General features: G+C 62.9%; 52 protein-coding genes and 1 tRNA gene (1 of these 53 running past the window's edge). 33 read left to right on the forward strand and 20 right to left on the reverse strand.

Annotated features, from left to right (window positions below; all coding sequences use genetic code 11):
• Positions 1-51: 51 nt before the first annotated feature.
• Entirely contained in the window at positions 52-519 is a 468-nt protein-coding gene (locus tag ACUJ47_RS04705) for an outer membrane protein (protein WP_445537281.1), read from the reverse strand.
• 192 nt (positions 520-711) lie between these two features.
• Between ACUJ47_RS04705 and trpB the strand changes: the two genes are divergently transcribed.
• The 5 genes from trpB to ACUJ47_RS04730 are packed head-to-tail and all read left to right on the forward strand — an operon-like array spanning position 712 to position 5,132.
• Complete coding sequence (gene trpB / locus ACUJ47_RS04710; RefSeq protein ID WP_445537282.1) at positions 712-1,923, forward strand: tryptophan synthase subunit beta; 1,212 nt, start codon at positions 712-714, stop codon at positions 1,921-1,923.
• Entirely contained in the window at positions 1,920-2,159 is a 240-nt protein-coding gene (locus ACUJ47_RS04715) for a hypothetical protein (protein ID WP_445537283.1), read from the forward strand. Before trpB ends, ACUJ47_RS04715 begins: the two co-directional genes overlap by 4 nt.
• Complete coding sequence (gene trpA / locus ACUJ47_RS04720) at positions 2,156-2,935, forward strand: tryptophan synthase subunit alpha (protein ID WP_445537284.1); 780 nt, start codon at positions 2,156-2,158, stop codon at positions 2,933-2,935. The genes ACUJ47_RS04715 and trpA overlap by 4 nt, the downstream gene beginning before the upstream one ends.
• A gap of 10 nt (positions 2,936-2,945) precedes the next feature.
• Entirely contained in the window at positions 2,946-3,794 is an 849-nt protein-coding gene (gene accD, locus ACUJ47_RS04725) for an acetyl-CoA carboxylase, carboxyltransferase subunit beta (protein ID WP_354143285.1), read from the forward strand.
• 9 nt (positions 3,795-3,803) lie between these two features.
• Positions 3,804-5,132, forward strand: a complete 1,329-nt coding sequence (locus tag ACUJ47_RS04730; protein WP_445537285.1) for a bifunctional folylpolyglutamate synthase/dihydrofolate synthase — start codon at positions 3,804-3,806, stop codon at positions 5,130-5,132.
• A gap of 3 nt (positions 5,133-5,135) precedes the next feature.
• Here the strand turns inward: ACUJ47_RS04730 and ACUJ47_RS04735 are convergent, their stop codons facing one another.
• Complete coding sequence (locus ACUJ47_RS04735) at positions 5,136-6,863, reverse strand: AmpG family muropeptide MFS transporter (protein WP_445537286.1); 1,728 nt, start codon at positions 6,861-6,863, stop codon at positions 5,136-5,138.
• Positions 6,864-6,935: 72 nt separating this feature from the next.
• Between ACUJ47_RS04735 and ACUJ47_RS04740 the strand changes: the two genes are divergently transcribed.
• The 4 genes from ACUJ47_RS04740 to ACUJ47_RS04755 are packed head-to-tail and all read left to right on the forward strand — an operon-like array spanning position 6,936 to position 11,778.
• Entirely contained in the window at positions 6,936-8,096 is a 1,161-nt protein-coding gene (locus ACUJ47_RS04740) for an aromatic ring-hydroxylating oxygenase subunit alpha (RefSeq protein WP_445537287.1), read from the forward strand.
• 18 nt (positions 8,097-8,114) lie between these two features.
• Positions 8,115-8,882 (forward strand): pseudouridine synthase, encoded by a 768-nt coding sequence (locus ACUJ47_RS04745; protein ID WP_445537288.1) that lies wholly within the window; start codon positions 8,115-8,117, stop codon positions 8,880-8,882.
• Entirely contained in the window at positions 8,879-9,424 is a 546-nt protein-coding gene (rsmD, locus tag ACUJ47_RS04750) for a 16S rRNA (guanine(966)-N(2))-methyltransferase RsmD (protein WP_445537289.1), read from the forward strand. Before ACUJ47_RS04745 ends, rsmD begins: the two co-directional genes overlap by 4 nt.
• A gap of 44 nt (positions 9,425-9,468) precedes the next feature.
• Positions 9,469-11,778: an ATP-dependent helicase gene (locus ACUJ47_RS04755; RefSeq protein ID WP_445537290.1), complete on the forward strand. Its 2,310-nt coding sequence runs from the start codon at positions 9,469-9,471 to the stop codon at positions 11,776-11,778.
• An 885-nt stretch (positions 11,779-12,663) separates the two neighbouring features.
• Here the strand turns inward: ACUJ47_RS04755 and ACUJ47_RS04760 are convergent.
• Positions 12,664-14,037 (reverse strand): DEAD/DEAH box helicase, encoded by a 1,374-nt coding sequence (locus ACUJ47_RS04760; RefSeq protein ID WP_445537291.1) that lies wholly within the window; start codon positions 14,035-14,037, stop codon positions 12,664-12,666.
• Positions 14,038-14,201: 164 nt separating this feature from the next.
• Positions 14,202-14,735 (reverse strand): hypothetical protein, encoded by a 534-nt coding sequence (locus tag ACUJ47_RS04765; RefSeq protein WP_445537292.1) that lies wholly within the window; start codon positions 14,733-14,735, stop codon positions 14,202-14,204.
• A 158-nt stretch (positions 14,736-14,893) separates the two neighbouring features.
• Here ACUJ47_RS04765 and ACUJ47_RS04770 point away from each other — a divergent pair, with 158 nt between their 5' ends.
• Positions 14,894-16,324 (forward strand): FAD-binding oxidoreductase, encoded by a 1,431-nt coding sequence (locus ACUJ47_RS04770; protein ID WP_445537293.1) that lies wholly within the window; start codon positions 14,894-14,896, stop codon positions 16,322-16,324.
• Positions 16,325-16,419: 95 nt separating this feature from the next.
• Positions 16,420-17,196: a SapC family protein gene (locus ACUJ47_RS04775; protein WP_445537294.1), complete on the forward strand. Its 777-nt coding sequence runs from the start codon at positions 16,420-16,422 to the stop codon at positions 17,194-17,196.
• A gap of 201 nt (positions 17,197-17,397) precedes the next feature.
• Here ACUJ47_RS04775 and ACUJ47_RS04780 read toward each other — a convergent pair whose 3' ends face one another.
• Positions 17,398-18,348: an N-formylglutamate amidohydrolase gene (locus tag ACUJ47_RS04780; protein WP_445537295.1), complete on the reverse strand. Its 951-nt coding sequence runs from the start codon at positions 18,346-18,348 to the stop codon at positions 17,398-17,400.
• Between the two features lie 136 nt (positions 18,349-18,484).
• Here ACUJ47_RS04780 and cpdR point away from each other — a divergent pair, with 136 nt between their 5' ends.
• The 5 genes from cpdR (at position 18,485) to ACUJ47_RS04805 (ending at position 24,110) form a co-directional block, all read left to right on the forward strand.
• Entirely contained in the window at positions 18,485-18,874 is a 390-nt protein-coding gene (cpdR, locus tag ACUJ47_RS04785) for a cell cycle two-component system response regulator CpdR (RefSeq protein WP_445537296.1), read from the forward strand.
• 84 nt (positions 18,875-18,958) lie between these two features.
• Positions 18,959-19,033: transfer RNA gene (locus tag ACUJ47_RS04790), tRNA-Val, on the forward strand.
• A 310-nt stretch (positions 19,034-19,343) separates the two neighbouring features.
• The gene (locus ACUJ47_RS04795) at positions 19,344-20,567 is read left to right on the forward strand and encodes an NADP-dependent isocitrate dehydrogenase (RefSeq protein ID WP_445537297.1); all 1,224 of its coding nucleotides are present in this window, start codon (positions 19,344-19,346) and stop codon (positions 20,565-20,567) included.
• Positions 20,568-20,658: 91 nt separating this feature from the next.
• Complete coding sequence (locus ACUJ47_RS04800; protein WP_445537298.1) at positions 20,659-22,299, forward strand: GNAT family N-acetyltransferase; 1,641 nt, start codon at positions 20,659-20,661, stop codon at positions 22,297-22,299.
• 47 nt (positions 22,300-22,346) lie between these two features.
• Positions 22,347-24,110: a cation:proton antiporter domain-containing protein gene (locus tag ACUJ47_RS04805; RefSeq protein ID WP_445537299.1), complete on the forward strand. Its 1,764-nt coding sequence runs from the start codon at positions 22,347-22,349 to the stop codon at positions 24,108-24,110.
• Between the two features lie 9 nt (positions 24,111-24,119).
• On the opposite strand, the gene alaS is transcribed toward ACUJ47_RS04805, so the two are convergent.
• The 9 genes from alaS to dapA form a co-directional block, all read right to left on the reverse strand.
• Positions 24,120-26,786 (reverse strand): alanine--tRNA ligase, encoded by a 2,667-nt coding sequence (alaS, locus tag ACUJ47_RS04810; RefSeq protein ID WP_445537300.1) that lies wholly within the window; start codon positions 26,784-26,786, stop codon positions 24,120-24,122.
• Positions 26,787-26,836: 50 nt separating this feature from the next.
• Positions 26,837-27,673, reverse strand: a complete 837-nt coding sequence (locus ACUJ47_RS04815; protein ID WP_445537301.1) for a class I SAM-dependent methyltransferase — start codon at positions 27,671-27,673, stop codon at positions 26,837-26,839.
• A 201-nt stretch (positions 27,674-27,874) separates the two neighbouring features.
• Positions 27,875-28,939 carry a recombinase RecA gene (gene recA, locus ACUJ47_RS04820; RefSeq protein WP_445537302.1) on the reverse strand — a complete coding sequence of 355 codons (1,065 nt, stop codon included), beginning with the start codon at positions 28,937-28,939 and terminating at the stop codon, positions 27,875-27,877.
• A 152-nt stretch (positions 28,940-29,091) separates the two neighbouring features.
• The gene (locus tag ACUJ47_RS04825; RefSeq protein ID WP_445537303.1) at positions 29,092-30,678 is read right to left on the reverse strand and encodes a DUF4139 domain-containing protein; all 1,587 of its coding nucleotides are present in this window, start codon (positions 30,676-30,678) and stop codon (positions 29,092-29,094) included.
• Between the two features lie 13 nt (positions 30,679-30,691).
• On the reverse strand, positions 30,692-32,200 hold the full coding sequence (locus ACUJ47_RS04830) for a DUF4139 domain-containing protein (RefSeq protein WP_445538861.1): 1,509 nt from the start codon (positions 32,198-32,200) through the stop codon (positions 30,692-30,694).
• A gap of 106 nt (positions 32,201-32,306) precedes the next feature.
• Positions 32,307-34,760: a response regulator gene (locus tag ACUJ47_RS04835; RefSeq protein WP_445537304.1), complete on the reverse strand. Its 2,454-nt coding sequence runs from the start codon at positions 34,758-34,760 to the stop codon at positions 32,307-32,309.
• Positions 34,757-35,344, reverse strand: coding sequence for a DUF2062 domain-containing protein (locus tag ACUJ47_RS04840; protein WP_445537305.1), 588 nt, complete (start codon positions 35,342-35,344; stop codon positions 34,757-34,759). The genes ACUJ47_RS04835 and ACUJ47_RS04840 overlap by 4 nt, the downstream gene beginning before the upstream one ends.
• Positions 35,345-35,488: 144 nt before the next feature.
• Complete coding sequence (smpB, locus tag ACUJ47_RS04845; RefSeq protein WP_445537306.1) at positions 35,489-35,971, reverse strand: SsrA-binding protein SmpB; 483 nt, start codon at positions 35,969-35,971, stop codon at positions 35,489-35,491.
• Positions 35,972-36,035: 64 nt separating this feature from the next.
• Entirely contained in the window at positions 36,036-36,917 is an 882-nt protein-coding gene (gene dapA, locus ACUJ47_RS04850; protein ID WP_445537307.1) for a 4-hydroxy-tetrahydrodipicolinate synthase, read from the reverse strand.
• A gap of 104 nt (positions 36,918-37,021) precedes the next feature.
• Here dapA and ACUJ47_RS04855 point away from each other — a divergent pair, with 104 nt between their 5' ends.
• The 6 genes from ACUJ47_RS04855 to ACUJ47_RS04880 all read left to right on the forward strand — a co-directional run bounded on the left by ACUJ47_RS04855 (position 37,022) and on the right by ACUJ47_RS04880 (position 42,509).
• A complete protein-coding gene (locus ACUJ47_RS04855; RefSeq protein WP_445537308.1) occupies positions 37,022-39,001 on the forward strand; it encodes a lytic transglycosylase domain-containing protein in 1,980 nt (659 codons plus the stop codon).
• 9 nt (positions 39,002-39,010) lie between these two features.
• Positions 39,011-39,490: a transcription elongation factor GreB gene (gene greB / locus ACUJ47_RS04860; protein WP_445537309.1), complete on the forward strand. Its 480-nt coding sequence runs from the start codon at positions 39,011-39,013 to the stop codon at positions 39,488-39,490.
• Between the two features lie 34 nt (positions 39,491-39,524).
• The gene (locus tag ACUJ47_RS04865) at positions 39,525-40,010 is read left to right on the forward strand and encodes an invasion associated locus B family protein (RefSeq protein WP_445537310.1); all 486 of its coding nucleotides are present in this window, start codon (positions 39,525-39,527) and stop codon (positions 40,008-40,010) included.
• Positions 40,011-40,046: 36 nt separating this feature from the next.
• Positions 40,047-41,288, forward strand: a complete 1,242-nt coding sequence (gene rlmN, locus ACUJ47_RS04870) for a 23S rRNA (adenine(2503)-C(2))-methyltransferase RlmN (RefSeq protein WP_445537311.1) — start codon at positions 40,047-40,049, stop codon at positions 41,286-41,288.
• Positions 41,289-41,342: 54 nt separating this feature from the next.
• A complete protein-coding gene (locus tag ACUJ47_RS04875; protein ID WP_445537312.1) occupies positions 41,343-41,996 on the forward strand; it encodes an MOSC domain-containing protein in 654 nt (217 codons plus the stop codon).
• 135 nt (positions 41,997-42,131) lie between these two features.
• Positions 42,132-42,509, forward strand: coding sequence for a glycine zipper 2TM domain-containing protein (locus ACUJ47_RS04880; RefSeq protein WP_445537313.1), 378 nt, complete (start codon positions 42,132-42,134; stop codon positions 42,507-42,509).
• Between the two features lie 66 nt (positions 42,510-42,575).
• On the opposite strand, the gene ACUJ47_RS04885 is transcribed toward ACUJ47_RS04880, so the two are convergent.
• Positions 42,576-43,421: a PhzF family phenazine biosynthesis protein gene (locus ACUJ47_RS04885; protein ID WP_445537314.1), complete on the reverse strand. Its 846-nt coding sequence runs from the start codon at positions 43,419-43,421 to the stop codon at positions 42,576-42,578.
• An 81-nt stretch (positions 43,422-43,502) separates the two neighbouring features.
• Here ACUJ47_RS04885 and ACUJ47_RS04890 point away from each other — a divergent pair, with 81 nt between their 5' ends.
• The 3 genes from ACUJ47_RS04890 to ACUJ47_RS04900 are packed head-to-tail and all read left to right on the forward strand — an operon-like array spanning position 43,503 to position 45,680.
• Entirely contained in the window at positions 43,503-44,285 is a 783-nt protein-coding gene (locus ACUJ47_RS04890) for an SDR family oxidoreductase (RefSeq protein WP_445537315.1), read from the forward strand.
• Entirely contained in the window at positions 44,282-44,950 is a 669-nt protein-coding gene (locus tag ACUJ47_RS04895; RefSeq protein WP_445537316.1) for a cytochrome b/b6 domain-containing protein, read from the forward strand. Before ACUJ47_RS04890 ends, ACUJ47_RS04895 begins: the two co-directional genes overlap by 4 nt.
• A 16-nt stretch (positions 44,951-44,966) precedes the next feature.
• Positions 44,967-45,680, forward strand: coding sequence for a molybdopterin-dependent oxidoreductase (locus ACUJ47_RS04900; protein WP_445538862.1), 714 nt, complete (start codon positions 44,967-44,969; stop codon positions 45,678-45,680).
• A 24-nt stretch (positions 45,681-45,704) separates the two neighbouring features.
• Here the strand turns inward: ACUJ47_RS04900 and lptB are convergent, their stop codons facing one another.
• Positions 45,705-46,412: an LPS export ABC transporter ATP-binding protein gene (lptB, locus tag ACUJ47_RS04905; protein WP_445537317.1), complete on the reverse strand. Its 708-nt coding sequence runs from the start codon at positions 46,410-46,412 to the stop codon at positions 45,705-45,707.
• 53 nt (positions 46,413-46,465) lie between these two features.
• Positions 46,466-46,903: a DUF1801 domain-containing protein gene (locus tag ACUJ47_RS04910; RefSeq protein ID WP_445537318.1), complete on the reverse strand. Its 438-nt coding sequence runs from the start codon at positions 46,901-46,903 to the stop codon at positions 46,466-46,468.
• Between the two features lie 117 nt (positions 46,904-47,020).
• Between ACUJ47_RS04910 and ACUJ47_RS04915 the strand changes: the two genes are divergently transcribed.
• From ACUJ47_RS04915 to ACUJ47_RS04935, 5 genes are all read left to right on the forward strand, one after another.
• Entirely contained in the window at positions 47,021-47,926 is a 906-nt protein-coding gene (locus ACUJ47_RS04915) for a haloalkane dehalogenase (RefSeq protein ID WP_445537319.1), read from the forward strand.
• 27 nt (positions 47,927-47,953) lie between these two features.
• Positions 47,954-49,201: a class I SAM-dependent methyltransferase gene (locus ACUJ47_RS04920; protein ID WP_445537320.1), complete on the forward strand. Its 1,248-nt coding sequence runs from the start codon at positions 47,954-47,956 to the stop codon at positions 49,199-49,201.
• A 66-nt stretch (positions 49,202-49,267) separates the two neighbouring features.
• A complete protein-coding gene (locus ACUJ47_RS04925; RefSeq protein ID WP_445537321.1) occupies positions 49,268-50,488 on the forward strand; it encodes an argininosuccinate synthase in 1,221 nt (406 codons plus the stop codon).
• An 849-nt stretch (positions 50,489-51,337) separates the two neighbouring features.
• Positions 51,338-51,793, forward strand: a complete 456-nt coding sequence (locus ACUJ47_RS04930) for a septal ring lytic transglycosylase RlpA family protein (RefSeq protein ID WP_445537322.1) — start codon at positions 51,338-51,340, stop codon at positions 51,791-51,793.
• Between the two features lie 80 nt (positions 51,794-51,873).
• The gene (locus ACUJ47_RS04935; RefSeq protein WP_445537323.1) at positions 51,874-52,470 is read left to right on the forward strand and encodes a hypothetical protein; all 597 of its coding nucleotides are present in this window, start codon (positions 51,874-51,876) and stop codon (positions 52,468-52,470) included.
• Between the two features lie 29 nt (positions 52,471-52,499).
• On the opposite strand, the gene ACUJ47_RS04940 is transcribed toward ACUJ47_RS04935, so the two are convergent.
• Complete coding sequence (locus ACUJ47_RS04940) at positions 52,500-53,045, reverse strand: hypothetical protein (RefSeq protein ID WP_445537324.1); 546 nt, start codon at positions 53,043-53,045, stop codon at positions 52,500-52,502.
• 227 nt (positions 53,046-53,272) lie between these two features.
• On the reverse strand, positions 53,273-53,704 hold the full coding sequence (locus ACUJ47_RS04945) for a hypothetical protein (RefSeq protein ID WP_445537325.1): 432 nt from the start codon (positions 53,702-53,704) through the stop codon (positions 53,273-53,275).
• A 161-nt stretch (positions 53,705-53,865) separates the two neighbouring features.
• Here ACUJ47_RS04945 and ACUJ47_RS04950 point away from each other — a divergent pair, with 161 nt between their 5' ends.
• From ACUJ47_RS04950 to ACUJ47_RS04960, 3 genes are read left to right on the forward strand one after another with little or no spacing between them, the layout of a single operon-like run.
• Positions 53,866-54,273 (forward strand): hypothetical protein, encoded by a 408-nt coding sequence (locus ACUJ47_RS04950; RefSeq protein ID WP_445537326.1) that lies wholly within the window; start codon positions 53,866-53,868, stop codon positions 54,271-54,273.
• Positions 54,266-54,763, forward strand: a complete 498-nt coding sequence (locus ACUJ47_RS04955; RefSeq protein WP_445537327.1) for an ImmA/IrrE family metallo-endopeptidase — start codon at positions 54,266-54,268, stop codon at positions 54,761-54,763. The genes ACUJ47_RS04950 and ACUJ47_RS04955 overlap by 8 nt, the downstream gene beginning before the upstream one ends.
• Positions 54,764-54,792: 29 nt before the next feature.
• Positions 54,793-55,809 carry a beta family protein gene (locus ACUJ47_RS04960; RefSeq protein ID WP_445537328.1) on the forward strand — a complete coding sequence of 339 codons (1,017 nt, stop codon included), beginning with the start codon at positions 54,793-54,795 and terminating at the stop codon, positions 55,807-55,809.
• 225 nt (positions 55,810-56,034) lie between these two features.
• Here ACUJ47_RS04960 and uvrA read toward each other — a convergent pair whose 3' ends face one another.
• Positions 56,035-56,631, reverse strand: partial view of an excinuclease ABC subunit UvrA gene (uvrA, locus tag ACUJ47_RS04965; RefSeq protein WP_445537329.1) — the end only. 2,319 nt of this gene lie beyond the right edge of the window; only the last 597 of its 2,916 coding nucleotides appear in the window; the start codon falls outside the window, past its right edge; the stop codon is at positions 56,035-56,037.

The raw sequence follows: 56,631 nt of genomic DNA on the forward strand, positions 1-56,631 counted from the left end.
AAAAGGGCGGCCCGACCGGACCGCCCTTCCCTTTTTTGTCTTACGAAGCGATCAGAAGGTCACGCCAAGGCCGACTGCGGCGGTGTTCAGGTCAACGAAGTCGCTGAAGAAGTGCCGGTATTCGGCCTTCAGGTAGACCTTGTCATTGATCTTGTGCTGGTAGCCGCCGCCAAGGTGAGGCACGTCTTCGCCTTCACCGAAGCTGTAGCCGGCGGTCGCGAAAAGCTTGCCGCTCTGGCCGATCTTCGCGCCCAGGCGTGCGGTGGTGCCGAAATAGACGTTCGCACCATCGGTCAGGATCTTGTCGGCCGAACCTTCGACGCCGAAGAAAACGCTGCCGGTTTCGCTGTCGCCAAGGTCGAAATCATAACCTGCCGCGATGCCGGCCACTGCTTCTTCATGGCCCTGCGCCCAGGCGATGCCGCCGCGAGCTTCGACGCGTGCTTCGTTGGCCGAGGCGGGAGCGGCAAAAGCGAGAGAGGTGGCGACCGCCGCAGCGGCGAAAATGGTCTTGTTCATTATTGTCATTCCTCAGTGGTCGCGGATGTCATTATCCGTCGATCCGAGGCCGCGTTTGGGCACGCCCGCCTGAACAGACAATTTGCCGTCGACTAATGATGTATTCATGTCGCGTAACATCGTTGCGCGTCGACCAACAGCATATGCAAGCCGCTAGACAACCAATCGCCCCTCTGCCAATCGCTTGCCGCGATGAACCAGCCCAATTCTTTCCGCACAATGCCTGACGAGCGCGGGCACTTTGGCCAATTCGGCGGGCGCTATGTCGCCGAAACGCTGATGCCGCTGATCCTCGACCTCGAGCGCGAGTACCGCAAGGCGCAGCAGGATCCGGCGTTCCAGGCCGAGTTCGACGATTTGCTCGAACATTATATCGGCCGCCCCAGCCCGCTCTATTTCGCCCCGCGGCTCACCGAAGAGCTTGGCGGAGCGCAGGTCTGGTTCAAGCGCGACGAGCTCAATCACACCGGCGCGCACAAGATCAACAATTGCGTGGGCCAGATCCTGCTCGCGATGCGCATGGGCAAGACGCGCATCATCGCCGAGACCGGCGCGGGCCAGCACGGGGTCGCCACCGCGACCGTCTGCGCGCGCTTCGGCCTGCCTTGCGTGATCTACATGGGCGCGACCGACGTGGCGCGGCAGGCGCCCAATGTGTTCCGCATGAAGCTGCTCGGCGCGGAGGTTGTGCCCGTCACCGCCGGTGCGGCAACGCTCAAGGACGCAATGAACGAGGCCCTGCGCGACTGGGTCGCGAATGTGCATGACACCTTCTACATCATCGGCACCGCTGCCGGGCCGCACCCCTATCCGGAGCTGGTCCGCAATTTCCAAAGCGTGATCGGCAAGGAAGCGCGCGCGCAAATGCTCAGCCGGACGGGGCGCCTGCCTGACCTGCTGGTGGCAGCAATCGGCGGCGGATCGAATGCGCTCGGCCTGTTCCACCCCTTCCTCGACGATCCCGATGTGAAGATGCTGGGCGTGGAGGCGGCGGGCTATGGCCTCGATGGCGACCAGCATGCGGCCAGCTTGCTCGGCGGCTCACCCGGCATTCTTCACGGCAACAAGACCTACCTGCTACAGGACGAGGACGGCCAGATCACCGAAGGCCATTCGATCAGCGCGGGGCTCGACTATCCCGGCATCGGGCCCGAACATGCCTGGCTGAAGGAAAGCGGCCGCGTCGAATATACCGCCGTGACCGACGACGAAGCGCTCGACGCCTTCCAGCTCCTGTGCCGCACCGAGGGCATCATCCCTGCGCTCGAACCGAGCCACGCCATCGCGGCGGTGGCGAAGCGCGCGACGGAAATGCCCAAGGATTCGATCATCCTCGCCAACCTCTGCGGGCGCGGCGACAAGGACATCTTCACCGTGGCGGAGAAGCTGGGAGTGGAGATGTGACGAAAGAGCGCGCCAGAAAACGAAAGCGCGAGCGGCTTTTGAGCGACCATAAAGGGGCAAGAACTCCGAGCTGGGGCCCGGCAGTGCTTACCTTCGGTTTTATGATTGTTTTCATGGGAATTTGGCGGCTCATCCAAAAGGGTGAGGATTTCGCCTGGACTGATGCACTGTTTGTTGCCTCGTTCGCTATAGTGATGGCGTTGCTTGTCTACTTTCGACCGCGGTTGTTTCAATGACCCGCCTCTCCTCCGCTTTCACTAAAGTCCACCCAGCTCTCGTCTGCTTCATCACCGCGGGCGATGGCGACACGGCGGCCAATCTCGATGCGCTGGTCGCGGGCGGCGCTGACGTGATCGAGCTGGGCATGCCCTTCACCGACCCAATGGCAGACGGCCCCGCGATCCAGGAGGCGAATCTGCGCTCTCTGGGAGCGGGCACAAAGACTGCCGACGTGCTCCTGATCGCCAGTGATTTCCGTGCACGGCATCCCGATGTTCCGCTGGTGCTGATGGGCTATGCCAACCCCATGGTGCGTCGCGGGCCGGAATGGTTCGCCAGCTCCGCCAGCAAGGCTGGCGTCGACGGCGTAATCTGTGTCGATATCCCGCCGGAGGAAGATGCCGAGCTGGGCCCCTACCTGCGCGGCGCAGGGATCGCGCCAATCCGCCTTGCCACTCCCACCACCGATGCCGCGCGGCTTCCCGCCGTGCTCGAAGGATCGGGCGGCTTTCTCTATTACGTCTCGGTCGCCGGGATCACCGGCAAGCAGCAGGCTGCGATCGAATCGATCGAAGCCAATGTCGCCCGCATCAAGCAATCGACCAACCTGCCCGTCGCAGTCGGCTTCGGCGTGCGCACGCCCGAACAGGCAGGTGCGATCGCCAGGGTAGCGGACGGCGTTGTGGTCGGCTCGGCCCTGGTCGAACTGGTCGGCGAATATGGCAATGCGGCCCCGGCCAAGCTAAGGGAGCTGACTTCGGCTCTCGCCCAGGCGGTTCGCTCCGCTCGCTAGGAAGACAGAAATGAACTGGTTCACACGCGTCCGCAAATCCTTCGGCTTCGGCGATAAGCGCACGACCGAGAAGGACCTCTGGGTCAAATGCCCATCGTGCTCCGAAATGCTGTTCCAGCAGGAATACCAGGAGAATTTGTCGGTCTGCCCGCGCTGCGACCACCACGGCCGCATTGGCGCCGACGAGCGGCTGGCGCTGCTGCTTGACGCAGGATTCGAGATGCTTGCCCAGCCACAGGTCGAGGAAGACCCGCTCAAGTTCAAGGATAGCAAGAAATATACCGACCGGCTAAAGCAGGCGCGCGCCAAGAGCCCGCATGCAGACGCTTTCAGCGTCGGCTCGGGCACGATTGACGGGCGTGCAGCCGTGGTCGGCGTGCAGGATTTCGGCTTCATGGGCGGTTCGATGGGCATGGCGGTCGGCGCTGCCTTCGTGGAAGGCGCGCAAAAGGCGCTCGAACGCAAGGCCGCTTACATCGTCGTGACCGCGGCTGGCGGCGCACGCATGCAGGAAGGCATCCTCAGTCTGATGCAGATGCCGAAGGCGACTGTGATGACGCGCCGCCTGAAGGAAGCGGGCCTGCCCTATATCGTGGTGCTGACCGACCCGACCACCGGCGGCGTCACTGCCAGCTATGCCATGCTGGGCGACGTCCACATCGCCGAACCGGGCGCACTGATCGGCTTTGCCGGCCAGCGCGTGATCCAGGACACGATCCGCGAAAAGCTGCCCGAAGGGTTCCAGCGCGCCGAATATCTGCACGAGCATGGCATGGTCGACATGGTGGTGCACCGCGCCAACCTGAAGGAAACGCTGGCGACGCTGCTCGGATACCTCCAGCCGCGCAAGGCGGCGTAAGCAGGCATCATGCGCGACTTCGGGCGCTCGGACGACCCGCGCGTCCAGGCGCAACTCGACCGGCTTGGCCAGCTCAGCGTGCCCCAAGGGCGGCTGGGACTGGACACGATCACAGCCTTGCTGGCTCGCCTCGGCGATCCGCATCTGCGCCTGCCGCCGGTGTTCCATGTGGCCGGGACCAACGGCAAAGGCTCGACCTGCGCCTTCCTGCGCGCGATGCTGGAGGCCGAGGGCTACAAAGTTCACGTCACCACCAGCCCGCATCTGGTGCGCTACAATGAGCGCATCCGGCTTGCAGGCGAGCTGATTTCGGACGAGGCGCTTGCGGATCTGCTGGCCGAAGTGCTGGACGCAGGCGACGGCCTCAAGCCCAGCTTTTTCGAAGTGACCATTGCCGCGGCATTTCTGGCCTTCAGCCGCACACCTGCTGACGCCTGCGTGGTTGAAGTTGGCATGGGCGGCAGGTTCGATGCGACCAATGTGCTGACGCCTGACGTGCTCGCCGCCTGCGGAATCGCGGCGCTTGGGCTCGACCACGAACGCTTCCTGCTCGCGCCTGAGGAAGGTGTGCCGACCAAGCCGATGGAGCGCATCGCGTTCGAGAAGGGGGGGATTGCGAAGCGGGGCGTGCCGCTGGTGTCGCAGTACTTCAACTATGACCAACCATGCATCACCGGAGCCATCGAAAATGTCGCCGAGAAAGTAGGTGCACCATTTTTCACATTGGGCGGCATACGTGGGTGGTTTTGCGGTCAGGCAAACGGCAAACTCGCATACTATGACTGGCAAAGCGAAGATGGCCGACGCGTGGATTTTGCGCTGCCGATGCCAAGCATGCCGGGCCGGCATCAGATCGAAAATGCGGGCCTTGCAATCGCCATGTTACGCCACCAGCGCAAGATCAAAGTATCGATGGATGCCGTCGCGCGAGGTCTCGAAGAAGCGAAATGGCCTGCACGCCTGCAACGCCTGTCCGATGGCCCGCTGACCGAAGGCCGCGAAGTGTGGCTCGACGGCGGGCACAATCCCAGCGCAGGTGAAGCCCTTGCCCGCCATTTTGCTGGCAAGAACGTCCATCTCGTCATCGGCATGATCGAAGGCAAGGACCCGGCTGGCTTTATGGCGGTGCTTGGCGAGATACCCTTGAGCATCATTGCCGTGCCCGTGCCAGCACATGAGTGGTGCCCTGCTGACGCGTTCGGACCGCGTGCAATCGCGGCGCCCGATGTCCCTGCTGCTCTCGCCGCTCTACCTGACGACGGTTTGCCGGTGCTGATCGCCGGTTCGCTCTATCTCGCAGGCGAAGTGCTGCGGCTCAACAACGAATTGCCCGACTAGGCGCTATTCCGCGGTCGCGATTGCAGGATCCGGCGTCACCACGCCCGACGACTTGCCAGCGCGCCGCTCGCGCCACCACTCGCACAACACCAGCACCACTGCGCCCAGCCCGATGACGGTCGTCAGCACGAAGACGTCGAAGAAGCCCTGCTTCTCGATCATTTCACCCAGCGCGCCGCGCCCCAGCGTGCCAACCAGCAAGGTAAGCGACGAGAGCAACGCATATTGCACCGCGCTGAATTGCTTCGACACGATCGAACTCATCCATGCGATATAGGCCGCACCGGCGATGCCGATGGCGAGATTCTCGAAGCCGATGGTGATAGTCAGCTTAGCCAGCTTGGCGCTGCCGATTGCGGGGATCTGCTCGATCAGCCAGGTGAACCCGACCGCATCACTAAAAGCCTGCATATTGTGACCGCCCACCGCCAGATCGGCATAAAGCAGGTTCGTGAGCGCAGCGAGCAAGCCGCCGATCACCAGCGTGAGCATCCGGCCCAGCGCCGTCAGCATCCATCCGCCCAGCGCCAACCCAAGAATGATCGCGCCGACGCCGAAGAATTTGGACGCAAAGGCGACTTCGTCATTCGTGTACTGCAATTCGCCAAGGTAGAATGGATAGGCGAACGTGCCCCAGATTGCGTCGCAGATCCGGTAAGTCAGCACCACCGCCAGGATCAGCACCAGCGACCAGCCCATACGCCCGACAAATTCGACCAGCGGCAGCACCAGCGCGCGATAGAGGTAGTCGAGCGCAAAGGCCCCACCCGCAGCGGGCGCGGCATCTTCCGCCAGCAAATTGCGCCCCTGCTTCTTCTGCGAAGCAAGCCAGCCCGCGATCAGCGCAGGCAGGATGATCGTGGCCACGATGATCCACGGGCCGAAATTGAGCGTGAACTCGGTTGGATTGGGCCGGTCCTCAGGCGCGTTGGCCAGCGACATGACCATGAAGGTCAGCACCACGCCGATCGCGCCGGCCCACAGCAGCCCCACGACCGCCAGCGCACGGTTGCGCACATGCGGAACCAGCTCGCCCGCCCGGCGCATCTCGCGTACCTGCGCATCGCTGGCCGCGCTGGTCTGCGTATGGTCGCCCTCCGCATTGGGAGCGAAAAGGCCGAAGGCGCCGGTGGCGAGCAGGATCGCCCCCATCATCATGTAGGTTTCGGGCCAGCCGATACGCGCGGCGATGACCAGGCCCAGCGCACCCCCGACCAGCGAGGAGAAGCGGTATCCCATCTGGTAAATGGTCGAGAGGATATCGAGTGTCGCTTCCTCGTCCGCCACGTCGATGCGCCAGGCGTTGATCGCGATGTCCTGCGTCGCGCTGGCGAAGGCGCCAATCCCCGCCAGCAGCGAGAACATGCCAAGTTCCGACTTGGGATCGAGCAGGCTCAGGGTCACGAGGATCGTACCGAGCAGCACCTGCATCGGCACGATCCATTGCTTGCGCTTGCCAAGCTTGCGCAGCAGCGGGAGGTCGACCTTGTCGATCAGCGGCGACCACAGGAACTGGAAAGCATAGGCGAGCCCGATGAGCGAGAAGATGCCCATCGTCTCCAGCTCGACTTCGGCCTCGGTCAGCCATGCGAACAGCGTGCCCAGGAACAATGCGAATGGCAGGCCGCTGGCGAATCCGAAGATCAGCATGAAGCCCGTCTTGCGGTTGGTCAGCGCCAATCCGAGCGTCCGCCACGACGATTTCTTCTTTGCCGCAGCAGTTTGAGCCATTCCGTAGCGTCCTTCCTAAGATCGCAAATTTCTGCGACACTAGCCGCCGGATGAGGAGATAGGAACGCCCCGATGACCGCGGTCGACACGAAATCACCACCTTTGCGCCCCACGGCAGGCCAACTGGCCCTGGCCCGCGCGATCGAGCGCGGCGAACAGCGCAGCGAAAGCGGGATCACTCGCATACCCGCCAGCCTCTACACCGATCCCGAACACTTCGCGCGCGAGAAGGCGGCGCTGTTCGACCGGATGCCGCAGGTGCTGTGCCCCTCGGCGGTATTGCCTGAGCCCGGCATGGCGCTGCCGCATGACGCCACCGGGCGCCCGCTGCTCATCACCCGCGATGCCGACGGCAAGGCACACGTCTTCCTCAACGTCTGCAAGCATCGCGGCACGCGACTGGTCGAAGGTCAGGACGTGCAATGCGCCAAACGGCTCGTCTGCCCCTATCATGCGTGGACCTACAAGCTCGACGGCAAGCTGCTCGCCCTGCCTCGCCCCGAGACCTTCCCCGGGATGGACAAGGCCGACTATGGTCTGGTTGAGCTGCCCAGTTGCGAAGCGGGCGGGCTGATCTGGTTCGCACCGGTGGAAGGCGCCGACTTCACTCACGCGCGCCAGCTGGGCGAGGATTTCGACGCCTTCGCGATGCGCGACCTGCACCTGTTCCGCCGCAAGACCCATTCGGTGAAGGGCAATTGGAAGCTGATCATGGACGCTTTCCTTGAAAGTTACCACGTCACCAGGCTCCACGCGAAGACGATCGGGCCATTCTTCAAGGACGGAGTGACCAGCGGCGACCAGATCGGCCCGCACCAGCGCGCGGCGGTGGGCAGGCTCGAGGAAATGGAGGGTGTCGACCTCAACGACATGGCCGCGCTCAGGCGCGTCGTGACTTTCGCCTACCAGTTGCTGCCCGCCACGATCATCATACCCAGCCCCGATTACGTCAATGTGATGGTGCTGATGCCGCAATCGGTCGACCATACGCTGGTCGAAGACTTCATGCTGATCCCCGAACCGCCAGCGACCGAGAAGGCTCGCGACCATTGGGAACGCAGCTGGGCGCTTCTCGACGGCGGGGTCTTCGCGAGCGAAGATTTCCGCGCCGCAGAATTGGGCCAGCAGGGCCTCTCGACCGGCGCTGTCGAGCATTTGACGCTCGGAACGCTGGAGGGCGGCATCCATCGCTTCGACCGGATCGTCGAAGAAGCGTTGCGCGGGGTCAATTGAACGCCTACTCGGCAGGGCATGAGGTCCGAACCGCGCCCTGAGGGCGAACGCATTGCCAAGCTGCTCGCACGCGCGGGGATTGCCAGCCGGCGCGAAGTTGAACGCATGATCGCTGATCGCCGCATCGCGATCGGCGGGCTGATTGTCGAGACTCCCGCCACGATCCTGAAGGATCTCACCGGCGTGACGGTCGACGGCAAGCCGGTCGCCAAGCCTGAACCCACGCGGCTTTACGCTTTCAACAAGCCGACCGGGCTGATCACCGCCGAAAGCGACCCCAAGGGTCGCCCCACGATTTACACGGCGCTGCGCAATGCGCTTCCCAAGAAGACGCCGCGGCTGATGCCAATCGGGCGGCTCGACCTCAATACCGAGGGCCTGTTGCTGCTGACCAATGACGGCGAGCTCAAGCGCCAGATGGAGCTACCTTCCAGCGGCATCCCGCGCACCTATCGCGCGCGGACCTTCGGCGACATCACGCAGGAGCAGCTCGAAGATTTGATCGACGGGATCACCATCGACGGAATCCATTACGGCAGTATCGACGCCAATCTGGAACGGCGAACGGGGCGCAACCAGTGGATCGAAGTGACCATTACCGAAGGCAAGAACCGCGAGGTTCGGCGCGTGCTCGAACATCTCGGCCTGCAAGTCAGCCGCCTGATCCGCACAGCCTATGGTCCGTTCGAGCTCGATGATTTGCCGCGCGGCATGGCGCGCGAGATCCGCACCGACGAGTTGGGCCGCTTCCGCAGCTGGCTCAAGCGCGCAGGTGGCAAGAATTGAGGATCATCGCGGGCGATTGGCGCGGGCGTAAGCTGGCCGCGCCCAAGGGCGATGCCACGCGCCCGACGGGTGACCGCACGCGCGAAACGCTGTTCAGCATGCTCACCAGCCGCCTTGGCACTTTCGAGGGGCTCAAGGTGGCGGACCTTTTCGCCGGCTCGGGCGCATTGGGGCTCGAAGCACTGTCGCGCGGCGCGGCGTATTGCCTCTTCGTCGAACAGGACAAGGCCGCAATCGATGCCATCCGCGCCAATATCCAGGCGCTCGGCGCGCGCGAACGCAGCGCAGTTCAGCACGGCTCGGTCCTGTCGCTCGGCCCTGCCAAGGAACCCTACGACCTGATCCTGCTCGACCCGCCCTATGACACGGGCGCCGGGGCCGTGGCGCTCGACCGGATGCTGCGGCTCGGCTGGATCGGCCCGGCAACTTGGATCGCGGTCGAGACCGGCGCGAAGGAATCGGTCGAAGTCAAAGGCATGTCGCTCGATGCCGAGCGCAAGGTCGGCAAGGCAAAGCTTTCCCTGTTGACCCTGCTCGCCTGAGGCTTGCGGCAGAGGGAATCGTTCCCTATCCGTTCACCAAGCCCATGTCCGATCAGAACCCCCTTCCCGCCTCCACTGGCGATGCTTCCGTCCCGCCCTATACCGCGCGGCTGAACCCGCCGCAGCGCGAAGCTGTGCTGACCACCGAAGGGCCGGTGCTGATGCTGGCGGGTGCAGGTACCGGCAAGACGGCGGCGCTTACCGCGCGGCTGGCGCATCTTGTGGCGACCGGGCGTGCATGGCCCAGCCAGATTCTCTGCGTGACCTTCACCAACCGCGCCGCGCGCGAAATGCGCGAGCGGGTCGCCGGGCATCTGGGCGATGTGGCCGAAGGCATGCAGTGGCTCGGCACTTTCCATTCGATCTGCGCCAAGATGCTGCGCCGCCATGCCGAGCTGGTGGGGCTGCAGCAGAATTACACGATCATCGACACTGACGACCAGTTGCGCCTGCTCAAGCAGCTGATCACGGAGAACGACCTCGACGAGAAGCGCTGTCCCGCACGCCAACTCGCCGGGCTGATCGATCGCTGGAAGAACCGCGGGCTCAACCCGGAAGATCTCGATGCGGCCGAGAACGAATCCTATGCCAATGGCCGCGGCCAGCAATTCTACCGGCTCTACCAGGAGCGGCTGAAGGCATTGAACGCCTGCGACTTCGGCGACCTGATGCTGCACATGCTCAACATCTTCCGGCGCCATCGCGAGGTGCTGGAGGATTACCAGCGCCGCTTCAAATACATCCTGGTCGACGAATATCAGGACACCAACGCCGTGCAGTACCTTTGGCTGAGGTTGCTGGCTCAGGCGCACAAGAACATCTGCGTGGTGGGCGATGACGACCAGTCGATCTATTCGTGGCGCGGGGCGGAAGTCGCCAACATCCTCAAGTTCGAGAAGGATTTCCCCGGCGCGAAAGTGGTGAAGCTGGAGCAGAACTATCGCTCCACCCCGCACATCCTTGGCGCAGCATCGGGGCTGATCCGCGCAAATAGCGAGCGGCACGAGAAAACGCTGTGGACCGAAGTGAACCACGGCGAGAAGCTCCGGGTGATCGGCGTGTGGGACGGGCCGGAGGAAGCGCGCCGGGTGGGCGAGGAGATCGAGCGGCTCGAACGCGAAGGCGCCCGGTTGGACCAGGTCGCCATACTGGTGCGCGCGCAATACCAGACGCGCGAGTTCGAAGACCGCTTCATCCAGATCGGTCTTGGCTACCGCATCGTCGGCGGCTTCCGTTTCTACGAACGCGCCGAAATCCGCGATGCGCTCGCCTATCTGCGGGTGATCGCCCAGCCGCAGGACGATCTGGCCTTCGAACGCATCTACAACCAGCCCAAGCGAGGGCTCGGCGCGAAGACGCTCGAAAAGATGCACCAGCACGCGCGGCGCACCGGCATGCCGCTGGCCGCTGCATCGCTGCAGCTGGCAGACAGCGACGAATTGCCCGCGCGCGCCGCTGCCACGATCGGCGCGCTGCTGCGCCAGTTCCTCCACTGGCGCGAGCAGGCCGAGCAGGTAACTCCGGCTGACCTGTTGCGCATGATGCTCGACGAAACCGGCTACAGCGAGATGCTCCAGAAAGAGCGCACCGCCGAGGCTGCCGGGCGGCTCGAAAACCTGTCCGAACTCGCGCGCGCGATGGAGGAATACGAAACGCTGGGCGATTTCCTCGAGCATGTTTCGCTGGTGATGGACAATGACGCGGCCGACGATGGCGAGAAGGTCACCATCATGACCATGCATGCCGCCAAGGGGCTCGAATTCGACCATGTCTTCCTGCCCGGCTGGGAAGAAGGCGTGTTCCCCTCTCAGCGCGCGCTCGACGAAGGCGGGCTCGCCAGCCTCGAGGAAGAGCGCCGCCTGGCCTATGTCGCGATCACGCGCGCGCGGCGGCGCTGCACGATCCTACACGCGGCCAATCGCCGCATCTACGGCCAATGGACCAGCAGCATTCCCAGCCGCTTCATCGAGGAACTGCCGGCCGAACATATCGACCAGCACACCACGCTGACCGGCGGCGCTTCGCTGTGGCGCGCCAACTGGACCGAGAGCGAGGACCCCTTCGCGCATGTCAGCCGCGACCGGCCCGAGCGATCCTCGCATCGCGGCCCGGGCTGGCAGCGCGCGCTTTCGACCGGATACGAGACCAAGCAAGTGCGGGTCCGCGAGAACACGAGGAGCGCGGCCAGCTTCGCCGCCAAGCCGCGCAGCGACATCGCCATCGGCGCGCGCGTGTTCCATGAGAAATTCGGCTATGGCACGGTGACGGACCAGGAAGGCAACAAGCTGGAGATCGAGTTCGAGCATTCGGGCACGAAGCGGGTGATCGACAGCTTCGTGAGCCTGGCGGACTGACTGGGGCAAGCTTCAGGTCGCGATTCAGGCCTCGTCATTACCGCGCGCCGGGTCCCCGGCCCATGCGACACATGCGACACTGTCTTAAAGAAGAAAACTCCCGGCTCGTCATTGCGAGCGTAGCCAATCAATCCATACAAACGCTAGCCAAGGTGGTTTGCCACGTCGGCTGCGCCTCCTCGTAATGACGATACGAACGATGGAGCGTTGGGGTGATGCGACGATGGCAAAGAGCTCCATGCCCTTGCCAGAACGCAGCCATGTAGGAAAATCGGAATGGCTAGAATGACCCCAGCGCTCGTCATTCCCGCGAACGCGGGAATCCACGAAGGGTAAGCGACGGTAGGCTTATGGATTCCCGCGTTCGCGGGAATGACGATGGGAGAGGTTTCTCACAGATGTCCGCTAACGACCCAATTGCGGACATTGTTCGACGACGGTTTTCCACCTAGATTGAAACCCATGTCGCAATCGACCGCTTCACTGAAAATGCTAGCCTTCGGCATCATTGCCATCTCAGCAGTGTTTTCCGGCGACGCTTCATTGCCCATTCGCCTTATTTGGTGGACCATTGCTGGTTACTGCGGGGTGCGATACATTTTGATTGCTGGGAAGCGCCGAACATGCGGACACGGTATGGTATCGCAGTCTGGACCATTCTGGTATCCATGGATCATCGATCCTTGTCCTAAATGTGGCGCGGCAAGTTTCGGCAAGTAACGCGAGGCTGCAAGGTTCGGCGTCCGCTTTCCACCCAAAAGTAGACAAATTGCCAGCCGCCACGCAGGCACCCTGGCACCCGCACGTTCGGCTCATCGGTAATCCTGGAGGCGCTTGGGATCGGCGCGCGCACCAGCCCCTAACCAGGCCGGCTGGCAGCGCGGCTCAGCCTACCCCGATTTCGAGGAAGCCCGGCTTCGGGCCGTTCCATTCGCCTGCGGGGATCGGCTCGTCGTCCTCGTCACGCTGGCGACGCGGGCGCTCCGCGCGTTCGGGTTTCGCTTCCCTTTCGCGGCGCGGCTTCCTGGGGCGCTCTTCGCGCGGTGCCTCGTCACGACGGCGCGACTGCCGTTCTGGCTTCTCTTCCGGTTGCGGTTCGGGCTTCGCTTCTTCGGCAGGCTTTTCGACCAGTTCGACCCGCACGTCCTTCTTCCCGAACACCGGAACCTCGGCCTTGGTCAGCTTCTCGATATTGGCGATCGCTTCGGCATCGTCCTCGCCCACCAGAGTGAAGGCGCGGCCCTTGGCCCCGGCGCGGCCGGTGCGGCCGATGCGGTGGACATAATCGTCCGGATGCCACGGCGTGTCGAAGTTGAAGACGTGGCTCACGCCCTTGATGTCGAGCCCGCGTGCGGCAACGTCGGATGCCACCAGGATGTTGATCTCGCCCTTCTTGAACCGGTCGAGTTCCTTGAGGCGCGAATTCTGGTCCATGTCGCCATGGATTTCGCCGCTGGCGAAGCCGTGCCGCCGCAAGCTCTGGTTGAGCTCGCGCACGGTCGTCTTGCGATTGGCGAAGATGATCGCGGTCTCGACCAGATCGTGCTGCAGCAGCCAGCGCAGCGTTTCGCGCTTCTGACGATTCCTGGTGGGGACCTTGAAAGCGGTGATATTCTCGTTGGTGCTCGCCGCGCGGGTCACCTCGATCCGTTTGGGATTGCTGAGGAACTTCTTTGCCAGCTTCTCGATCGGCGGCGGCATGGTGGCGCTGAACAGCAGCGTCTGGCGCGTTTCGGGCAGCTTCGAGCAGATGAATTCGATGTCGGGGATGAAGCCCATGTCGAGCATGCGGTCGGCTTCGTCGATCACCAGCAATTCGCAGCCGTTGAGCAGGATCTTGCCGCGTTCGAACAGGTCCATCAGCCGCCCGGGGGTAGCGATCAAAACGTCGACCCCTTCGTCGAGCGCCTTCACCTGGTCGCCCATCTGCACGCCGCCGATCAGCAGCGCCATCTTGAGGTCGTGGTTCTTGCCGTATTTCTCGAAATTCTCGGCCACCTGCGCCGCGAGTTCGCGCGTCGGCTCAAGGATGAGCGAGCGCGGCATCAGCGCGCGGCGGCGGCCGTTGGCCAGCACGTCGATCATCGGCAGCACAAAGCTTGCGGTTTTCCCCGTGCCGGTCTGCGCGATGCCGATGAGGTCTTTCATCATCAGCACGGCAGGAATCGCCTCCGCCTGGATCGGCGTAGGCTCGCTATAGCCCGCGGTTTCGACCGCTTTGAGCAATTCGGGGGACAGGCCGAGATCGGCGAAGGTCATGCGTGGTTCGGTTTCCGGGTAAGGGGCGCTTGGATGCGCCGAAAATTGTGCAACCGCGAAGAAACTCCACGGCCAACGCCGCGCCAATTGCCGAAAACCCTCTCAAAGTCAAGAAAACGCCGCCTGCGCGCACGCGTGGCGCGCCTGTGCGATCACTCTTGCGATCACTCGTAAACCGGCACCAGTTCGCGCAGCCGGTTGAGCTCGCAATTCGCCCCTGCCCGCGACTGCAGCTTGTCACGGTCGATGCAGAGCTTCCCGTCGCGGTTCCGCTCGAGGTAGAAGCCCGAGTAGAAGTCCTTCGACCGGCAGGATTTTTCAAGCCGCGCGCTCACCATCCGATGGTCTCGCATGAACAGCACCAGCCGGTCTCCGCTGCCCGTCTGCACACCGGCGATCTCGTCGATCGACACGCATTTGCCGATCTTGCGCTCTTCATAGCGTGTGGGGCGCTGCACCTGGGCGAATTCGGCCATCAAATTCTGCCGCTCGGCTGCGCTGCGTGGCGCGATCCTGACCGTGACCCGGCGCTCGATCCGGACCTGGTAGGAAATCTGCGGCGGAAGCGGCGCGGATGCATCGAGCAATTCGCGAAAGGTGCTGCCCGGCGCTTGCGGCGCGTCAGGCACGCCCGCTGGGAGCGCTCCAAGCGGCAGCAAAAGCGCAAAGGGCGCAAGATAGGCAAATATGCTGGGCATGTCGTTTCGAACGTGCCGACATTGCCGGCAAACTTCCCTGACCCCTTTTGTCACCTCGTCATGCCGCTCTAGCATGGCGGCTTGAACGGAGGCTTAATCCGTTTTGGCGGCAGCACAAGCGCTGGCCATGGCCCACGGCTCTGTGGCATAGGCGCGCCATGTCAACGCTTTCCGACTTTGCACACCGCGCTACAGAACTGCTTGGACCTCGCGGGTTTACCTGCGATCCCGACCTGCTCGAACCGTGGCTGACCGACTGGCGCGGGCGCTATCACGGGCAGGCGCTGGGCCTTGCATCGCCCGCGACGCGCGAGGAAGTGGCCGCTTTCGTGAAGCTTTGTTCCGAATTCGACGTGCCGATCGTCCCGCAAGGCGGGAACAGCGGCATGTCGGGCGGCGCCACGCCCGACGAGAGCGGGAAATCGGTGCTGCTGTCGCTGCGGCGCATGGACCATATCCGCAGCCTCAACCCCGCTTCGCGCCAAGCGGTGTGCGAAGCCGGAGTGATCCTGCAGACGCTGCACGAAGCGGCGGACAAGCACGGCCTGCGCTTTCCGCTGACGCTCGGCGGCAAGGGTTCCGCGACCATCGGCGGCCTCATTTCCACCAATGCCGGGGGCACGCAGGTGCTGCGCCACGGGACTATGCGCGCGCAGGTGCTGGGTATCGAGGCAGTGCTGGCCGACGGACAGATTTTCGACGGGCTGACCGCGCTGAAGAAGGACAATCGCGGATTCGACCTCAAGCAATTGCTGATCGGGTCCGAAGGCACGCTGGGGATCGTGACCGCGGCCAATTTGCGCCTGCTGCCCGCGATCGGCGATCGCATGGTCGCATGGTGCGGCGTTGCTTCGATCGGCGATGCGCGGAAGCTGCTGCTGCATTTCGAGCAGGCGCTGCCCGACGAGCTCGAAGGCTTCGAAGTGGTCCCTGCGCATTGCCTCGACGCGGTGCTGGCGCATCTGCCCGGCGCGCGCGCTCCGCTGGCCGAACGCTATCCCTGGCATGCGCTGGTCGAACTCGCGACAACGCCCGCCGAAGCCGCCGCGCTGCGAGACAAGGCCGAAGCAGCGCTGGCCGAAGCGATGGAAGCGGGCATATTGCTCGACGCGACTATCGCCACCAATGAGACGCAGGCCGACCAGTTCTGGCTGCTGCGCGATTCGATCGCTCCGGCCGAACGCGCGATCGGGCCCGCGATGCAGCACGATATCTCGGTGCCGGTCGAACGCATGCCCGATTTCATCGAAGCGGCGATCCCCGATGTCGAGGAACGCTTCCCCGGAGTTACCGGCGTCGCCTTCGGCCATCTGGGCGATGGCAATGTCCACTTCCACGTGCTCGCGCCAAGCGGCGCAACGCGCGGCGAATGGGAAGAAAGCCAGGGCAAGGCCGTCAGCCGCCATGTGCACGATCTCGTCGCGGAATGGGGCGGCTCGCTCAGCGCGGAGCACGGTATCGGCCAGATGAAGCGCGACGAATTGGGCCGACTGGGCGACCCGGTGGCGCTGTCGCTGATGCGCAGCGTGAAGCAGGCGCTCGACCCCAAAGGGCTGCTCAACCCGGGCAAACTCGTCCCGCTTGCCTAGCAAGCCGCTAGCGCCTAAAGCGCCTTCGTCCGGCCCGCTGGCTGTCCAGCGCGGCCGTTTTTTGAGTTTATAGCCACCTATTTCGGAGAGTTTCCATGGCAAGCGCGCCGCAGCCCCGTCTGCCCCTGTTTTTCAACGATTTGATGCCGCTCAACAGCCGCGATCACAAGAACTGGAAGAGCACCCAGTTCACCAATCTCGACTTCCTCGGCAAGACCCACGCCGTCCCGGTGACCGTGGACGAATTCGTCGACGCGCAGCGCCACTTCCCGATCGTGTTTAGCTCGGGCGACAACCCCGTCCCGCTGGCGCTGATGGGCCTCAACGAAGGCGTGAACAGCTTCGTCGATGACGCAGGCATGGTCACCGAAAACGTCTACATGCCGGCCTATGTCCGCCGCTATCCATTCATGCTTGCGCGGCTCAACCCCGACAGCGACGAACTGTCGCTCTGCTTCGATCCGAGCGCGGGCGTGATCGGCGATTTCCCAGAGGGCAACGCTCTCTTCGAAGGCGAAGGCGAACCCAGCGAGTTCACCAAGGGGGTGCTCGATTTCTGCCAGAAGTTCGAGGAATCGGGTGCACGCACCAAGGCGTTCATGGACGAAGTGGTCGAGCTCGACCTGTTGATGGAAGGCGAAATCGCCATCACCATGCAGGACAACCCCGACAAGCCCTTCATCTATCGCGGCTTCAAGATGATCGACGAGACCAAGCTGCGCGAATTGCCGATTGAATCGGTCGAAGGGCTGCACCGGAGCGGCATGATGATGCTGCTGCACGCGCACCTGTTCTCGATGAATTTGATGCGCGTGATTTTCGGGCGCCAGTCGCAGCAGGGCAAGGTCCCGGCCCAGCAGGCGGACGCCTGAGCAGACAGGTCGGCGAACCCCGAAATTCGCCGCGAAAGGCAGGGGGCTTGAAACAGCCCCCGCCAACCACTAGATTTTCAGTATTCGGGCACGGTTTCCCTCATAGCCTGCCCGGATGTTACGTCCCTCCGGGGGCGTATCCTCCCTGAACCTTGGCCACCTCGTGCGTTACGTACGAGGTGGTTTTTTATGGTCCGGGCGTTACTCGGCGGCCTGCCTGAACGATGCCTCGCCCGCCATCCGCGCAACCGCGGCACCCATTTCGCGAACGAATCCGGCGACCAGCCGCGCGAGCGGCAGCATTCGCGCCGTGGGCTCCGCCAATTGCGCATCGAGATAGATCGAACGGCAAACTTCGAGCTGAACCGCATGCAGCCCATTCGCAGGCGCGCCATGCGTATCGAGCACGAAACCCCCGGCATAGGGTCGATTGTGAGCGACCACCCTGCCCTTTGTCTCCAGATATCGATAACCCTGGCTCACCAATCCCGCATCGCATGATGTGCCGAACCGGTCACCCAACACGAAATGCGGTGGCTCGGGCTGGCCGGGCGAACGGCGCAAGGGCGGCATCGAATGCATGTCTATCAGCAGGGCCGCGCCCCATTCGTCGCGAATCCGCGCCAGTTCGCGCGCGGTCGCGGCATGATAGGGCCGATGGATTCCCTCGATCCGCTGTTCCAGATCCTCGCGACCGATCTGGCCCCGCCAGATCTCTCCGAAGCCAGCCAGGCGGCGCGGGATCAGGCCCAGCCCGCTGCGCGCGCGGCGGTTGGCCTGCGAATGCCGAACCGGATGCGGTCGCTGGCCTATGATCATGTCCCAGTCGATATCGTCGCGCGCTCGGTTGAGGTCGAGCATGGCACGCGGCGCATGGGCAACGATAAGGGAGGCACCGGTTTGCCGCGCCACTTCCTGCGCGACCAAGTCGATCATCCGGTCTTCCAGCCTGAGGCAGGCGTAGTCCGCGTCGCGCATCTCGGCCAACAGCGCAGAGGGATACTCGCGCCCCGCATGCGGCACGGTGATCAGGACCGGTATCGGTGAAGATGCAGGCGACAGCAGGGTAAACGCCGGTCGCTGGTCGAGCCCCGCGATGAAACCGCCGCTCTCTTCCCGCATATCCGCTGATTCGTGCCCCTCTGGCGCCATGGTTCCAGTGCTGCCCTTTCGCGCCGCGCCTGTCAAAGCGATCCCGCCTGAAAGGAATGCTCCGCACACTGTCTCAATTCCGGGCACCCCCGCCGACGAGTAAGATTTCTTAAGCGGTGATCGGTATGACGCCTGCATGACTGTTGCATCCACCTTGCGGATTCTCCTTGCCGAGGATGAGGAAGCCATGCGTGTCTATCTGGAACGCGCCCTCACCAATGCCGGCTATGAAGTGGTCGCGGTCGATCGCGGTACCGCAGCTGTGCCACTGCTGGATGAACAGCATTTCGACCTGCTGCTGTCCGACATCGTCATGCCGGAAATGGACGGGATCGAACTGGCGCAGCGTTGTGCCGAGGTTTCTCCTCGCACCAAAGTGATGTTCATCACCGGCTTTGCGGCGGTTTCGCTCAAGGCCAGCCGCGAACAACCGCACGCCCGCGTGCTGTCCAAACCCTTCCATTTGCGCGACCTCGTGCTCGAGGTGGAGCGCATGTTCGAAGAGCAACGCGAAGCTTCGCTCTGAATTTGGCCCGAATCGCTTGATTGGCGGCAAGGCTCAAGCTAAAGGGCCGCCTCCGCCGCCCACAAAGCGGCGTTTCGATGGTGCGGGCGTATAGCTCAGTGGTAGAGCACTATGTTGACATCGTAGGGGTCGGAAGTTCAATCCTTCCTACGCCCACCATCGGACTTTCCTTAACTTTCAGACATTCGGCGCGGCCCATCCGGGCCGCTTGGCTTTCGCGGCAAGAGCTGCGGCGCGCTGTCGCGCTTACGCACTGCTGAAAGCAGTCCGTTTCCCCCAAGCCCCGCCAAGCGGACCGCAAGGCCGACTGGCCGCCCGCAACGAAGCGGCCGCCAGGTCGCGTGAGTGAGGAAATCGCACGCCAGATGGCGTGCGCAAACACAAACGCCCCCCTGACTTGCACCCGCGCGCCCCTCTGCTAAAGCGCCCGCATATTTCCATTCCCCAATTTTCAGCGAACAGGGACATCATGCAGAAAATCCAGGTCAAGAACCCGGTCGTCGAACTCGACGGCGACGAAATGACGAGAATTATCTGGCAGTGGATCCGCGAGCGGCTGATCCTGCCCTACCTCGATGTCGACCTGAAGTATTACGACCTCTCGATCGAATACCGCGACGAGACGGACGACCAGGTCACGATCGATGCCGCCAATGCCATCAAGCAATATGGCGTGGGCGTGAAGTGCGCCACGATCACTCCGGACGAAGCGCGCGTCGAGGAATTCCACCTCAAGAAGATGTGGAAGAGCCCCAACGGCACGATCCGCAACATCCTGGGCGGCGTCGTGTTCCGCGAACCGATCGTGATCGAAAACGTGCCGCGGCTCGTGCCAGGCTGGACCGATCCGATCGTGGTCGGCCGCCATGCCTTTGGCGACCAGTATCGCGCCACCGACACGCTGATCCCCGGCCCGGGCAAGCTGCGGCTGGTGTTCGACGGCGAAGACGGCACCAAGCTCGACCTCGACGTGTTCGACTTCCCGAGCTCGGGCGTCGCCATGGCGATGTACAACCTAGACGATTCGATCCGCGACTTCGCGCGCGCCAGCTTCAACTATGGTCTCGGCCTCGGCTGGCCGGTCTACCTTTCGACCAAGAACACCATCCTCAAGGCCTATGACGGGCGCTTCAAGGACCTGTTCCAGGAAGTGTTCGACAACGAAGGCTTCGCCGAGAAGTTCAAGGAAAAAGGCATCGTCTACGAACACCGCCTGATCGACGACATGGTCGCATCGGCGCTGAAGTGGAACGGCAAGTTCGTTTGGGCCTGCAAGAACTACGATGGCGACGTGCAGTCGGACACGGTTGCGCAGGGCTTCGGCTCGCTCGGCCTGATGACTTCAGTGCTGATGACGCCCGACGGCAAGACCGTCGAAGCCGAAGCTGCACACGGCACGGTCACGCGCCACTATCGCCAGCACCAGCAGGGCAAGTCGACCAGCACCAACCCGATCGCTTCGATCTTCGCCTGGACCCGCGGCCTGATGTATCGCGGCAAGTTCGACGGCACGCCCGACGTGGTGCGCTTCGCCGAAACGCTCGAACGCGTCTGCATCGAAACGGTCGAAAAGGGCCAGATGACCAAGGACCTGGCGCTGCTGATCGGCCCCGAGCAGAACTGGCTCACCACCGAACAGTTCTTCGAGGCGATCGTGCAGAACCTCGAAAAGGAAATGGCCAACTGGGCCTGACCCGGAACCGCCCTGCGGGGCTTGCGTAAGTAAAGGGCGGGCCATCCATGCGATGGGCCGCCCTTTTCGTTTCCGAGGGGGAATAGAGACAATGTCCGAAACCCGCCGCAAAGCCAGGCTCGAAGTCCGCCAGGCGCAGGCCAAGGATGTCCGTGCGATCGCCGATCTCGTCCGGCGCGCCTATGACGACCTGCCCGCCTACACCCACGGCGAAATTCGCGGGCAACTGAACAACTATCCCGATGGCTGTTTCATCGCGAAGCTCGATGGAAAGCTGGTCGGCTATTGCGCGTCGATCCGCTTGAGCCAGCAGCTCGCCCTGTCGGACCACAGTTGGGATGAAGTGACCGGCAACGGCTTCGGCAGTCGCCACAATCCCAAGGGCGAATGGCTTTACGGATATGAAATGTGCGTCGATCCGAAGGTGCGCGGGACGCGGATCGGGCGGCGGCTTTATGAAGAGCGGCGGGCACTGGCGGAGCGGCTCGACCTGAAAGGGATCGTGTTCGGCGGAAGGATGCCCGGCTATGCCCGCGCGCTTCGCCGCAAGACCAACCGGGCCGAAAATCCGCAAGACTATCTGCAGAAAGTGCTCGACGGGAAAATCCACGATCCCGTGCTGCGCTTCCAGCTCGCCAATGGTTTCGAGCCGCAGGGGGTCATCGCCGGCTACCTTCCGGAAGACAAACCTTCGCTGGCGAATGCGGTGCGCATGGTGTGGCGCAACCCCTATGTCGATAGCGACGCCCCTTCGAAACATCGGCTGCCGCGCGATGTCGAAAGCGTGCGAATCGCGACCTGCCAGCTTCAGGCGCGTGCGGTCTCAGGCTTCGAGGAATTCATCAAGCAGATCGAATATTTCGTTGATGTTGCAGCGGATTACGAGGCAGACTTCATAGTCTTTCCCGAGCTGTTTACGCTGATGCTGCTGAGCGCCGAACCCGAAGAGCTCAAGCCCGCCGAAGCGATTGCGGCATTGAGCCGCTACACGCCGCGGATCCGCACTGCGCTCAGCGAAATGGCGCTCAACTACAACATCAACATTATCGGCGGTTCCCACCCGACCCAGATGGACGATGGTGACATCCACAACGTCGCCTATGTCTGCCTGCGCGACGGATCGATCCACGCGCAGGAGAAGATCCACCCCACGTCCAACGAAGCCTATTGGTGGAACATCAAGGGTGGCGACAGCATCGATGCGATCCAGACCGATTGCGGCCCGATCGGCGTCCTCATCTGCTACGACAGCGAATTCCCCGAACTGGCCCGGCGCCTGGTCGACGAAGGCGCAAGGATCATCTTCGTGCCTTTTTGCACCGACAGCCGACAAGGTTACATGCGGGTGCGCTATTGCTCGGCAGCGCGCGCGATCGAGAACCAGTGCTATGTCGTGCTGAGCGGCAATGTCGGAAACCTGCCCAACGTTGCGAATATCGACATCCAATATGCACAGAGCTGCATCCTCACGCCTTGCGATTTCCCCTTCGCGCGCGACGGGATCGCTGCCGAGGCGAGCGAGAACGTCGAGACTCTGACCATCAGCGACGTCAATCTGGCGGATTTGAGCTGGGCGCGGGCCGAAGGCACCGTGCAGAACCTGGCCGACCGCCGCTTCGACTTGTACCGCATCGAATGGGACAAGCGGGTGGGCAAGATCAGTGCGCCAATCGGGGAAGATGGCGAAACTTCGGCGCCAGTCACCGGGCCGCATGCGGGCCGCGGCGGATAAGTCCCCTAAACGGGTGACGACGGCCATTCGCTCGCTATAGAGGAGCCATGGCCGGAGAACTCGCCCCATCCCCCATGCTGTCCGATGCGCTGGTGATCCTTGGCGCTGCCGGGATCGTGATCCCGGTCTTCGCGCGCTTCCGCATCACCCCGATCATCGGCTTCATCCTGATCGGCATCGCCGTGGGCCCCTACGGCCTCGGCACGCTGGTGCCGCAAGTGCCCTGGCTGGCACACGTCACCATCACCGATGCCGAAGGGCTCAAACCCTTTGCCGAATTCGGGATCATCCTGCTGCTGTTCGCGATCGGGCTTGAGCTGAGTTTCAACCGATTGTGGCAATTGCGGAAACTCGTGTTCGGGCTGGGGGCGCTCGAGCTGCTGATCATCGGTTCTTCGCTCGCCGCATTCCTCGGCTTCGTGAACGGGCAAGCCTGGACCGGAGCGATCGCGCTGGGTTTTGCGCTCGCCTTCTCCTCGACTGCAATCGTGCTGCCGATTTCGGGCACCAAGACGCCGGTCGGGCGCGCGGCGCTATCGATGCTGCTGTTCGAAGACATCATGATCGTGCCGATCGTGTTCATCCTCGGCGCGCTGGCGCCGCATGCGCAGGAAGGCGGGCTGGAAGGGCTGGTCGATACGCTGTGGCAAGGCGGGCTGGTCGTGGCCGCGCTGCTCGTATTGGGCCGCCTCGCCCTGCCCCGCCTGTTCGCGCAGGCGGCACGGACCAAGAGCCCCGAACTGTTCCTCGCCGCGTCGCTGCTGGTGGTGATCGGCGCGAGCCTGGCAACAGCCGCAACCGGCCTTTCGCCGATCGTCGGGGCACTGATCGCAGGCCTGCTGATCGCGGAAACCGAATATCACGCCGAAGTCGAAACGATCATGGACCCGTTCAAGGGCCTCGCACTTGGCGTGTTCCTGATCACCGTCGGCATGAGCATCAACCTGGTAACGATCTGGGAGAACCTCGGCCCGATCATGCTCGCCGTGGTGGGCGTGCTGGTGTTCAAGGCGATCGTCACCGGAACCCTGCTGCGCCTGATGGGCGCGCGGCGCGGCACCTCTGCCGAAACCGGCGTGTTGATGGCGAGCCCCAGCGAAACCACGCTGATTGTTCTTGCCGCAGCCAGTTCGGCGCTGCTGATCGACGCGGAAACCGCGCAATTCTGGCAGATCGTCACCGCAATCGGCCTCACTGTCACGCCGCTGCTTGCGCGCCTTGGCCGCGCGCTGGGCCGCCGGGTCGAACCGGTGCCCGAGCTACCGGAGAGCGATAGCGACGAGCCGCGCACCATCATCGTCGGCGCGGGGCGCGTGGGGCGGCTGGTGGCTGACATGCTGTCGCGGCACAACAAGCCCTATGTCGCGATCGATTCAGACGCCGACCTGATCGAGCGGGCCAAACGCGAAGGCTATCGCGCGACCTTTGGCGATGCCGCTCGCGGCGATGCACTGTCGCGGCTAGGGATCGAAACCGCTCCGGCCGTGGTGCTCACCATGGACGAGCCGGTGCTGGCGCAGCGGCTGGTCGCCAAGCTGCGCTCGGCCTATCCCGAACTGCTCATTGTGGCGCGCGCGCGCGATCCCGAACATGCCGCCGCACTCTATCGCGCGGGCGCCAGCCATGCCGTGCCCGAAACGTTGGAGGCGACACTCCAGCTTTCCGAAGCGGTGCTGGTCGACATCGGGGTTGCAATGGGCCCGGTGATAGCTTCGATCCACGAAAAGCGCGACGAGTTCCGCGTCCAGCTCGAACGCGATGGCGAGCTGGACTATCGGCCGAAACTGCGGACCACTACCAACGAAGCCTGAGCCTGGACGTCAGGCGCTGACCTTGGCCAGCGCGTCCTTCACCGCAGCCAGTGCGTCAGCCGCCTTGCTGCCATCCGGCCCGCCGCCTTGCGCCATGTCGGGGCGGCCACCGCCGCCCTTGCCGCCGAGCGCTTCCACGCCAACGCGGACCAGATCGACCGCGTTGAAGCGATTGGTCAGATCGTCGGTCACCGCCACTGCGAAGGCGGCCCTGCCATCGTTTACGGCAACCGCAGCCGCAATGCCCGAGCCGAGCCGCTGCTTCACCTCGTCGAGCAAGGGGCGCAGGTCCTTGGGATCGAGCCCTTCGAGCACCTGCCCGCTGAATTTAACGCCCGCGATGTCTTCGTCCGCATTCTGTGCAGCGCCGGCAGAGCCGCCGCCGCCCAGGGCAAGCGCCTTCTTGGCATCGGCCAGTTCCTTCTCGAGCCGCTTGCGCTCGTCGAGCAAGGCCGCGAGCCGCGCCGGAACCTCCTCGGGCGTGGCGCGGATTTCGCTCGCTGCAGCTTTCAGCGCTTCCTCGCGGTCTACCAGCCAGCGCCGCGCGGCTTCACCGGTGAGCGCTTCGATCCGGCGCACGCCAGAGCTGACTGCGCCTTCGGACACAATGCGGAAAATGCCGATATCGCCGGTCGCCTTCACATGGGTGCCGCCGCACAGTTCGACCGAATAGCTGCGCCCGGCATCGCCCTTGCGACCCATCGAGAGCACACGCACTTCGTCGCCATATTTCTCGCCGAACAGCGCCAGTGCGCCCGCAGCGACGGCATCGTCGGGGCTCATAAGCCGCGTACCGACCGGCTCGTTGGCGCGGATTTCGGCATTCACTTCGGCTTCGATCGCAGCGATTTCTTCCGCAGTCAGCGGCTTGGGATGCGAGAAATCGAAGCGGAAGCGGTCGTCTGCGACCAGCGAACCCTTCTGCGTCACATGCTCGCCCAGCGTGTTGCGCAACGCGGCATGCACAAGGTGCGTCGCCGAGTGGTTGGCGCGGATGCGATCGCGCCGCGCGGTGTCGACCGCGAGATGCACCGTATCGCCCACGGCGATCGCGCCCGCCGTCACTTTCGCATGATGCGCATGCAACCGGCCCAGCGGCTTGGACGTGTCGGTGACTTCGGCCTTGAGCCCGGCTGCAGTGGTGATGCTGCCGGCGTCGCCGGTCTGGCCACCGCTTTCGCCATAGAAAGGCGTCTGGTTGGTCAGGATGGTTACTTCGTCGCCCGCTTCGGCACGGTCGGTTTCGGCACCGTCCTTGACGAGTGCAACCACGCGCCCTTCCCCGCTGGTCGAGGCATAGCCGGTGAATTCGGTCGCGCCTTCCCGCTCGGCAATGTCGAACCAGACCTCGCCTGCGGCGGCATCGCCAGAACCCTTCCACGCGGCGCGCGCAGCGGCCTTTTGCCGCTCCATGGCCGCATCGAAGCCCGCGCGATCGACGCCGATGCCGCGCGAACGCAGCGCATCTTCGGTCAGGTCGTAAGGGAAGCCATAGGTGTCATAGAGCTTGAAGGCGGTTTCGCCGTCGAGTTCGCCGCCCTCGCCCATCGTGCCGGTCGCTTCGTCGAGCAGGCGCAGGCCCTTTTCGAGCGTGCGACGGAACTGGGTTTCCTCGCGCTGCAGCACTTCCTGGATCAGCGCCTGGCCACGGACGAGTTCCGGATAGGCCTGCCCCATTTCGGTCACCAGCGCGGGCACGAGCCGGTGCATCAGCGGTTCGCTTGCGCCCAGCAAATGCGCGTGGCGCATCGCGCGGCGCATGATCCGCCGCAGCACGTAACCGCGCCCTTCGTTCGAAGGCAGCACGCCATCGGCCATCAGGAAGCTGGTCGAGCGCAGGTGATCGGCGATCACGCGGTGGCTCGCCTTATGTTCACCCGCGGCCTTCACTCCGGTGAGGTTCTCCGAAGCGGCAATCAGCGCCTTGAACGTGTCGGTATCGTAATTGTCATGCACGCCCTGCATCACCGCGGCGATGCGTTCGAGCCCCATGCCGGTGTCGATCGAGGGCTTGGGCAGTTCCCCGACGATCTCGTCCGCCGCCTGTTCGAACTGCATGAACACCAGGTTCCAGATCTCGACGAAGCGGTCGCCATCCTCATCCGGGCTGCCCGGAGGGCCGCCGAAGATGTGCTCGCCGTGATCGTAGAAGATTTCGGAGCACGGCCCGCATGGCCCGTCCGAACCCATCGCCCAGAAATTGTCCTTGGTCGGGATGCGGATAATGCGCTCTTCGGGCAGGCCCGAAATCTTGCGCCACAGGTCGAACGCCTCATCGTCGGTGTGATAGACGGTGGCGGTAAGGCGATCGGGCGAAATGCCCCAATCCTTGGTCAGAAGCGTCCAGGCATGCAGGATCGCCTGCTCCTTGAAATAATCCCCGAAGGAGAAATTTCCGAGCATTTCGAAGAAGGTGTGGTGACGCGCGGTATAACCGACATTGTCGAGGTCGTTATGCTTGCCCCCGGCGCGCACGCATTTCTGCGAGCTGGTGGCGCGCGGTGCGGGCGGCGTTTCGAGCCCGGTGAAGGCATTCTTGAACGGCACCATACCCGCGTTGACGAACATCAACGTAGGATCGTTATACGGCACGAGCGGTGCGCTCGGGATCTCGGCATGGCCGGCGCCTGCGAAATAGTCGAGGAAGGACCGGCGGATATCGTTGGTCGACGTCATGCAAGCGCAGTTAGGGCTTAGCTGCGCCTGCGGCAAGGCGTTATCGCCGCCTAATTGTGCGTTGCGGAAATGATCCAGACCCCGGCGCCAAGGCTGACTACGCCGCCCTTCAGATTGCGGCTCGCAAGGTCGGCAAGTTTGGCCTGAACTGCAGCCCGCGCCGCATCGTCCATTGCCGCCAATGCCCGGGCCGCAGGACCGATGCGGCTGAAATAGCTGACGGCGTCTGCAATTGGATCGTCCCCCGCACCCGCGATCATGGCAAAGTCGAACGGCTCGAAGCGGATATCGCGCCAACCCGCTTCCGATAGGATGCGTTCAACACGCGCATTGTCGGCAAAGGCAAAGGGCCCCGGTGCATGTGGATCGGGCGGCGAGGAACCCGGATCGGCCGGGATCAGGCGGCCCGCTTCGCCGAAGAAGGGATTGTCTGCGACCGAGCGGAAGCAGGAGAACAGCATCTGCGCTCCGCTGGCGGTGGCGGCATGCAGGTTCGCGAAAGCCGCCACCGGATCGGGGAAGAACATCACACCGTGGCGCGACATGAGCAGGTCTGGCCGGGCACCGGCATCAGGCTGCCATGCAGCCGCATCGGCAAGCTCGAAGCGCAAGTTGGGCGCATCGCCAGCGCGTTCGCGCGCCACGTCGACCAGATCGGGCGAAACGTCGACCCCGATCACTTGGGCTGCAGGACGTTGCTTTGCCACCTTGAGCGAAAGTTCCCCGGCCCCGCATCCGATATCGAGCGCGCTAGTGAATTCCAGCTCGAGGATGCGCCGTTCGAGTTCGGCAGTGAGATGCGAGAAGCTGCGATCGGTTCGCTGCCATTCATGCGCCCAGGATTTCCCCACGCGCCCTTGCCACTCCTGTGCATCCATTCCCGCCATGTCGAATCCCACTCCATCGCTTTGACGCCGCCCGGGTCTTGCCGGTGCCGCCGCGCGAGCCATGCGCGCTGGAATGGCTGATTGCAACATGATGGTGCAGACAGCGAAAAACCGGCGCAGCCTATCAGGGGGAGAGGCGCACGCCGGCTTTCCGGGTTTCCGGGCGCCGGTCCGACAGGACCGCCTGCGCCCGCTTGAGGGTCAGTCTTCTGGGTCCGCGTCCGGGCCCGTCATCATCTCCTCGGCGACCTTGTCGGTTTGGCTGCGAATGGCAGCTTCCAACTTGTCGCAAAGCTCGGGATTGTCCTTGAGGTATTGCTTGGCATTCTCGCGGCCCTGGCCGATCCGGATACTGTCATAGGAGAACCAGCTGCCGGACTTCTCGACCAGCCCTGCCTTGACGCCCAGGTCGAGGATCTCGCCGATCTTCGAAATGCCTTCGCCATACATGATGTCGAATTCGACCTGCTTGAACGGAGGGGCGACCTTGTTCTTGACCACCTTCACGCGAGTGGTGTTGCCGACGATGTCGTCGCGGTCCTTGATCTGGCCGGTACGGCGGATGTCGAGACGGACCGAAGCGTAGAACTTGAGCGCATTGCCGCCGGTCGTGGTTTCGGGATTACCGTACATCACGCCAATCTTCATGCGCAGCTGGTTGATGAAGATCACCATGCACTTCGAACGGCTGATCGAACCCGTCAGCTTGCGTAGCGACTGCGACATCAAGCGAGCCTGCAGGCCGACATGGCTGTCGCCCATCTCGCCTTCGATTTCGGCCCGCGGCACCAGGGCAGCGACCGAGTCCACCACCAGCACGTCGATTGCATTCGAGCGCACCAGCGTGTCGGTGATTTCGAGCGCCTGTTCGCCCGTATCGGGCTGCGACACGATCAATTCGTCAATGTCGACGCCCAGCGCCTTGGCATAGACCGGGTCGAGCGCGTGTTCGGCGTCGACAAAGGCAGCAGTGCCGCCGGCCTTCTGCGCTTCAGCGATGACATGCAGCGCCAGCGTGGTCTTGCCCGAACTCTCGGGGCCGTAGACTTCGATCACGCGGCCCTTGGGCAGGCCGCCAATACCCAGCGCAATGTCGAGGCCGAGCGAGCCGGTCGAAATCGATTCGACATTCATCGCTTCCTTCGAGCCCAGCTTCATCGCCGAGCCCTTGCCAAAGGCCCGGTCAATCTGGGCAAGCGCGGCTTCGAGCGCCTTCTGACGATCCACGGATGACTCCTTTTCAACCAGTTTCAGATTCGTCGCCATCGCATGGCCTCCCTTGCTTGCCTAGGGCCGATAGCCGGTTATCGACTGCCCTGTTGGGAAGCTATGTATCTGGTTTGTTCCACAAGAACAAGTAGGGAACGAAATTTTTTGTCACAACACCGCTAAGGCCGAAAAAACCAACATTACGAGCGTCAGTCCAGATCACGGACCCAAAACCTCATCTCGGAAGTTCCCCCAGCCGCGACACGCACGGTCACTACGTGCGTGCCATTGCGCACTCTTGCCCCACGTGCCTTTTTTACCTGCCAGCCGGCACTGCTGCCGATTTGAAGTTCGACCTCGATCGAATTTCTTCCCGCATTGGTTAGCACCGCGCGCACTTCCTGCCAGTCGTTCTCGTCAGGCCCCATGTCCTGGGACGATCCCGTGCCTGCACATTGGCCAAAAACGTGGGAGCTTCGACCCAGTCGGATTTCGACCTCTTCGCCAACAGCATAATCGCGCAGGCCGCTTTCGCCGATCAGCAGCTCACCCGCCGAAGACGGTTCGAACACTGTCGCGCCGCCGCGAGGCAATGACGCGCCGAGGCCCAGCTTTTCTTCGTTCTCAACCCGGTAAAGCAGGCTGACGGGGCGGGAATCCTGGTCTTCATCAAACCGGCCGTAAACATCGCAATAGGCTTCTTTGATCAATTCGCCGCGCACCCGGTCCTTGTCGAGAAAGGCGACCTGCTTCATCCCCTTAGCCCGTACGGTAACCGGCTCCGGCACGCGAAACAGCTTGAAGTCGCCGAGATTTTCCTCGCTCGCGATCATCGCGACTGGCGACGCGGAATCGAACTCCTGGGCGCGGAGGCGAGAGCCACTGAGCACGATCTCGGCGGTCGGGGCCGAAAGCATTAGCGTCTCCGGTACATCAATTTGCCCAGGATAGGTTCCTTCAGCGGTGTTTCCTATGGGCCAACATTCCAGCCGCAGCGGCGCGCCGCGCGGAGGCTCAGCCAGATCCTCGAAGTCAGATTCGATATTAAGCGTGCCGGCAACCACCGACAATTCGGCATTTTCGAAGCTCTGCGCATTGTCATTCACCAATGTCAGCCAGCTTCGCATGCGCATGTCACGGCGCCCGCCTGCCTTGCCGTCATGCAGCGTCGCGACATAATGCGCGCGCCAGTCGAAGCCCCAGGCGAGATAGGTCAACGTGACGGTGTAAGTGCCGCCGGTCTCGTCGCGCGCGTCGATGGTAAACACCGGTTCCGCTGACAGTCCCGCCGGTACGCGGTCGAAACCGAGCCGCTCGGGCAGCCCGGAGCAACGCACCGCTTCGTAGCCCTGCGCCGTTTGCAGGACGAGGCCGCCATCGGCACGGGTGCGGACAACTGCCTGCTCGCTCAGTTCGGCACCCGTTGCCGGATTTGTGCGCGTGATGGTGACCCGATTCCCCAGCGTACCATCGATCAGAGCAGCAGGGGAAAGCAGCGCAGCATTGCGGTTCTTCTCTATCACTCCTCCGGGCAGGCCCGAAACCATGGCCGAGACTGCGATCATCCCCTCGGCTACGCCCGTGAAGCGGATGGTTGATTCCCCCGGTGGCAAGGTGACAGTTCGGGTCTCGCTGACGAGGCCAAAACCTTTCGGTCGGTTGGGATCGAAATCATACTGGCTGGGATCGCGATAGATCGTTACCGCAAGCCTTTCCGGCGCGGAGGCATCGACCACCTCATGCGCGGCCAACGGAATGCTGAACAGCGCCAGCATCGCGACTAACGTGGCGCTCAACCAGCGCATCATATCAATACCGCGTGGCGTAGGTCACACGCACGACGCGCTCGCCATTGGCGGGCACGGTTATGACATATTCTCGCTTGTCCGCGTTTAGCTGTTTTCCCGGCACATCTTCGCTGAGAATTCGAAGGTCGCGACTCCACCAGCCATAATCGAGTCCAGCCTGGACTAGCTCGACTTCGACCGGGGAGGATTTGGCGTTAGTCAGCGTATAGCGCATGGTGGTGGTCCAAAAGGTCTTGGGGCGCTCACGTTCACCCGTCACGACATCCCCATTGGGCATTGTCACCTTGTAACGCTCGACCCGCTCCCATTCGTCTGCAGTGATCCGATTGCGATTTTCCACTTCCGATTTGACCAGAACATCGAACGCGTCGCCAGTGCGCAGCGTCAATTCACTGCCCATCGGGGTATGATCGATGCCGCTTTCACCGATGAACTGAGGGCTGCCCTTCCGATCGCGCTGGTAGAACCGCACGGTGCCTCCAGGTAGGGCATCGCCCAACCCGCCCGAACTCGACGAACTGAAGGCGATCTGGCTGCTGACGTTCTGCGGCTCATCGTAGTTCGCTAGCCAGCCGACCGTGTGGCCATAGACCTTGCGCGCGGCGACGCCTTGCACATCGAGGAAGCTCACCTGCTTGGTCTGCGCATTGGCGATCGTGGTGCGCCCGGCGATCGGATAAAGATAGAAATCGCCCACCTGTTCGCGGTCGGCACTTTCGGTGCCCGGCCTCACCTGCGAGGTTCCGCGCGGCACCGGGCGATAGGGGTAGTTATTGTATTGCTGCTGTCCGGTCGCCGGATTGCCTGCCACCAGCAAGGTGTCGGCGTTAGAGAATGTGGTGCCGGTGTTATTGGTCAATGTCACCCAGCCCTGCACGTCGATAGTGCCGCGCGCCTCGTCAAACAATGCAACATAGTCGGTAGTCCAGCCAAGGCCGGGCGTAAGGTAGCGAATCGATGCCGGGCGGGTGCCGGCACGATCGCTCTGAACATTTACGGACAGGGTCGGGCGCGCCCGCAGGTTCGGGGGGACGCGGTCGAACACGACGCGCACTGGCAGGCCATCATCGCGCAGCACTTCGATCCTCTCGCCGATCTGGATCACCACGCCCCCTGCGGTGGAGAGTACCTTGGCGCGCTCCCGCGTCTCGACCCCGGTGGCGGGATTGGTGCGAATCAGCGTGACCGTCTGGCCGATCGCTTTCTCCATCATCTTTTGTGGAGTAAGGAGGTCGAAATCGAAATTCTGCTCGACGATAGCCGCACCGCTTGCAGCGAAGCTAAGCGTCTCCGGCCGGATTTGCGCTGAAACGTCTGGAAACTCGATGCGGCTGCGCCCTGCTGCGATTGCAATTTGGCGCACATCCTGAACCAGCGCCTGGCCGTTGCTGTAGATAGTTATGGCAAGGTCGCCCTGCGCGTTGTCGTCGCTCTGCGAGAGCACTGCAGTGCTCGTCGCCAGCAGCCCGCCTGCAAGCAATGCCCGCTTCCACCTGCCCAAATTTGCCATCATGTCCTCCTGCCCGCAATCCAAGCCACTGTTTCACAGTCCGTTTGTGAACCAATGCTGGCTGGTTTTGACGGCAGACGGGGAATCAAGCCACGGGGTCGGTGCACTAGTGCCTTGGCAAGACCTGCATGATACCAGCCACCTTGTCGCTGATTTCCTGCACGCTGAACGGCTTGGCCAGGAAGTGCATCTTTGGAATGTCGATATCCTTGCGCAGCTGCTCTTCGGCATAGCCCGACATGAACATGACCGGCAGGTCAGGATGCGTCTGGCGGATCGCTCGAGCCATCGCCGGGCCGTCCATTCCGGGCATTACCACGTCGCTTACGACGAGGTCGAATTCGCCCCCGGCGGTGATCGCGGATAGGCCTTCTTCGCCATCGCTGCAGGCGGTAACGACGTAGCCTGCGCGGCTAAGCGCGCGTTCGGCCACGGCCCGCACCATGTCTTCATCCTCGACCAGCAGGATCCGGCCGCCGCCCGACCATGCGCTGGCTTCTTGTTCCACCGGCGACTGCGGAGCCTGCGGCACGGCGCCATGATGCGCGGGAAGATAGACCGAGAAGCGCGCTCCGATCACCCGGCCGCCTGTGCCCTTCACATTGTCCGCGAACAGGAAGCCACCCGATTGCTTGACGATACCATAGGCTGTCGAAAGGCCCAGCCCGGTGCCCTTCCCCTGCTCCTTCGTGGTGAAGAAGGGCTCGAACAGCTTGGGCATGACCTGCGGCGGGATTCCGCCGCCGGTGTCTTCCACAATCAGCACAGTGTAGTCGGCCGCAGGCAGGATTTCCGAGCCCATCTGTTCGACCTGCCGCATGTTGATGCGGCGAGTGGTGAGCGTGATCTGCCCGCCACCGCCACGGTGCGACTGGATCGCGTCGCGCGCGTTGACCGCCAGGTTCATGATCACCTGTTCAAGCTGCTGCGGGTCGGCCCGCACCGGGCTCAGGTCGCGATCGTGCTTGACCTTGTATTCGATCTTCTCGCCCAGCAGCCGCTTGATAAGCGGAGCCACTTCGCTGACCACGTCGGGCAGCTGGATGATTTCCGGGCGGAGTGTCTGCTGCCGCGAGAAAGCGAGCAATTGCCGCGTGAGCGATGCAGCGCGGTTCGAATTGTTCCGTATTTGCTGGATATCGTCATAATCGCTGTCGCCGGGCGTGTGACGGAACAGCATGAGGTCGCACGTGCCGATGATCGCGGTCAGCACATTGTTGAAGTCATGCGCGACGCCACCCGCGAGCTGCCCCACGGCCTGCATCTTGGTCGCCTGCGCCACTTGCCGCCGCAGCTGCGCTTCCTGCGAAGAATCCGCCAGGCTCAACAGAACTGCCGCTTCGCCAAGCCCGCGCACGCCGGCGAGCCCGAGCGACACCGTATCGTCAGGCGCACTGGCCAACCGGATCGCCATATTGCCGCTGGTGGCTGGGCCGCGCCCGTGGCGGCGCACGGCGTCGGACAGGGCGGCCTTGTCTTCGCGCACGACGAGGTCGGTCGGGAATGCAGGCAGCCCACGCTCCTCGCGCTCGACCGCGCGCAGGAAAGCGTCGTTCGAGAACAGGAAGCGTCCGTCGCGGTCGGTCATGGCAAGGCCAAGCGGCAATTGCCCCAGCAGCGATTCGAGCTGCGCCACGCCTTGCGAGGATGCTTCCCAGCCCGCACCGATCCCGACCCCGCTGTCGACCAGCAGCATCAGCGATTGTGCATCTTCGGGCCCAGTTGTCACGGGGCTATCCGGATCGTCGAGCGGGACATGGATCAGCGTTTGCGGCGTGCCGGTGCGGCCTTCGCGCGCGAAGAAAATCCGGTCGCGATCGTCCGAGCGCAGGAAAGAGACGAAATCCTGCCCGGCAAGCGTGGAATTGGGATCGCCCACCGCACGCTCGGCAAAGCCCGCGCTGGCGCTCTTGATCATCCCGTCCGGGCCGGTGATCGCGGCTTCTATGCCTGCGCGCGCGAGCATGCGCCCGAACGGCCCCGTCACGTCATAGCTGACCAGCGGATCGGCAATCTTCGGTTCGATCTTCTGGAAGCGCCAGATCAGGTGGTCGTCGCCTCGCCCTGCCCGTTCCGCGCTGACAGTCCAGTGCTGTTGCCCGCCCTCGCCTTCAAGCCGCTCGGTCTTGGCGAAGCCGTCGCGCCAGGCGCGCCGGACAAGCCGCACCAGTTCTTCCAGTCCCGCACGTTCGACCGGCAGATTGGGCGGAGCCGTGTCCGCGCCGAACCATTCGGCATAGGCGGAATTGGCGCAAATGAGCCGGTTGGCACGATCGGTGATCGCCACCGCTTCGCCCGCCTGCTCGATCGCCGCAACAGTCACCGACCAGTCGGGAACGGCAAGCTGGTCGGTCTCGGGCCGTTCCTGCAGGCGCTGGAACGCCAGCCCGCCTGCGAGCAGCACGACCAGCCCCAGCGCATAGGCCAGCACTAGCAGCACTTCGCCGGTCGCAAGCCACAGCACGCCAGTGCTGGCGAGCAAAGCCACTGCAATACCGCCGAACAATCTGGTCGATTCGCTTATCGCCCCACCTTGCAACAGCCCCCCAGCCGGTTTCATCCGTGATGTGCCCCCAGCCGCTGGTCGAGCCGCGCTTCCATCGTGCGCAGCCGCTGCGCCCGGCGGCGCGAGACGATGACCCGCCACACCGCGCCGGAGACAACATAGCCCAGTGCCGAAGTCACGATCGCCAGCACCACGAAACCGAAGGCGGTGACGCCCGCAAGCTCGAACAGTTCGAACAGCCAGGCGAACCGGCCGCTATTGAGGCTCTCGTTCGCGACGCCCACCGTCACGGCGTCAACCTTCAGCGTGAAGGCGCCGACCTTGTTCCCCACCACCAGCCAGAACGGCAGGGTGAAAGGATTGGTCACGAAGGTGACTGCAGCAGCCAAGGGGACGTTGGCGCGCATCGGCAAGGCCAGGAATGCTGCCAGGAAAATCTGCCCGATCGGCACTATGAAAGCTGCAAATAGGCCCAGCGCTACGCCGCGCGGCACGGAACGGCGCGTGAAGCGCCACAATTCGGGCGACAGGAAGCGATGCGCGATCGGCGCCAGATAGCGGTTGCGCGCCATTTCTTCCCGCTTGGGGAAATAACCGCGCAATTTGTCAGCCAACCAGGTTTTCGATCGTGTCGCCATGTCTTTTCCGCCGCCGCCTTGCTCCTCAACCCGTCGATCCGCAAGGGGGACAAAGGGGTATTTCGGCGAAGCGGTTATTCCGGTCGATATGGGTATCAGGATTTCCCTGACAATATGGTGAATCGCAGGCCTAAAAGCGTCCGATCAGCCGCGATCTCGCATCAGCCGCGCCTTGTCACGCTTCCAGTCGCGTTCTTTGATCGACTGGCGCTTGTCGTGCGCCTGCTTGCCTTTGGCCAGCGCCAGTTCCACCTTCGCGCGGCCGGTGCGGTTGAAATAGATCGACAGCGGGATCAGCGTCATCCCCTTGCGTTCGACCGCGCCGAACAACTTTTCGATCTCGCGCTCATGCAACAGCAGTTTGCGCGGGCGGCGCGGCTCATGGTTTAGGCGATTGCCGTGGCTGTATTCGGGAATATTGGCGTTGATCAGCCACACCTGGCCGTCGCGCACTTCGGCATAGCTTTCCGCGATCGAGGCCTCACCCGCGCGCAGCGCCTTCACTTCAGTGCCCTGCAGCGCCAGCCCGGCCTCGAACTTGTCCTCGATCGAATAGTCGAAGCGCGCGCGCCGGTTCTCGGCGACGACTTTCAGCTTGTCGAAGGTTTCGGGTTTGGGACGGGCCATGATGGCGCGCCATGTAGGGGGATGCAGCCGGTTTGGGAAGGTCTGCTTCCCTCGCGGCAATCAATCAGACCAGGCCTGCCTGGACCAACGCTTCATCGACCGCCTTCTTCGATGCATCGCTGCATTCGACCAGCGGCAGGCGCACGCCCGGCTCGATCCAGTTGTGCACGCGCGACAGCGCATATTTGACCGGCGCCGGGCTGGCGTCGCTGAACATGGCATAATGCAGCGGATAAAGCAGGTCGTTGAGGCGGCGGGCTTCGACAAGGTCGTTGGCGGCACAGGCCGCCTGGAACTCTGCGCACAGCGCCGGTGCGACGTTTGCCGTGACCGAGATGCAGCCCCTGCCGCCCGCGGTATTGTGCGGCAGCCACAGCTCGTCATCCCCGCACAGCTGGACGAATTGCTTGCCGATTCCCTTGCGGTGGTCGGTCACGCGCGACAGATCCCCGCTGGCGTCCTTGATCGCCACGAAGCGGTCAGGGTAGCGATTGACGAGGTCGATCACCGTTTCGGGCAGGATATCGGTCACCGTACGCCCGGGGACGTTGTAAAGAACGATCGGCAAATCGCTGTTTTCGGCAAGGAAACTGAAATGCGCAAGCAGTCCGGCCTGGCTCGGGCGATTGTAATAGGGGGCGACGCAAAGCCCCGCCGCAGCCCCCGCCTTGCGCGAGAAATTCATATGCAGCAGCGCGTTGCGCGTGTCGTTCGAGCCGCAACCGGCGATCACCGGCACCCTTCCGGCCGCCTGTTCGATGCACACTTCGATCACGCGATGGTGTTCGGCATTCGAGAGAGTCGAGGCTTCGCCGGTCGTTCCGCAGGGAACCACTGCGGCGCTGCCTTGTTCGATTTGCCAGTCCACCAATTTGCGAAAAGCCGCTTCGTCGAACACTCCGTCGCGAAAAGGAGTCACCAGGGCCGGAATGGAGCCACTAAACATTGATTTCATACCTTTCTCGATGGCATTCTATCACGCGAGGGGAAAACCGATACGTCGTGGGCTTCATGCGCTGTTCACGGCCTGATAAGGAGCGGGCAGGCAATATGTCCAGCATGCATAATTTCCCCGGCAACAAATATGTCTTTGGCGGTGTTTTCCTCGCGACCGCGGGCCTTGCGCTGGGCGCGCCCGCGGCCACGCGCGATGCAGCGGTGTGGGACATGGCGCGGGTGCAAATGGTGGCGCAGCAGCCGACCAACATCTCGCTCGCGATCAGCCGCTGGGAAGAGCTGACCCGTAACGACCGGCTCGGTTTCGCAGACTATTCGGGCTTCCTGCTGGCCTATCCCGATTTCCCGCGCGATGGACGCTTGCGGACGCTGGCGGAAAACTCGCTCGATCGCGAAGCACCCTCGTCCGATGCTTTGGTCGCCTTCTTCGACCAGCACCCGCCGCTCACCAATACGGGCCGCGCCCGGTATGCGCTGGCGCTTGCGGCCTTGCAGCGGCCCGAAGCGGGTGAAGTCGCTCGCGCCGCATGGCGCTCTGGCCCGATGAGCGAAACGTCCGAAGCCTATCTGCTGGGCCGCTATGCCGGAATCTTCACGCAGGCGGATAACGACGCGAGAATGGAATCGCTGCTGTGGGAAGGCGCGGCTGACGCAGCCGAGCGGCACATGCTGATGACTTCGCTCGGCAAGCGTGACCTGTTCACAAAGCGGCTGGCGCTGCTGCGCGACCATTTGCCCGAGGACGAAGGGATTGCCATCCCGCGCACCGCGCTCGACCAGCCCGGCGTGGTCTACAACCTCGTGCGCTATTACCGCAAGAAACAGCAATTGCCGCAAGCGATTGCGATCCTGACCAGCCGTCCGAAATTCACCGCACTCCCGCATGACCCGGCAGATTTGGTCAATGAAATGCTGATCGCGGCGAAGGGCACGAGCGCTCGCAATGCCGTGACGATCGCCGCTTCGGTCGACGATTTGTTCGCGCCCGACGAGGATGTTAGCGACGGCTCCTTCGCTCTGCGCGACAAATATACCGATCTGATGTGGCTTGGCGGTACAGAGGCGCTGTGGAAGCTGGGCGACGGCGCCGCAGCCGCTCCGCTTTTCTATCGCTATGGCGCAGCGGCCAAGACCCCGCTGACCCGCGCAAAGGGCTTCTATTGGGCGGGCCGCGCCGCGCGGCAGGTCGGCAATATGGACGACGCGAACCGCTATTTCGGCATGGCGGCGCAATTTGCAGACCAATATTACGGCCAGCTTGCGCTGGGGGCACTTGGGCGCCCGATGCCATCCTTTGCTGCGCTGCCCACTGCCGAAGCGAGCGCCGAGCAGCGCGCCGCCTTCAACGATGAGCCGCTGGTCAAGGCGCTCCGTGCAATCGCATCCTCGCGGCGCGACTGGCGCACCGAGCGCGCCTTCTTCGAAGCGATCGCACAACGCGCCGACACGCCGGAGCAGCTGGCGCTCCTGTCGGGTCTCGCCACCGAACTGAAGCTCGAGAAATTCGCCGTCGTCGCCGGTGCAGCCGCGCCCGAGCATGGCCTTTCAGGCTTTGAGCGGCTGGGCCACCCGACGGTGCAGGTGCCAATGACCGTCGACTGGACCATGTCGCATGCGATCATGCGGCAGGAAAGCGAGTTCGACCAGCACCGCGTCAGCCATGCGGGTGCGCGCGGGATGATGCAGCTGATGCCCGGTACGGCGCAGGAACAGGCGGGCAAGATGGGCATGAACTATCTGTCGGCCGACCTCACCGCCGACACGCAATATAATATCAGCTTGGGCGACGCCTATTTCCGCCGCCTGCTCGATTACTATGGCGGCGCATATCCGCTCGCCATCGGCGCCTATAATGCCGGGCCGGGCCGCGTGAACCAGTGGCTGCGCGCCAATGGCGATCCGCGCACCGGGGAGATCGACTACGTGACCTGGATCGAGAAGGTTCCGGCCAATTTCGAGACCCGCTATTACATCATGCGCGTGCTGGGCAACGCAGTCGCCTATGATAACATGCATCCGGAGCGCGCGCCGGGCGGCAAGCCGCGCACCATCGCCGACTTCCTCCGCCGCTAGTCCGCATTCATGGCGCAGACCGGCGATCCGATCTCCCCGGCAGGGATGGCCGCGCTCAAGGCGCGTTACGATCACCTGCTCAGCACCGAACGGCCGGAAATCGTCGAGATCGTCAGCTGGGCGGCGGGCAATGGCGACCGCAGCGAGAACGGCGACTACCTCTATGGCCGCAAGCGCATGCGTGAGATCGACCGCGAGCTGGCGCATCTCGCGCGGCGGATGAAGTCGCTGCGCGTTGTCGACCCGCGCGAACAGCCCGACAAGGCACGGGTCTTCTTCGGTGCCACCGTGGCTCTGGCCGACGAGGACGATGACGAGCGCTGCGTAACCATCGTCGGCGATGACGAGCAGGATGCCGGCGCCGGGCGGATCGGGTGGAACTCGCCCATGGCGCGCGCGCTGCGCGGGGCATCATTGGGGGATTTGCGTACCGTCAGGCTTCCCTCGGGCAGCAAGGAATGGGAAGTTGTCGCGATAAGCTATGACTAGCCGTTTCCGCCCTGCCCTGATGTTAGCGTGCTCCATGGCGCTGGCTGCACCACTGGCCGCCAAGGACAGCCTCGGCGTGTTTTCCGGATGGGCCGCCTTTCGCGATGCGCAAGTGCCGCGCTGCTATGCGATCGCCAAGCCAGAGCCGACCGGCCCACAGGCCATGCGCGCCCGCGATTATGAACCTTATGCCAGCGTCGCGACCTGGCCCACGCGGCAGGTCAGGGGCCAGCTCCATTTCCGCCTCTCGCGCGAATTGGCGCAAGGCGCACGGATCTCGCTGCGCGTCGGCGGCCGCAGTTTCGCCCTTACGGGCGGCGGCGGCGATGCCTGGGCAACCGACCCTGCGATGGATGCCGCGATAGTCGCCGCAATGCGCTCAGCCGAGAGCATGACCGTCAGTTCAACCGCGAAGACGGGCCGCCGCTTCTCCGATCGCTACCTGCTGGCGGGAGCGGCCACTGCAATGGACGCCGCAACCGTTGGATGCGCCCCGGCGGCGCTGCGCGGCAAGCGCTAGCCAAACCCTCGCCTGCGCACTATATGCGCGCGCTCCATGGCCGATACCGCTCTCATGCCGATCCCCGGACAGGTGGATCCCGTTCCCGTCGCGCGTGACATCACGCCGCGCGCCGATGGCCGCATCGACCTGATCGGCCTGCCCAAGGAACGCATCCGCACGCTGTTCGAGGAAGCCGGACTCGAGCCGAAGCAGGCCAAGCTGCGCGCCAAGCAGGTGTTCCACTGGCTATACCATCGCGGCGTCACAGAATTCGAGGCGATGACCGACATCGCCAAGACGATGCGCCCCTGGCTTGAGGAACGCTTCGTCATTGGCCGTCCCGATGTGGTCGAAGCCCAGCATTCGGTCGACGGAACGCGCAAATGGCTGCTGCGCACTGCCGACGGGCACGATTTCGAGATGGTCTTCATCCCCGATGCGGATCGCGGCACATTGTGCGTTTCTTCGCAGGTCGGGTGCACGCTCAATTGCCGCTTCTGCCACACCGGGACGATGAAGCTGGTGCGCAACCTGACCCCTGGCGAAATTGTCGGTCAAGTCATGCTCGCGCGCGACGCTCTGGGTGAATGGCCCAAGGGAAGCATGGCAGGCCTCGATGAGGATTTGGACAGCGCGCATTACACTGCCGACGGGCGCCTGCTGACCAATATCGTGATGATGGGCATGGGCGAGCCGCTCTACAATTTCGACAATGTCCGCGATGCACTGCGGCTGGTGATGGATGGCGACGGTCTGGCGCTATCGAAGCGCCGCATCACGCTTTCGACCAGCGGCGTCGTGCCGATGATGGAAAAGTGCGGCGAGGAAATCGGCGTGAACCTTGCGGTGTCGCTCCACGCGGTGACCAAGGAAATCCGCGACGAGATCGTGCCGATCAACAAGAAATACGGCATTGAGGAACTGCTCTCGGCCTGCGCCGCCTACCCCGGCGCGTCGAATGCGCGGCGGATCACTTTCGAATATGTGATGCTCAAGGACAAGAACGACACTGACGAGCACGCGCGCGAGCTGGTTCGGCTGATCCGCGAGTACAAGCTGCCCGCCAAGGTCAATTTGATCCCGTTCAACCCCTGGCCCGGTGCGGTCTACGAATGCTCCACGCCCGAACGGATCGGGCGCTTCTCGGACATCGTGTTCGAAGCCGGGATTAGCGCGCCGGTGCGCACGCCGCGCGGCCGCGACATCGATGCGGCCTGCGGCCAGCTCAAAACGGCAGCCGAGAAGAAGAGCCGTGCCGAGCGGGATCGCGAAGCGGCCGCCGCCGCCGCCGAATGAGCGATCCGGCGGCGGGCGTGACTTGTTGGCACTGACCGCACGGAAAGGCTCCGCATGAAAACCACGGTAGATGCGCTTTGCGTAGGCCAGCCGAAGCCGTTCCGCGACGGCGAGTTAAGCGCCTTTGCCAAGGAGCCGGTCGACGGGCCGGTCCGGATCACGCGCGAAGGCCTCAGCGGAGATGCACAGGCCGACCGCAAGCATCATGGCGGCGAGCACATGGCGCTGCATCTCTATCCGCGCGATCACCACGCCTTCTGGCACGAGGAATTGGGCGGACATGAACTGCTAGACCTTCACGGGGCATTTGGCAGCAATATTTCCGCCCGCGGCATCGACGAAGGATCGGTCTGGCTCGGCGATCGCTTCCGGCTGGGCAGCGCGCTGATCGAGATCAGCCAGCCGCGCATGCCATGCTGGAAGATAGAACATCGCTTCGGCGTTCCGGGCATGGTCAAGACGATCCTGCGAACCGGGCGCAGCGGCTGGTACTTCCGTATTATCGAGGAAGGAACGGCGCAGGCCGGCGACGCGTTGGAGCGAGTCGAAACGGGCCGCACTCCGTGGACGATTTCCGAAATCTTCTCCGAAATCGCCAATCCCGCCTCACCTTCGAACCGCGAGCGCCTTGCAAACCTGGCTCGCTGCGAGCTGTTATCCCCCTCTTGGCGCAACGGCGCGGAGAAAGCACTCGCCAACCGCGGTTGAATTCGGTCAATTCGTCCCGATTGGCGGCTCTGTTCACCGCATAATTTCCGTTTACCTTGCCCGTTCAGCTGGCGTTGTGGTCCAATGAACGAAATCGATCGCAGTCTCCGTAAGAACAACGGAAAGGTTCGGATAATGAAGAAGATCGCTCTCGCAATTGCCGCTGCAACCATGGCGGTTACTGCAACACCCGTGCTGGCCGACCCGCCGTCGCATGCGCCGGCGCATGGCAAGCGCGCCAAGGATCGCGCGGCAATCTATGATTCACGGGGTTATTACATCGAGCCGCGTCGCATCACGCGCAACAGCTACATTTGGCGCGGCAAGGACGGAAAGTATTACTGCAAGCGCGACAATGGCACGACCGGCCTGATCATCGGTGCAGGCGTGGGCGCGCTGGCAGGGCACGAGCTCGCTGGCCGCGGTGACAAGACGCTGGGCGCGCTGCTCGGCGCGGCAGTCGGTGGCGTGCTGGGCCGCGCGATTGACCGCGGCGATCTGCAATGCCGCTGATCTGAGCCCTGCGAGGCAAGTTCAGGGCGCGTCCGCATTGTGCGGGCGCGCCCTTTTCGCATGGATTCAGGCGAAGGCAGTCAATTCGCCTGCACGCGACACCGTGGCGCAGCGCCCGCCAATCCAGACATCGCCCGCCGCGTCTTGCTGGCAATAAACCAGCCCGTCGGCCCCGGTCTTGCGACCTTGCGCGGCGCGGTAGCTGCCGCTCGCCAACCCCGTTTGGAACAAATGCATCGCGACCCCGGCATTGAAACTGCCGGTTACGGGATCTTCGACGAAACGCCCGACCGCATTGGCGAAGAACGCGCGGATTTCCCAATCGACGTCTTCACCAGCAGGACAAGGCCCTGCCAGCCCGATATCGGTGCCGGGCGCTGCCTTGGCTGCGGGCTCTGCGGCAAGGACATCTTCTGCCGAGCGCAGCCGCAGCAATTGCCACTTGGGCCCATTGGCGACGTGCACGGCCTCGACCACCGCCGCCGCATCGACGCCCGCCAGGGCAATCGCCTCGGCAAGCTCTACCTCGTTCAGCGGCTCGTTGCGCGTGAACGGCGGGGCGCAAAAGGCCAGTCGTTCGGCATCCTGCCGCACTTCGACCAGCCCCACGCCGCATTCCTGCACCACTTTTCCGGCGATCCTGGGAGCGCCGCCAGCGGCCAGCCATGCGTGGCACGTGCCCAGCGTGGGATGCCCGGCGAAGGGCAGTTCACCCGCCGGATAGAAGATACGAACGCGATAATCCGCTGCCGGATCGGTCGGCGGCAGCAGGAAGGTCGTTTCCGAAAAGCCAAGCCAGCGCGTCAGCGCCAGCATCTGCGATGCATCGAGGCCGTCGGTGCCATGCACCACCGCCAGCGGGTTGCCGCTCAAGGGGCCTGAACCGAATACGTCGACAAGTTCGAGTTTCATTGCAATTCTCCATCCCCTCGCCGGTGGGGCAGCTAGCAACCCAATCTAGCCAAGCCAGCGCGAATCTGCTGAATAGAAAATATGGTCCTACCAACAGCATTGGTGACGGGCGGCGCGGCGCGGATCGGCGCGAAGATCGTCGAGGCTTTCGCGGCGGACGGCTGGCATGTCGTAATCCACTATCGCGGGTCGGACGACGAAGCGCGGGCGCTCGCCGATCGTCTGCCCTCGGCCGAGATCGTCCATTGCGACCTCGCCGATGGCGATGCGGCAGTGGCGATGGTGCGGCAGCTGGCGGAGCGCCTGCAGGATTGGCGCGTGCTGGTGAACAATGCCTCGATCTTCCCCTATGATTCGGCGACCGATCTCGATCCGGAAACCAACAGGCTGGCGATGCAAATCAATGCCGAGACTCCTGCGCGCATGTCGCAGGCCTTCCTTGCCCATGCCCGCGCAATAGGCGGAAAGCGGGTGATCCAGCTGACCGACCAGAAGCTGGAAAACCCCAATCCGGACTTCTTCAGCTACACAATGAGCAAGCATGCGCTGGCCGCGACCATTCCCATGCTGGCCGAGTTGCGGGAAGAAGGCGGAGCGGCCGGGCCGGAAGATCGCGTCTATGGCCTTGCCCCGGGTGCAATCCTCGCTAGCCATGACCAGAGCGAGGAAGAGATCGAGGTTTCGCACAGGCTCAATCCGCTCAAGCGCAAGACCGGGCCTGAAGAAGTTGCCGCGGCTGCATTGATGCTCGCCAAGGGGCATTTGCGAAGCGGCGAGACGATCTTCGTCGACAGCGGCCAGCATCTTCTCGACCAGAAGCGCGATGTGATCTGGCTCGCGCGCGCCATGGCGCGAGCCCGGTGAAGCGCCACTCGCTTCTCACCCGCCTGTGGCACTGGCTCAACGCGCTGTGCGTGATCGTGCTGTTCATGAGCGGGCTGAACATCTCGAACGCGCACCGCTATCTCTATTGGGGAAATTACGGTTTCGATCCTGCCGATGCGTGGCTGGCAGTGCCGCGCTTTCCGGGCTGGATGACCATCCCCGGATATTACGACCTGGCGGGCGCTCGCGGCTGGCACATGCTGATGGCGTGGCCCTTTGCGCTGGGCCTGATGGCGATGTGGATCGCAATGCTCTTGAGCCGCCACTTCTGGCGCGACCTGCGCACAACGCGGGCGGAATGGCACCCGGCGGCGATCTGGCGCGACATCGTGCAGCACCTCAAGCTCGATTTTTCGCATGCAGGCGCGAGGTACAATTTCCTGCAGAAGCTTGCCTATGGCCTCGTGCTGGGCGTGTTCCTGCCGCTGATGATCTTCACCGGCATGGCGATCAGCCCCGGGCTGGAACCTGCCGCGCCCTGGCTGGTCGAAATCTTCGGCGGGCGGCAAAGCGCGCGCTCGATCCACTTCATTGTCGCCTGGGGAACTTGCGCTTTCTTCCTCGTCCATATCGCGCTGGTGCTGCTGTCCGGGCCGGTCGGGCAACTACGCGACATGATCACCGGAGGGCGCCGTGAAGCGTAGGAACCTAATCGCCGGCATGGCGGGGCTGTTAGCTGCGGGCTGTTCGAAAGTGGCCGACAGCAAAGCGGGCAGCGCGCTGCTTTCCGCCGCCGAGGACTGGCACCGCAAGGCGCATCGCGCGCTCGCCGACCGGCAGGCGCTGGCGCCCGAATTCACCCGCGCGGACCTCTCGCCGACATTTCGCGGCAATGGCTCGCTGACGGTCGACACGCCGTTCTACCGCGAGCAGTTGGCGAGCGGATTCCCGGACTGGCGGCTGGAAGTGACAGGACTGGTGGCGACGCCGCTCACGTTCAGCCTCGAGAATATCCGCCGCCTGCCTCAGCGCACACAGATCACAAGGCATGACTGCGTTGAGGGATGGAGCGCCATTGGCGAATGGACCGGCCCGCAGCTATCGCTGTTGCTCGATGCGGCAGGCGTATTGCCCGAAGCGAATTTCATCCTGTTCCGCTGCGCCGATACGCTCCACGGCCACCGCTATTACGAAAGCATCGACATGGTCGACGCCTATCACCCGCAGACGATCGTCGCGCATATGCTCAATGGCGAACCTTTGCCCGAAAAGAACGGCGCGCCGCTGCGCATGCGCGTCGAGCGCCAGCTGGGGTACAAGCACCCGAAATACCTCACGGCGATCGAAGCGGTCGCAAGCCTTGACGGGATCGAGGGCGGCAAAGGCGGCTTCTGGGAGGACCAGTATGGCTACCAATGGTACGCCGGGATGTGACCCGGATTGCCAGCGCGGCCAAACTCAGTGCTTGTGGCCGAGATAGCGTGAGATGACGTCGGGATTCTGCAGCATTTCCTGCGGATCGCCTGAGAAGATCACCCTGCCCTCGGCCATCACATAGGCCCGATCGATAACATCCAGCATCTCGGGAACATTCTGGTCGGTCAGCAAGATTCCGATGTTCCGGCCCCGCATCTCGGCGATCATCTGCTTGATACTGGCAATGGTAAGCGGGTCGATCCCGGCGAAGGGTTCATCCAGCAATACGATGCGTGGATCGAGCGCCAGTGCGCGGGCAACTTCGCAACGGCGGCGCTCGCCACCCGACAGCGAATTTGCAGGTGAGTCTCGCAAGCGGACAAGGTCGAGCGCTTCGAGCAGTTCCTGCAATCGTTCGTCGCGCAGTTCCGGCGAAGGCTCCACCACTTCGAGCATGGCGGAGATGTTCTGCTCCACCGTCAGCCCGCGAAAGATCGATGGCTGCTCGGGCAAATAGGCAAGGCCCAGAACCGCGCGACGATAAAACGGCAGCCGCGTCACATCCTCGCCATCAAGCACCACGCGCCCCATATCGGGCTTCACCAGGCCGAGAAGGCAATAGAAGGTGGTCGTTTTGCCCGCTCCGTCCGGACCAAACAGGCCGACAACCTCACCCTGATCGATGCTCAGCGACACGCCGTCGAGCACCGGGCGTGCACCGAAGCGCTTGCGCAGTTCGACAGCTTCCAACCGCGAATTACCGCCTTCTGGCGTCAAGCCACTCAATTGGTTGCTCACTCCGGCTATTGCGGGAACCTGCGCTTCATTGCTTCCCAGTCGGACGCAATCATTTCTTCCAGCACGCTCATATCCACATCGGCAAGCTTGTTGATGTAGAGGCAACTCTTGCCAGTCGAATGCTTGCCCAGCCTCTTGAGCAACTCGTCCCGCTGCTGCCCCGCCAACTCGTCGCAATATCCGCCCATCAGATAGAGCGAATGCTTGGCTTTGCGAGGCGAGAAGCCGGCGCGCATCCAGTGGACGTCGCGTCCGCTGGCGTAGGTGGTTCGATATTCGCCATAGCCGATGATCGTAGGCCCCCACATGCGTGGCTGTTCGCCTGTCACTTTCCGGAACAACGCATCAATGACCCGCGCTTCCTCGCGCTTGGCTTCGGGGTTCACCGAAGTGATGAAATCTGCCGGGTCCTGGAGAGTGATCTGGATCTTGGGTTCTGCCACCGCACGAATTCCTCCGCAATTGACAGCTTAGCGTGCAATGCGCAGTCTGTCAGCGAGAGAAGAATGGGGCGCTTCGATCCGAAACTTAAGGAAGCCGCAGAATAGGGGGAGAGAAAAATGGCCGAAATCTACCGAACACCGGACGAGCGTTTCGCCCAGATTCCCGACTTCCCTTTTGAGCCGCACTATCACGAATTTTCGGGTGGATTGCGGCTCCATTACCTCGACGAAGGCCCGCGCGATGGCCCGATCGTGCTGATGCTGCACGGCGAGCCGAGCTGGTGCTTCCTCTATCGCAAGATGATCCCGCCCGTGGTCGCAGCGGGCTATCGAGTGCTCGCGCCCGATTTGATCGGGTTCGGCAAGTCAGACAAGCTCACGCGCAAGAGCGATTACACCTACGCCAAGCATGTCGGATGGATGCGCGAGTGGTTCGAGGCGCTCAGGCTCGAGAATGTGATCCTTGCCTGCCAGGATTGGGGTTCGCTGGTAGGGCTGCGCATGGTCGCGCAAATGCCTGACAAGTTCTCGGGCGTCGTGCTGTCGAATGGCGGACTGCCCGAGGGGCAGGAGGCGCCCAAGGCGTTCGCAGCATGGCGGCGCTTCTCAAAATACAGTCCGGTTTTCCCGATCGGCGGAATCCTTCAGCGAGCCACGAAGACCGAACTCAGCGCGGCCGAAGTCGCGGCCTATGACGCGCCCTTCCCTACCCGCGCCAGCAAGGCCGGTGCGCGGATATTCCCGTCGCTGGTGCCGTTGGGAGCGAATGTCGCTGTGCCCGACCAGAAAGCGGCGTGGAAAGTGCTCGAAGCATTCGACAAGCCCTTCACCTGCGCCTTTTCCGACGGCGACCCGATAACGCGCGGCGGCGATGCCAATTTCCTCAATCGCATCCCGGGTGCTAAGCTGGGATCGCACCGCACACTGAAGGGCGGGCACTTTATCCAGGAAGACGATCCCGAAGGCTTTGTGAGCGCGATCTTCGACACCGCGAAAACGGCAGGAGTTGCGCCAACAGCCTAGCGCCGAACGGGGAAAGGCTGTGGCACGATGTCGGAATCGCTGATCGACCGCTTCCTTGGCAAGGCCATCGCAAAGGGTCGATTGTCCGTCACCTTCCCTTCGGGCAATCGCCACGAGCTTGGCCAACCGGCGGCGGGATTCCCCGAAGTCGCCATCCGCCTGACCGACAGCAAGGTTGCGCGCGACATCTTGCTCGATCCCAGGCTGGGCGCGGGCGAAGCCTATATGGACGGGCGCATCGTGATCGAGCAAGGCGACGTCATCCAGCTCGTCCAGCTGCTGCGAATGAACAAGCCGTGGGAACGCGGCGGAGAGCTGAGGCCGCCGTCGCCGCTGCGCCGCATCCGGGATAGCCTGAAATTCGCCGCGACTTCCTTCAACGAGGCGCGCTCCTCAAAGCGGAACGTCTCGCACCATTACGACATCGGCAATGAACTCTACCGGCTCATGCTCGATCCCGGGCACATGCAATATAGCTGCGCCTATTGGGCGGAAGGTGTCGACACGCTCGACGAGGCTCAGGAAGCCAAACTGGCGCACATCGCGGCCAAACTGGCATTGACGGACGGGCAGCGTGTGCTCGACATCGGCTGCGGTTGGGGCGGAATGGCAATCTACCTGGCCCGCCATTTCGATGTCCGCGTCCACGGCATCACTCTGAGCCAAGAGCAATTGGCGCTGGCAAAAGAGCGCGCCAGGGCGGAAGGCGTTTCGGACCGGGTGAGCTTCGAACTGGTCGACTATCGCGACCTCGCGAGCCGAGGCGAGAAATTCGACAGGATCGTTTCGGTCGGGATGTTCGAACATGTTGGCCGTCCGCAGTTCGAAACCTTCTTCCGCTGCTGCGCCAATTTGCTCACCGATGAAGGGGTAATGCTGTTGCACACGATCGGCCGCTTCGGCGGGCCGGGCTCGACCGACGCCTTCACTGCCAAATACATCTTTCCCGGCGGCTATATCCCTGCGCTTTCAGAGACGCTGGCAGCATCGGAAAAGTCGCGCCTGATCCACACCGATATCGAGACGCTGCGCTTGCATTACGCCAAGACGCTGCGCGCCTGGTATGCGAATTGCGAAGCGAACCGCGACGCGATCGTCGGACTGTTCGATGAACGCTTCTATCGCATGTGGACTTTCTACCTCGCTGGAGCCACCGCAGCCTTCGAATATGGCGGAATGGGCAATTACCAGGTCCAGTTCGCCCGGAACCGGCGGACCCTGCCGTTGACCCGCGACTACATTCAAAGGGCAGAGAGTTCGCTCAGGCCGCACTGATCGCCATTGCTCCATGGGCCGCTGCCTGTTAGCGGGCGCGGCAAGAATCTCAGGAGCGGCCCAACCATGTCCGATATCAAGCGTGTCGTCCTAGCCTATTCCGGCGGCCTCGATACTTCCGTGATTGCCAAGTGGCTTGAGGTGGAACGCGGCCTGGAGGTCGTGACCTTCACTGCCGACCTTGGCCAGGGCGAGGAAATCGAGCCGGCCCGCACCAAGGCACGCGCGATGGGCATTCCGGACAAGCACATCTTCATCGAGGATCTGCGCGAGGAGTTCGTTCGCGATTTCGTGTTCCCGATGATGCGCGCCAACGCCCGCTACGAAGGCGACTATCTCCTGGGCACTTCGATTGCGCGTCCGCTCATTTCGAAGCGGCTGGTCGAGATCGCACATGAGACCGGCGCTGACGCCATCGCCCATGGCGCGACCGGCAAGGGCAATGACCAGGTCCGCTTCGAACTTTCCGCCTACGCGCTCGATCCCGACATCAAGGTGATCGCGCCCTGGCGCGAATGGGACCTTACCAGCCGCACCGCGCTGATCGCCTGGGCCGAAGCCCACCAGATCATGGTGCCGAAGGACAAGCGCGGCGAAAGCCCCTTCTCGACCGATGCGAACCTGCTTCACACTTCGTCTGAAGGAAAGGTGCTGGAGGATCCCTGGCAGGAAACGCCCGACTACGTCTATTCGCGCACCGTCAATCCCGAGGACGCGCCGGACGGACCCGAATACATCACGATCGACTTCGAACAGGGCGATGGCGTTGCGCTGAATGGCGAAGCGATGAGCCCGGCGACCTTGCTTGCCGCGCTCAACGAACTCGGGCGCAAGCATGGCATCGGCAGGCTCGACCTGGTCGAGAACCGCTTCGTCGGCATGAAGAGCCGCGGCATGTATGAGACGCCGGGCGGCGAGATCTATGCCCGCGCGCATCGCGGGATCGAACAGATCACGCTCGATCGCGGGGCGGCGCACCTCAAGGACGAGCTGATGCCGCGCTATGCCGAGCTCATCTACAATGGCTTCTGGTTCTCGCCCGAGCGCGAAATGCTGCAGTCCGCGATCGACCACAGCCAGGCGAAGGTTACCGGTACCGTGCGTCTCAAGCTGTACAAGGGGCTTGCCAGCGTGGTGGGACGCAAATCGCAGAACTCGCTCTATTCGGAAGCGCATGTGACCTTCGAGGACGACGCCGGCGCCTATGACCAGAAGGATGCCGCCGGCTTCATCAAGCTGAATGCGCTGCGATTGCGGCTGCTGGCGCAACGCGATCACCGCAAGTGAATCGACGTCCCTGATCCCGAATTGCGGGATCGGAGCAAGTATGCGCAAATTTTTGCGATGAACCGTTGAGTTATCCACTCTCCTCCACAGCTGTTCTGCGGAAAAGTGGAAAACTCGGGGTTGTCAAACTTGCGCGACTCAGCCGGAAGGCGCAGTCTCAAAACATCGGAAGGGAGCGAAAACTCCGCGAAAATCTGGCTCTAACGAGTTGATTTTCAAGAGTTTCTCAAACCAGTCCGACGCGGTGGTGGTTGTCCACGCGGTCTTTGAGACCGGACATGCAGAAGGTGCGAACCGGAAGCAAGTGCGGTTGATTGAGGAGAACGCGATCGCAGATCCACCGGTAAGGCCAGGAACCTGGTTGCCGATCGATGGAGGGAGGTCGCCGAGGCGAAATCCAGCCGCTTGAGTGAGGTGGCCGCCAAAAGGGGAACGGTCTCGGTATCGCCGGAAGGCAGGCACTGCTTGGAAGGGCTTCGGCCAGGAAGAGTAGGACCGGTTGGAAAGCGGAACCGGATGCCGGCGCGAGCGCCGGTGACGATAGCCTCCAACCCGTTGGAGGAAGCGACATCGGGCGCCAAGCGCTTCTTGAAGGTTCGCCGGAAAAGAAGACCACGCGTCGGTGAGAGTGGGGTCGGCAGCAATGTCGGCCCCATTTGCTTTGCCCCTTCCGAATCGCAAGTAACGCTACGGAAATCGGTATTTCCGTTCCTCCAGACTGCGCCTGGCATCCCGGGCCCATCGGTTCGCCGCAAATTCAGCACCGCTTTCGCCGGATTCGTCCCCCCGGCGCGACAATATGCACAGCGCGATTTGCCCACCCCGCTTGGGGCCTGTAAAGCGCCGCCCATGGAACGGGATCGTCCCTTGCGCGGCTTTGCGGCCGTAGGCACCTGGCTCCTGCCGCTGGCGCTGGCTTCCTCGGCCGCCCTGGCGCAGGACGGAGAGGCGCCCGGCGAGCTAGCCATTGCCGAGGCTGCTCCGGTTGCCAGCCCCGTCGAAGTCATCGAGCATCTCGGCAGCGGGCGCGCTTCCTTTTACGGCAAGCGCTTCCACGGTCGCCCCACCGCCAGTGGCGAAGCGTTCGACATGCACGCGATGACCGCGGCGCACCGCACCCTTCCCTTTGGCAGCATGGTCCGCGTGACCAACCTCGCCAACGGGCGCAGCGTTGTGGTGCGCATCAACGATCGCGGCCCCTTTCACGGCAACCGCGTGATCGACGTCAGCCGCGCCGCCGCAACCGAGCTCGGCCTGATCGCGCCGGGCAGCGGCGAAGTCGACCTCGAGCTCCTCGCCAGCTGAGTCCCGCGCCCGCGAGCGTTTGACATCACACCGGCAACGCTCCACCCTCGCCTTTCGCCTGTCGCAAGGGGAGGACAAGCATGAACCGCCAGCCACACCGTTTCGCCATCGCAACCGCACTGGCGCTCGCGCTCGCCGCATGTTCCGCGCCGGACGAGGAACCCGCCGCACTCGCCACCGACACGATCACCGATGCCACCTTCGGCTGCATCAGCGAACTCACCCCGGTCGACCGCTTCTTCGTCGGCAATCTCGAAGGCGACCTCGAGGCCACGCTGGCGGTCGCGCAATCGGAGAACGGCGGCACCTATCCGGTCGGCTCGATAATCCAGCTCGTCCCCACCGAAGCGATGGTCAAGCGCGCACCGGGATACAGCGCGGCGACCAAGGACTGGGAATTCTTCGACCTCGACATCTCGCCCACCGGCACCAAGATCCTCACCCGCGGCCATGCCGACGTGGTCAACCGCTTCGGCGGTAATTGCCTAGAGTGCCACGAGAAGGCCGAGCCGCAGTGGGACATGATCTGCAGCACAGACCATGGCTGCGACCCGATCCCGCTCAACGACGCGATGATCCGCGCCTTGCAGAAGACCGACCCGCGCTGCGAAGCGACCGAACTCACCGCCGAGGAGCAGGAGGGCCTCGCCCAGCTCCAGGCGATGATGGGCGGCTAGGAGAGTCCTTTCCGCACTCGCGCGGCGGATCACTCGCGCATGCGCATCTGCATCCGCCGTGTGCCGGGGGCCATCGCCTCCACCTTGGTGAAGTTGAGCGAGATCTGCTCGGCGCTGCACGCGGTCACCGTCGCTTCGGGCACGCGCACCACCTGCGCGGTCTCCTCATTGCGGATGACGAGGTTGCGCAGGGTCGCGCCCACTTCGCAGGCCATTCCCGCCGGACGGGCGGCCGCGGCCTCGCGCACTTTCTGCACCGCAGGCAGCAACAGGCCGACCGCCTGCGGATCGGCCCCGGGAGCGGCGACCCGGCCCGGAGCGCCTGCATTGCCCGCGGCGGAATTGCGCCACACTTCAAAGTCGCGCCCGTCGACCTTGCCGTCGCCGTTGAGATCGCCCACCGCGACATTCACGCCGCCGGTATAGCCTTCCGCCTTCTCGCCCTTCTCGACTTTCCAGCTCATCTCGACCTTGCTCTCGCCGGGCACGCCGTCGAACTTGATATAGGCCGCCGCCTGCGCCGCGCAGGGCACCGCCAGCGCCGCCAAGGCTATCGCACAATTCCTGATCTGCATGTTCCTTCCCCTTCCACCGGAGAGGGTACCCCATGCGACACATGCGACATAGTCCAGAATGAAAATTCTGGACTATCTTTGTGTTCCGCACGCCATCCGGCGTGCGATATCCTCGCGCGTTACGAGCAAAGCTCGACGCGCTGCGGGCGGCCGGTCGGCCTTGCGGCTCGCTGGTCGCTCGCCGGAATTACGCCAGCAATGGGCGTCCGCGAGATACCAAGCCAATTTCACTCCCCGATCTCTTCGGCGTCGCACAGTTCCTCGAGCTTGTAGTCGAAGAACATTGCGGCTTCGCGCACGTTATGGTCCTGCGTCAACCGGTCGAGCCGCGCGAGGTGGGCGAGCAGCAGGCGGCTGTCATAGCGGATGCGGGTCGCCACCTCCTCGCCGTGGTAGAAGACCTTCTCTTCCACGCCGTTGAGCGCGCGATCGGCCAGCAATTCCTCGGCATGCGAGCGGGCGAGCAGCAAAGCGCCCTTCCACAACTCCTCGAACCGGCCGCAGGCGCGGCGCATGCGATAGGCGGTGGCGCGATGGACCCCGGCTGCGCGCGCCGCCAGGCGGACATTGCCATGGGTGGAAAGATGCTCGCAGAAGGCGGCCTGCGCCTCGCGGGTGAAGGTGGTGGGGTTTACGGTGGTGGCGGGGAGAGAAGTCATGCGGTCCGGCTCCTTGGGGGAAATGGACCGGACTATTTATAGCATCAATGTTGTGTAGGACAGGCAGATATGCTCAATCAAAATTGGCATTGCATTGCAATCGATATAGATAATTACATTACAGAGTTGACCTCGTTCCCTTTTTGTTCTAGGTAGTGCTTGTGGCGAAGATTTTTAAGTTCCTAGCGTTGGCGGTGATTGCCGGTTTCGCGGGAGCGGCTGTTACGGTCCTTTTCCATATTGGAGTCGCATCTCCGCCTGTGGCCGCTGCGGACATCACATATGTTGATTTTCTCTCCATTACCCTGACCGCGCTAGCTCTAATGATCACGATTCTTGGCTTTTTCGTAGCTGCCGCTGGGGTGATTGGATGGACAACAATCGAGAACAAGCTTCGTGATCACTCAGTTCGATACTTCAAAGATCAGCTAAGCAAGGATGGGGACCTTCGCATTGAGATCGAAGAACTAATCGTGAATATCGCTCATAACGGCATTCAGAATTACAAATCCCAGAAGGGAATGGTTGATACGTCCCACGATAGCGAAGATGAAGAGTACAATGACTGAATTCAGCCATCAAAGCCGTATCCTGCCGGAGCAATTGGCCATACTTCGCGAATACGCGGCTGTCGCACCCGTTCGGGTTGGCGCGCTTGCAAAGGCGCTTGGACTAGAGGTTGTTGTCGCTGCCTTACCCCTTAAGATCAGCGGAATGATCAAACCTAACGAAGATGGCGATGGCTATGTCATAAAGGTAAATCGTTTCGAACCCAAGGCACGGCAACGATTTACAATTGCGCACGAGATTGCCCATTTTTTGCTACACCGAGACCGAATTCAAGCGGGTGTTGTGGATTCTGTTCTATATCGTTCTAAGCTTTCTTCCCGTTTAGAGGCGGAAGCAAACAGGCTGGCGGCGGACATCATTATGCCCCGAGACCTAGTTGAAGAAATTGCTGACCTTGAAAATTTGTCAGATCATGATCAATTAGTCGAACGTCTAGCTCAGAGATTCGACGTTTCTAAGCAGGCAATGGATATACGTATGGGTGGATAATGCTCGCTAGTAAGACTTATGTGACGCTCTTGAAAACTCGCATTTCTGAAATCGAAGCATTCACCTTTTTATCTCAGGCATCGAAAGAGCGAACATTTCCAGTCTTCCTTTTGCGGCCATGGCCAAACGCAAACTTCCTGCAGTATGCAGTTGATAAGATCGTTGCGGCCATGGATGGGCAGCCATTCGCTCTCGGTCTGGATCCTGAACGATTAAACCATTCAAGTTCGAAGCCTGCGCAGCAAGAGTTCGACGACCTTTTTCATCCGAGCCTTGGGTTCCAGCATTACTACGAGTTTATTGACGGGATAGAAGGAGCGGTGCCGGTCCTGCAGCGATCCAGTGATGCAAATAACCTGCTTCGCCAGCTCGCCAACGCCACTGAATTGGATAGAGGTTTGGTTGTCCACCAACAAAGAGGCGCTGGAATCCCGCTGTCTGACACAGTTCTCAACCTTCCTCCGCTCCCTACAGACACGATTTTTGTCGTCGATGCAGGATGGGGTAGAGACCCATTACAAATGGAGGCGTGGGCACTTCCGGTTGCACAGCGCATCTACCAAGCGATCCCCACGGCAGAAATTGTTATTATGTCGAGCTCATTCCCCGAAAGCTTCGGCCACATCGTAGGTGATGTCGAAGAACTGGCGCATGAGAACGGCTTCTTCGAAACCATGCGACACCATCTCCAAGCGGCAGACCTTACGTATGGCGATTGGGGGAGTACTCGACTTCCACAAACGGGAGGCGGAGGAGCAATCCCGCCCCGGATCGACTTGGCGCGACCAGCTTCGTGGCACATCTTTCGCGCCGCCCCGACAGGATCAGAAACTTATCACTCGCTTGCGCAAGATGCGCAGGCGCACCCAAGTTTTTCGGCGGTTCCAGATTGCTGGGGCAAACTTCAAGTGATCGAAACTAATGGAAACGGAGACGGGATTACGGGCCCAAAGATGAATACTTCCGCCCGGATCAATGCTCATATGACTCAAAGAGCAGGTGCTACAATTACACTCGACACAGATGAACAACCATTTGAAGACTAAATTCGAAGCCTACTCCACCGCCTCGCTGATCCGTTCGAGCATCGTTGACCTCCAGCCAGCTTCGCTTCCGACAGGCTCAGGACAGGCTTTGCGCCTTTGCGCCTTTGCGTGAATCAAAGGAAGCGAGGCCCCGGCCTCCGCCGGTGTGACCGCAAGGTTTTCGCTCGAGCCGGATGTGCCCCTCCACCATGCTGCGCATGGTCCCCCTCCCCGTTTCGGGGAGGATTATTCGGCGGCTTCGGATTGCCTTTCCAACATCGGGCGCAAGTACTGCCCGGTAAATGACTTGGGCTCTTGGGCGACCGCCTCCGGAGTCCCCTGCGCAACCACTTCCCCGCCGCGCACGCCGCCTTCCGGCCCAAGGTCCAGAATCCAGTCGGCGGTTTTGATCACGTCGAGGTTGTGCTCGATCACCACAACCGAATTGCCCTGGTCCACCAGCCGGTGGAGCACTTCGAGCAGCTTGCGGACATCCTCGAAGTGAAGGCCGGTGGTCGGCTCGTCCAGTATGTAGAGCGTCTGCCCGGTGCTGCGCTTGCTGAGTTCCTTCGCCAGCTTCACCCGCTGCGCCTCGCCGCCTGACAGCGTGGTCGCCTGCTGGCCCACCTTGACGTAGCCCAGCCCCACCTCGTTCAGCATATGCATCTTGTCACGGATGGGGGGGACGGCCTTGAAGAACTCCTCCGCATCCTCGATCGTCATGTCGAGCACGTCGGCGATCGAGTGGCCCTTGAACTTCACCTCCAGCGTTTCGCGGTTGTAGCGCTTGCCGTGGCATTCCTCGCAAGTGACGTAAACGTCGGGCAGGAAGTGCATCTCGAT

This window comes from Altererythrobacter sp. Z27, from assembly GCF_052683155.1.

What these genes read in the sequence shown, in the direction of transcription:
- ACUJ47_RS04705 (WP_445537281.1), bottom strand. Translation starts at nt 519, where the DNA reads ATGAACAAGACCATTTTCGCCGCTGCGGCGGTCGCCACCTCTCTCGCT.
- trpB (WP_445537282.1), top strand. Translation starts at nt 712, where the DNA reads ATGAACCAGCCCAATTCTTTCCGCACAATGCCTGACGAGCGCGGGCAC.
- trpA (WP_445537284.1), top strand. Translation starts at nt 2,156, where the DNA reads ATGACCCGCCTCTCCTCCGCTTTCACTAAAGTCCACCCAGCTCTCGTC.
- accD (WP_354143285.1), top strand. Translation starts at nt 2,946, where the DNA reads ATGAACTGGTTCACACGCGTCCGCAAATCCTTCGGCTTCGGCGATAAG.
- ACUJ47_RS04730 (WP_445537285.1), top strand. Translation starts at nt 3,804, where the DNA reads ATGCGCGACTTCGGGCGCTCGGACGACCCGCGCGTCCAGGCGCAACTC.
- ACUJ47_RS04735 (WP_445537286.1), bottom strand. Translation starts at nt 6,863, where the DNA reads ATGGCTCAAACTGCTGCGGCAAAGAAGAAATCGTCGTGGCGGACGCTC.
- ACUJ47_RS04740 (WP_445537287.1), top strand. Translation starts at nt 6,936, where the DNA reads ATGACCGCGGTCGACACGAAATCACCACCTTTGCGCCCCACGGCAGGC.
- ACUJ47_RS04745 (WP_445537288.1), top strand. Translation starts at nt 8,115, where the DNA reads ATGAGGTCCGAACCGCGCCCTGAGGGCGAACGCATTGCCAAGCTGCTC.
- ACUJ47_RS04755 (WP_445537290.1), top strand. Translation starts at nt 9,469, where the DNA reads ATGTCCGATCAGAACCCCCTTCCCGCCTCCACTGGCGATGCTTCCGTC.
- ACUJ47_RS04760 (WP_445537291.1), bottom strand. Translation starts at nt 14,037, where the DNA reads ATGACCTTCGCCGATCTCGGCCTGTCCCCCGAATTGCTCAAAGCGGTC.
- ACUJ47_RS04765 (WP_445537292.1), bottom strand. Translation starts at nt 14,735, where the DNA reads ATGCCCAGCATATTTGCCTATCTTGCGCCCTTTGCGCTTTTGCTGCCG.
- ACUJ47_RS04770 (WP_445537293.1), top strand. Translation starts at nt 14,894, where the DNA reads ATGTCAACGCTTTCCGACTTTGCACACCGCGCTACAGAACTGCTTGGA.
- ACUJ47_RS04775 (WP_445537294.1), top strand. Translation starts at nt 16,420, where the DNA reads ATGGCAAGCGCGCCGCAGCCCCGTCTGCCCCTGTTTTTCAACGATTTG.
- ACUJ47_RS04780 (WP_445537295.1), bottom strand. Translation starts at nt 18,348, where the DNA reads ATGGCGCCAGAGGGGCACGAATCAGCGGATATGCGGGAAGAGAGCGGC.
- cpdR (WP_445537296.1), top strand. Translation starts at nt 18,485, where the DNA reads ATGACTGTTGCATCCACCTTGCGGATTCTCCTTGCCGAGGATGAGGAA.
- ACUJ47_RS04795 (WP_445537297.1), top strand. Translation starts at nt 19,344, where the DNA reads ATGCAGAAAATCCAGGTCAAGAACCCGGTCGTCGAACTCGACGGCGAC.
- ACUJ47_RS04800 (WP_445537298.1), top strand. Translation starts at nt 20,659, where the DNA reads ATGTCCGAAACCCGCCGCAAAGCCAGGCTCGAAGTCCGCCAGGCGCAG.
- ACUJ47_RS04805 (WP_445537299.1), top strand. Translation starts at nt 22,347, where the DNA reads ATGGCCGGAGAACTCGCCCCATCCCCCATGCTGTCCGATGCGCTGGTG.
- alaS (WP_445537300.1), bottom strand. Translation starts at nt 26,786, where the DNA reads ATGACGTCGACCAACGATATCCGCCGGTCCTTCCTCGACTATTTCGCA.
- ACUJ47_RS04815 (WP_445537301.1), bottom strand. Translation starts at nt 27,673, where the DNA reads ATGGCGGGAATGGATGCACAGGAGTGGCAAGGGCGCGTGGGGAAATCC.
- recA (WP_445537302.1), bottom strand. Translation starts at nt 28,939, where the DNA reads ATGGCGACGAATCTGAAACTGGTTGAAAAGGAGTCATCCGTGGATCGT.
- ACUJ47_RS04830 (WP_445538861.1), bottom strand. Translation starts at nt 32,200, where the DNA reads ATGGCAAATTTGGGCAGGTGGAAGCGGGCATTGCTTGCAGGCGGGCTG.
- ACUJ47_RS04835 (WP_445537304.1), bottom strand. Translation starts at nt 34,760, where the DNA reads ATGAAACCGGCTGGGGGGCTGTTGCAAGGTGGGGCGATAAGCGAATCG.
- ACUJ47_RS04840 (WP_445537305.1), bottom strand. Translation starts at nt 35,344, where the DNA reads ATGGCGACACGATCGAAAACCTGGTTGGCTGACAAATTGCGCGGTTAT.
- smpB (WP_445537306.1), bottom strand. Translation starts at nt 35,971, where the DNA reads ATGGCCCGTCCCAAACCCGAAACCTTCGACAAGCTGAAAGTCGTCGCC.
- dapA (WP_445537307.1), bottom strand. Translation starts at nt 36,917, where the DNA reads ATGTTTAGTGGCTCCATTCCGGCCCTGGTGACTCCTTTTCGCGACGGA.
- ACUJ47_RS04855 (WP_445537308.1), top strand. Translation starts at nt 37,022, where the DNA reads ATGTCCAGCATGCATAATTTCCCCGGCAACAAATATGTCTTTGGCGGT.
- greB (WP_445537309.1), top strand. Translation starts at nt 39,011, where the DNA reads ATGGCGCAGACCGGCGATCCGATCTCCCCGGCAGGGATGGCCGCGCTC.
- ACUJ47_RS04865 (WP_445537310.1), top strand. Translation starts at nt 39,525, where the DNA reads ATGGCGCTGGCTGCACCACTGGCCGCCAAGGACAGCCTCGGCGTGTTT.
- rlmN (WP_445537311.1), top strand. Translation starts at nt 40,047, where the DNA reads ATGGCCGATACCGCTCTCATGCCGATCCCCGGACAGGTGGATCCCGTT.
- ACUJ47_RS04875 (WP_445537312.1), top strand. Translation starts at nt 41,343, where the DNA reads ATGAAAACCACGGTAGATGCGCTTTGCGTAGGCCAGCCGAAGCCGTTC.
- ACUJ47_RS04880 (WP_445537313.1), top strand. Translation starts at nt 42,132, where the DNA reads ATGAAGAAGATCGCTCTCGCAATTGCCGCTGCAACCATGGCGGTTACT.
- ACUJ47_RS04885 (WP_445537314.1), bottom strand. Translation starts at nt 43,421, where the DNA reads ATGAAACTCGAACTTGTCGACGTATTCGGTTCAGGCCCCTTGAGCGGC.
- ACUJ47_RS04890 (WP_445537315.1), top strand. Translation starts at nt 43,503, where the DNA reads ATGGTCCTACCAACAGCATTGGTGACGGGCGGCGCGGCGCGGATCGGC.
- ACUJ47_RS04900 (WP_445538862.1), top strand. Translation starts at nt 44,967, where the DNA reads ATGGCGGGGCTGTTAGCTGCGGGCTGTTCGAAAGTGGCCGACAGCAAA.
- ACUJ47_RS04915 (WP_445537319.1), top strand. Translation starts at nt 47,021, where the DNA reads ATGGCCGAAATCTACCGAACACCGGACGAGCGTTTCGCCCAGATTCCC.
- ACUJ47_RS04920 (WP_445537320.1), top strand. Translation starts at nt 47,954, where the DNA reads ATGTCGGAATCGCTGATCGACCGCTTCCTTGGCAAGGCCATCGCAAAG.
- ACUJ47_RS04925 (WP_445537321.1), top strand. Translation starts at nt 49,268, where the DNA reads ATGTCCGATATCAAGCGTGTCGTCCTAGCCTATTCCGGCGGCCTCGAT.
- ACUJ47_RS04930 (WP_445537322.1), top strand. Translation starts at nt 51,338, where the DNA reads ATGGAACGGGATCGTCCCTTGCGCGGCTTTGCGGCCGTAGGCACCTGG.
- ACUJ47_RS04935 (WP_445537323.1), top strand. Translation starts at nt 51,874, where the DNA reads ATGAACCGCCAGCCACACCGTTTCGCCATCGCAACCGCACTGGCGCTC.
- ACUJ47_RS04940 (WP_445537324.1), bottom strand. Translation starts at nt 53,045, where the DNA reads ATGCAGATCAGGAATTGTGCGATAGCCTTGGCGGCGCTGGCGGTGCCC.
- ACUJ47_RS04945 (WP_445537325.1), bottom strand. Translation starts at nt 53,704, where the DNA reads ATGACTTCTCTCCCCGCCACCACCGTAAACCCCACCACCTTCACCCGC.
- ACUJ47_RS04955 (WP_445537327.1), top strand. Translation starts at nt 54,266, where the DNA reads ATGACTGAATTCAGCCATCAAAGCCGTATCCTGCCGGAGCAATTGGCC.